The organism is Yoonia rosea (genome assembly GCF_900156505.1).
Classification (GTDB): domain Bacteria; phylum Pseudomonadota; class Alphaproteobacteria; order Rhodobacterales; family Rhodobacteraceae; genus Yoonia; species Yoonia rosea.
The window spans coordinates 1,868,755-1,923,721 of sequence record NZ_FTPR01000001.1; the positions used below are offsets into that span (position 1 = coordinate 1,868,755).

Sequence of the window (54,967 nt, forward strand, 5' to 3'; positions counted from 1 at the left end):
GGCAAAAACCTCGGTAGCGGACAAAAGCGCCGCGATGCTGATGATAGATCCGATGGCCCATGTTTGAAGCACATGTGCAGGTTTCGCATGAACCTTTGTTTGGGCGCCTGAACGGATTGTCTTCTGCATCAGTTTCTCCGGTTTTTAAGCTTCTTGTCTTTATAGATGAAGTAAATGGAGAGTTTGGCAAAGTTTCAAGTTGCGTTTGTGTGAACGCGCGATGACAAAATTGAAATATTCTAAGAAAAAAGGCCGCCCCAGCGGACGGCCTTGATGTATGCGCGGTTTGGAAATCAGCCGCCGATCGTTGCGAGATAGGCAATCAGGTTTGCGCGGTCTTCGACATCGCGCATACCATTATAGCTCATCGCTGTGCCCGGTGCGTAACCGCGTGGGTTTTCGAGGAAGGCATTCAACGCTTCAGGGCTCCAAACATCGGTCGCTTCGGCCAGTGCGCCAGAGTAGTTGAAATCATCATAAAACTGGACCGGACGGTTCACGACACCGTAAAGCGCGGGGCCTGTACCATGCTGGCCGGGTTCAAGCGCGTGGCAAGACCGGCACCCGCGCCACAATGCTTCACCATCTGTGGCACTCGCTGATGCATAGACCACCGAGAATGGAACCTCTTCGACAACTTCAACTTCGTCGCCATCAGCGTCTTCGACCTCGATCACATAGGCTTGCTCTCCGTAGTGGCCGCCGCTGTGATAAATTTCTTCGGCCAACCACGCCCCCAGCAAGAAAACGAGGAAAGTGCTGCATAGACCGCCGATAATTTTGGTCGTTGTCATTGTGTCGAACATGTCGCGTTCCATTCAGTAGAAAGTTTCGTCGGTATCTATCCGCTTCCCACACTAGGTTGCAAGGTATAGAGACGCGACCGAATGCCTCTTTTTGAGGGAAACAGCACAGAGATTACACCGATGTCGCAGAAAATCGCATTTCAGGGTGAATTGGGTGCCTATGGGCACGAGGCCTGCGTGACCGCGCGGCCGGACTATGACCCCCTGCCATGCGCCACTTTTGAGGCTGCGATCGACGCCGTGCGTCATGGTGCGGCCGATCTCGGCATGATCGCCGTCGAGAATTCGACCTACGGCCGTGTGGCAGACGTCCACTCGCTCTTGCCGGAAAGCGGTCTGCATATCGTGGATGAAACCTTCGTGCGGGTGCATATCAATCTGCTTGGCAAACAGGATGCGTCGCTTGGCGATATCAAAGAGGCCCACGGACACCCTGTGATCCTGCCACAGTGCGGGGAGTTCTTGCGCGCAAACGGGATTACACCACGCACCAGCACAGACAACGCCCGCGCAGCGCGCGAGGTTGCGACAGGTGATAACCGTAATATCGCTGCGCTGGCCTCAGAGCTTGCGGCGGAAATTTACGGGCTCAAGGTTCTTGCCCGCCACATCGAGGATCATGCACGCAACACCACGCGGTTTTTGATCATGGCACGCGACCCCGACTATACCCGCCGCGGCACCTCGGGGATGATGACCAGCTTTGTGTTCCGCGTACGCAACATTCCTGCAGCACTTTACAAGGCGATGGGTGGTTTTGCCACGAATGGCGTCAACATGACCAAGCTGGAAAGCTATATGGTGGGCGGCGAATTCACGGCAACGCAATTCTATGCTGAAATCGAAGGGCATCTCGACGACGCCAATGTCCAGCTTGCCATGGAAGAGCTTGGCTATTTTACCGACCATCTGCTGGTGATGGGGGTCTACCCCGCTGCGGCAAGACGGCACGAAAAGGTTGCCAGCGGGGCGTAGCGCAACAGGCAGATCACTGCCCGCGTCGGTAATCATCCTCGACAGTTTCGGCATAATCAAGCACGCGGGCCTTGAACCGCTTGGTCAGCTTGGTTTTTGCCAACTTAAGCGATTGCAGTAGAAGACGCGCCGTCAATGTCTTGGCCTTCAAGTCAAACGACGCAATCAGACGGGTCCGCGTGGCAGACAGCGCAATCAGTTCAATCTCTGTATAGGCGATCAGCCCGTCCGACTGGCTTTCGACCACGATCGCCTGATCCACCTCAAGCGTGGTCAGTTCCGCCTGTACCTTGCGGGCCCGTCCGCGAAAATCGAATGCGATGTCCCAGATCGTGCCGACCTCGGGCGCCGTGTCCGACCGTCGCTTTACTTGGATCCCCTGACGCAAGGCGCGGCGCTCAAACCCGGCAAAGTCGCTGACGCGCCCGTAAACATAAGCGATTGGCGCCTCGATATCTTCGCGCGTGCTTAACTTCATCGGGGTCTCCTTCGCCTCGTTTTAATCCAGCCGGTCCGAAAGCCATGCCTGTAGCAGGAAATGCGCAATCGCCCCTTTGCGCGCAGGCAAAAGCTTGGGGTGGTTACCCGCAAAGGCCTCGGCCATCTCCTCGCGCGTGACCCACATGGCATCTTCGATTTCGTCTGGGTCAATCGTGATATCTTTGTTCAGCGCGACACCCGCACAGCCGAACATCAACGAGGCCGGAAACGGCCAAGGCTGGCTTGCCAAATAGGATACTGCTCCTACACGCACGCCGGCTTCCTCAAAGACCTCGCGGCGCACTGCCGCCTCAATGGTTTCGCCCGGTTCCACAAAGCCCGCCAGCAAGGAATACATCCCCTCGGGCCATCCCGGTGATCGGCCGACCAACACGGCATTGCCGTGGGTGATCAACATGATGACGACCGGATCGGTGCGCGGAAAATGATGTCCGCCACAGGCCGCGCAATTGCGCTGCCAGCCACCCATTGCCATTGCACTCTCGGCCCCGCACCGCGCGCAGAACCTGTGCGACCTGTGCCAATCCATCACCGCCTTGGCTGTCGCGGCAAGTTCGGCATCCCGGGGCGACAGGCGGGTCATGATCGCGCGAAGCTCCGCAAAGGCGGCGTCCGGAACGGCTGGATGCTGCTGCTCGGACGGGTCAAGAAAGGTGTTCAGTGTCTCGGTATCCAGATTGTCCGGCGTCCACGCCGAAAAATCTGCAGCGAACACCAACGCGCCATTGTCGCGACCCAACAGGATCATATCTGCCGCCGCATCCACCATCGCTGCGTGATCAAGGGGGAGACGCACCAAGGTATCACCCATAACCATCGGTTTGCCGCGCCACATCAGAATCGCGCGCGCATCGCGCTGCCCCCGCAACTGATCCGCCTGACCGCGCAATTCTGCGGCCCGATCAAGGCCCGATCCGCCAAATGTAACCGTTTCTGCAATCTTCATTGCGCCGAAATGCCATGGACCTTGCGTAACTACAATTTTTTTCCGACCGTATCTTGTAGCAGTCCAAATATTTCCCGCTAAGGTTGTGCTATGAAGACACCTTTTTCCTCAACCGTGCAGTCTCCGTCAGGGCAATTGCGTTTGCTCGAGACGACAGACCTCCACATGCAATTGCTGGACTATGATTATTTTGCAGATCGACAGGACCCGACCACCGGATTAGTCAAGCTGGCAGACCAGATAGCAGCGTTGCGAGACGATCCTTTGGTCACGACAATCCTTTGTGACAACGGCGATCTTATTCAGGGGAATCCGTTGGCGGATTATCTGGCACAAACTCTGGCGCCCGATCAGACCCACCCGATCATCGCGGCACTGGATATGTTGCAATACGATGCCATAACCCTTGGCAACCATGAGTTCGACTATGGGCCTGTCTTTCTCAAGTCCGTACTGGCAAAGGCAAGTTTTCCTGTGGTCTGCACCAATGTGCCGGCCTTTCACGGGGATGATCTGGTAAAGCCGTTTACGATTTTGGAGCGTGATATTCCTTGCGATGACGGCATCAGGCACCCCATCAAGATTGGAGTCATCGGTTTCGCCCCACCCCAGTTTGCCGACGCAGGCAATCCAGCGCTCAACGCAACCGATATCCGCCGAGCCGCGCAGGACATCGTCCCGCAAGTCAAAGCCGCCGGTGCAGATATCATTGTGGCCCTTTGCCACTCAGGTATCGGTTTGGCGGAGGATATCCCACATTTGGAAAACGCAGCACTACCTCTGGCACAAGTTGCGGGCATCGACGCGCTTTTGCTGGGCCATACCCATGAGGTCTTTCCCGATGCAACCATCGCCACAGACGGGCCCGCCGATTACGCGGGCGGTCGCCTGCACGGCAAACCGGCAGTGATGGCGGGATTTGGTGCGCAATCATTCGGCGTGATCGAACTCACCCTGCGCCGCGCGCAGGGCGGCTGGCAGATTACAGATCATCAAACGCGGGTTGAAAGGGCTTCATTGCGCAAAGGCCCAGAGAGCAAACTACGCCAAGACCTGCGCGCCCTTGTGGCGACACCTCACGTCGCAACCGTTGCGCAGATGCAAGAACCGGTGGTGAACACAACCGTGCCCATCACGAGCTATTTTGCGACGCTTCAGCCGGACTTCAGTCAGCAACTCATGGCGCAGGCCATGCAACGGGCAACCAACGCAGCGCTCGAGGGCGCGCACCCGCCCGTTCTGGCTGCAACATCGTCATACCGGTTTGGCGGGCGGAGCGGGCTCGGGCATTACATCGACATTCCCGTCGGTCCAATCACCTTGCGCGATGTCGCCGCAATTTTCCCCTTCGCGGATCATCTTTGCGCAGTGCGCCGCACAGGGAAACAACTGCGGCTCTGGCTGGAACGTGCAGCCGCGCATTACAACCGGATGCAACCGGGCCTCTGCAATCAGCCGCTGATAAGCCCGCAAAGCGCCGGCTATAACTGCGATGCGATCTTTGGACTGTCCTACCAGATCGACCTCACGCAACCCGCGCGCTTTGACACCCAAGGGCGAGAGATAAATCCAAATGCAAGCCGTATCGTGCAGATGCGCTTTCAAGACCAAACCGTAGAAGATGACGATGTTTTCATTGTGGCCACCAACAGCTTTCGTGCAAAAGGCGGCGGCGGTTTTCCACAGATCGCAGCCGATGACATCGTCTATACGTCCCGGCAAACACTCCGCGATATCTTGATCAAAGACCTTAAAGCCATAGGATCGGTGACGGCAAAGCCTTGCCAAAACTGGGCTTTCGCGCCAATCCCGAACACCGCCGCAGCATTTGTCAGTGCACCGCAAGCGCGGGATCACATCACGGGTCCGATCACCTATATCCGGCAGGATGCAGATGGCCGTGCGCGGTATCGCATCACCTTCTGAAGTCTTGCGGAACGGCGCAAACAGCCCTATATCGACGTTGAGAGGTTGGCGCGGGCGAGCGCCTCGCCAACCTGGTCAGGTCCGGAAGGAAGCAGCCATAACGAGCCCCGCTTGGGTCGTTGTCAGCCTCTCACCTTTGATTTGCGCAGCAAATTCAAGGCAAACCCATCCAGCAAAGGAGGATGTTTATGATTGTCGCAAAAAACACTCTCCCGGCTCGGGTGCGCTGAAGGCATTTCCGCCCCCTCGTCCGGTTGCTGCTGGCAGGTTTCAACCGCCAGCGTCTTTCTTCCCTTTGACGAGGACTGATCATTGACTGTTTTGACACGCGACGCCCTTGGCTGGTCGCCTTTCTATATGTCCCAGCTCGAAATAGATGAGCTGGACGCACTCACCCCTGCACGTATTGCCACAGTCCACCGCGACCGCGTCGTGGGCTTTTCCGATATCGGCACACTTGAACTGACACTTGATCCTGGCATCACCACAGCAGAAGTCGGCGTGGGCGATTGGGTGCTTTGCGCGCCGGAACAGCACAGGCTCGTGCGGATCCTGGATCGCAAAACCGAACTGACACGCGGCACCGAATATCACACCGGCGAGAAGCAACTGATCGCAGCCAATCTTGATACGCTGTTCATCACCTCATCATGCAACAACGATTTCAATCCCGCACGGCTTGAGCGGTATCTGGCGCTTGCCCATGATGCGATGATCACGCCAGTGATCCTGTTGACCAAGGCCGACCAGACCGATGATCCTGATAGCTACGTCGATCAGGCGCGCAGCTTGGGACGCAATCTGGAAGTCGTCGCGCTGGATGCGAAGAACGATGACGTTCCGGCTGTTCTGGCCCCTTGGTGTGGAAAAGGGCAGACCGTTGCACTCGCGGGGTCATCCGGCGTGGGCAAAACCACCCTTGCGAACGCATTGACCGGCGGCAATGCCGCAACACAGGCCATCCGCGAGGATGACGCGCGCGGTCGGCACACGACCACCGGGCGGTCACTGCACCGGATGGCGACGGGTGGCTGGCTGATCGACACTCCGGGGATGCGCGGCCTTGGCGTGGCAGAGGTGGCCTATGGCATCGACGCGACATTTCCCGAGATATCGGAACTGGCCGCCACCTGTAAGTTCCGCGATTGCGCACATGAGAGCGAGCCGGGCTGTGCCGTACAGGCGGGTATTGCCGCAGGCCAGGTTGACCCTGAACGCCTCAAGCGCTTCAAGAAGCTGAAACGCGAAAACGAACAGGCGACCGAGACAATTGCGCAAGCGCGGGATCGGTCGCGGAAGTTTGGCAAGATGGTGAAGTCGGCGATCAAGAAGAAACCGCGCAACACGTAAGGTGGATCAAGATCCACCTTACCCCTGATACGCCCAATCCAACTGCGGATCCGTTTCCACAGCACATGGGCGCACGGCCCGCAACCGTGCCAAGGCCGTATCCGCATCTTCGCCCGCCGCAATCATCAACCGCAGCACCATCATCCCCGACCGGCCGCAGCCGCCAAAACAATGCACCAACACGCGACCGCCGCTGCGCAGCGTGCCCAGAACCGCATCGCGCACCGCTGGCCAATCCATCCCTGTTGGCACACCGAAATCCGCCACCGGCAAATGCAGCCAGCCGATCCCTGCATTGGCAAGGTCGGCGCCCAACGTCCCCGCCCCTTTGCGATCCAACTCGGCCTGCGTTGTCATCGTCAGGACCAGATCAGGGCGCCAATCCATCAGGCGCAGCCAATCCGTGTAATAATGCCGCGTCCTGCCGGGCATGGGCGTGATCGCCAAGGTGCCGCCCGCCACAGGCAGGCTATGAATGACAAATTCGAGCATCTTGGCCTTATAAGAAAAAATACCTGCAGAAAGTCCGCCAATCTGGCGCCGTTGCCACAAGGGAAGACCATAAGCGTTAAAACCGAACAAGTGAAAATCGCATATCCTGTGTTGAATGCTGCTATCGTGCGGCGGCCATCCACTGGCCCTAAACAATGACGCAAACCTGCCAACACTTTGACCGTTGCCTGCCTTGGAGCACGGAACAGTCTTTCGCCGCTTTGATGTGGTAGACCTTAGGGGGCCCTGCCCCTAGTCTGTCCGAACGTCCGAATCCTTTTCAAAGGCCGCCATGTCCGATCAGCCCCAATACCAAGTGCTCGCCCGCAAATATCGGCCTGAAACCTTTGCCGATATGGTGGGGCAGGATGCGATGGTACGCACTCTGAAGAACGCCTTTGCCGCAGACCGGATCGCGCAGGCCTTTATCATGACCGGCATCCGCGGCACCGGTAAAACAACCACTGCACGGATTATCGCCAAGGGCATGAACTGTATCGGCCCTGACGGCACGGGCGGGCCGACAACCGAACCCTGCGGACAATGCGAACATTGCGTGGCGATCATGGAAGGCCGTCATGTCGACGTGATGGAAATGGACGCTGCCTCACGTACAGGCGTGGGCGACATTCGCGAAATCATCGATTCGGTCCATTACCGCGCGGCCTCGGCCCGCTTTAAGATCTACATCATCGACGAAGTGCACATGCTGTCGAAGAACGCGTTCAATGCGCTGTTGAAGACACTGGAAGAACCGCCCGAGCATGTCAAATTCATCTTTGCCACGACCGAGATCAGGCAGGTGCCTGTCACCGTCCTGTCCCGCTGCCAGCGCTTTGACCTGCGGCGGATCGAGCCGGAAACGCAAATTGCCCTGCTGCGCAAAATTGCGACCGCCGAGGGGGCCGAGATCACCGATGAGGCACTCGCGCTGATCACCCGTGCTGCCGAAGGGTCAGCCCGCGATGCGCAATCGCTGCTGGATCAGGCCATCAGCCATGGCGCGGGAGAAACCACCGCCGATCAGGTCCGTGCGATGCTGGGGCTGGCGGATCGTGGGCGCGTCCTTGATCTTTTTGACATGATCCTGCGCGGCGAGGCGGCAGCCGCCCTGACCGAATTGTCCGGCCAATATGCCGACGGCGCCGACCCGATGGCGGTGCTGCGCGATCTGGCTGAAGTGTGCCACTGGATCAGCGTCATCAAGATTACGCCCGAGGCCGCCGAAGACCCCACGATTGGGCCAGATGAGCGCACACGCGGTCAGGCCATGGCCGCCAGTCTGCCCATGCGGGTGCTGTCGCGGATGTGGCAGATGCTGCTCAAGGCACTGGAAGAAGTGGCCATCGCCCCCAACGCCATGATGGCGGCCGAAATGGCGGTGATCCGGCTGACCCATGTGGCTGATCTGCCCAGCCCCGAAGAACTGGTGCGCAAGCTTCAGGACGCCACACCACCCGCGGGCGGTGGCGGCGGCCCGTCGGGTGGGCGCCCTGCCCCGCAAGGTGGCAGCACCCAAGCGATCAGCAGCACGCCGGCCCCCACCCATGCCAGCCCCGGCGGGCCGTCAGCATCGGGAGCGCAAACAGCGCGCGCTTTGGACGCGGACGCGCTTCAGCACTACGCGCGCTTCGAGGATGTCGTCGAACTGATCCGCACCCACCGTGATGTCAAACTGCTGGTTGAAGTCGAAACCGGCCTGCGTCTTGTCAGCTATCAGCCGGGCCGGATCGAGGTGAACCCGACGCCTGACGCCGCACGGGATCTGGTGGGGCGTCTGGGCGCGCGGTTGCAAGCATGGACCGGCAATCGCTGGGCGATCAGCGTCGCCGACGGTGGCGGACCGACAATCGCCGAAACACGGGATGCGGCCGAAAACGCGATCCTGCAAGAGGCGCAAGACCACCCTTTGGTCAAAGCGGTCATCGCGGCATTTCCCAAAGCCAAGATCACCGAAATCCGGACCGAGGCCGAAAAAGCGCAGCACGCATTGGAAGACGCGCTGCCCGAAGTGGAAGAAGAATGGGACCCGTTCGACGAGGACTGATCTGTGCGGCTGCTCTTGCGGCACCCCTGCCCGCATGGGCCGAGGTCTGCACCCAGCAACGCCCCGGCTGGGACGGTGTCCCAGTCACGGCTTTGGGCGAACTGCTGTTCCTTTTGCAAACGCCCATTGTGCTGATCCTGATCATCGCCACCGCCCTTGCCGTGCGGTTTCGCAGTGAATGGGGCGGGCTTGTCGTTGTTGTCGGCTGGAGCCTCTCGACCTTTCTTGCCACGGGATGGGGCAGCACAGGTGACACGCGCGCGCTTGCAATGAGCGAAGGCTGCATCGGAAATTCCACGCTTTTCATCCTCTTTGCCGCACTGGTGTGTATCGGTGTCGTGCTCTACACTGCGCCATTGAAACGCGACAAAAGAGAATAGGAGATCGCTAGATGCTCAAAGGACTTGGTGGCCTTGGCGACATGGCCAAGATGATGAAACAGGCGCAGGAAATGCAGGGCAAAATGGCCCAGATGCAGGAAGACCTTGAAAACATCATGGTCGAGGGCGTCAGCGGTGCGGGTCTTGTGAAAGCCACCGCAACCGCCAAAGGTGAGCTCAAGGGGCTCGATATTGATCCGTCGATCTTCAACGGCGACGACAAGGAAGTCGTCGAAGACCTGATTTTGGCGGCGATCAAAGATGCACAGGGCAAAGCGACCGCGCGCGCGCAGGAAGAAATGAGCAAACTGACAGAAGGCCTGGGTCTTCCACCGGGCATGAACCTGCCTTTCTGAAGCCCGAGAATTTTTGGCAAAAATTCTCAGGCCGCCAGAACAAATTTCGCGAAATTTGTTCGCGGCTGATGTGAGCACCATGACAAACGGTACCGAAGACCTCGATAATCTGATCGCACTGATGGCCAAGCTGCCGGGGCTTGGCCCCCGGTCTGCGCGGCGCGCTGTGCTGCATCTGATCAAGAAGCGGTCTCTGGTGCTGTTGCCCTTGGCCGATGCAATGCAAAGGGTCGGGGCAACGGTGCGCGAATGCCTGAACTGCGGTAATGTCTGCACAACGGATATTTGCGAGATTTGCAATTCCGAGAAACGTGCCACAGGACAGATCGCCGTTGTCGAGGATGTGGCCGATCTATGGGCGATGGAACGGTCCCAAGTCTTCAAGGGGCGCTACCATGTGCTGGGCGGCACACTCTCTGCCCTCGATGCTATCGGGCCGGAGGAATTGCGCATCCCTAAGCTGATCGACCGGATCAAGACCGAGAATGTGACCGAGGTAATCCTTGCCTTGGGTGCCACGATCGACGGGCAAACGACCGCACATTACATCGCCGATCAATTGCCCGGCATCACAGTCACCTCTCTGGCCCAAGGTGTGCCTGTAGGTGGTGAGCTTGACTATCTGGACGACGGCACGATTACGGCAGCGCTGAACGCGCGCAAGGCGCTTTAATCACCACCAAGGGCCTGCACCAAGGCATCAAAAACAATCCTGATCCGGCGGCTTGTCCGCAGTTCACGGTGGGTTACGATCCACACCGGAAAGGTGATCGGCGGCGCATCAGACAGCAGTGTTTCGACACCGTCCACATGCGGCCAGAACCTGTCAGGCCCCACCATAATCCCGAGACCCGCACGCATCATCTCCCACATCACCACCCCGCTGTCCGAATTTGCCTTGAACTGATCCGGGGAAATTGTGACGCCGCGGTCCTGCATGAATGCCAGCATCTGGGTGGTATCGCGTGGGCCAATAAAAACATGTTTCGCAAGGTCGGCCTCAGTCTGCGGCCTGCCATATTCGGCGAGGTAATCGGCAGAGGCATAATAGACGGCCCTTGCATCCCGAAGCTGTCTGGCGATCAGGTCGGGCTGGTCGGGACGCACATGGCGAATGGCTATATCGGCGTCACGCCGTGTCAGGTTTTCGAGCCGGTTCGAGGCGACAACATCAACGATAATCCCGGGTGCGTCCTGCCGCAGCTTTTTCAGAACCGGCACTAAAAAACCCGCGGCAAGCAAATCGCTCGCCGTGATCGAAACGTGACCTGCGACATCGCGCGACTGCCCTGATGCAACCATCGAAATCCGGCTGGCGGCATCGCCCATCGCCTGCACATGTTCCAAAAGATCATGGCCCGCCGAAGTCATGACCAATGACCGGCCTGAACGTTCAAACAAGGTCACACCCAGATCACGCTCCAACGCGCTGACCTGCCGGCCGATCGTTGGCTGGGTTGTGCGCAACGCCCGCGCAGCAGCACTCAGCGAGCCTTCCTCGGCGGTCGCCAGAAATGCGCGAATTTGGTTCCAGTCAAATGAGACAGCCTGCCAGTTCATGCATTTATGTATATCTGAACCACGTATTTAGGCAATTTATAACAGATTTGCGTATATGTAAGCTGCGGCAACGGGTATTGCATAACAGACAAAGGAACCACGCCAATGGCCACCGCCGCGTTTTGGAACAAAGCTGCAAAGAAATACGCGGCGTCGCCCATAAAGGACATTGCCGCCTATGAAGAAACGCTCGCGCGCGCACGCAGCTATCTGACGGCACAGGATCACCTGCTTGAAGTGGGCTGCGGCACGGGCAGCACGGCAATCAAACTGGCACCTTTTGTCAGGCGGATCACGGCCACGGACATATCAGGCAACATGATTGCGATCGCACAAAGCAAGATCACGGGCGACGGGCCGCAAAATATCGACTTTGTGGAATCAGAGATCAACGCAGCTATGGCCGACGCGCCATTCGATGCGGCCTGCGCCTTTAGCCTGTTGCACCTTGTCGATGACATTGACCAAACACTGCTGCATTTGCGCAATCAGATCAAACCGGGTGGCTACTTTATCTCCAAGACCGCCTGCCTGGCAGATATGAATATGCTGGTCAGACCTATGATCAAAGTGATGCAGATGATCGGCAAAGCGCCGCATGTTCTGGTTTTTGACGCGGCCCGGCTGGAAAAAGCTGTGCGCGAAGCAGGTTTCGACGTGGTCGAAACGGGATACTTCGGCGCAAACAGGTCAGCACGGTTCATTGTGGCCCGCAAACCATCATAAATAGCGAAAAAGGGCGCCTTCCGTTTCGGGGCGCCCTTTTTTGCTTGTTGGCCTAGTCGTCCTTATCGTCGGCATCGTCGGGCAGGTTGAAGAAGCTGTCCGCGTCGGAAACATCGCGGTTGTCTTCTTCCTCTTCCTCGCCACGGGGATCAGACAGGCTGAATGTCTCAAGTCCCGCCATCGCGCTTGGCATCTTCGGCTCGGCGGGCATACCCAACGACTGCTCGGTGCTGACCAGCTTGCGGCGCTCGTCATCGGTCATCGCTGCGCCTTCTTTGGCCTTCTTGGCGTTGGCCTTTTGCACGGCAGCATCCAGTTCGGACTGTTTGCACAGCCCCAAAGCGACCGGATCAATCGGGTCAAGGTTGTTGATGTTCCAATGCGTGCGCTCGCGGATCGCCTGAATGGTTGGCTTGGTTGTGCCAACCAGTTTGGAAATCTGACCATCTGTCAATTCCGGGTGGAACTTCACCAGCCAATAAATGGACGCGGGGCGATCCTGACGCTTGGACAGCGGTGTGTAACGCGGGCCCCGGCGCTTTTCCTCACCGGCAGCAGCGGCGTAAAACTTCAGTTTCAGCTTATGCTTGGGATCAGCTTCGGCTTTATCCAGCTCTTCTTGGGTCAACTGGTTATTGGCAATCGGGTCAAATCCTTTGACACCTGTCGCCACATCACCGTCTGCAATGCCTTGCACTTCCAGTTCGTGGAAACCGCAGAACTCGGCAATCTGCTTGAAGGTCAGCGTTGTATTGTCGCAAAGCCAAACAGCGGTGGCTTTGGCCATAATCGGTTTATCGGACATCTTTTCATCTCCATCTTATCAGCAGACAAGCCTTTCCCGCGCCCTTGATCTGGGCAGACTGTGGTAACAGCCGGGTTCGCATTGTCGGGGAACTTGCAGGGTATATAGTAAAGCTGACGAAATTTGGAAAGATCAAAATGCAACGTCTACTTGCCCTGCTTTGCTTTATGGCATCCCCACTCTCTGCCCAAGACCGCGCGGGTGACTTTGACTACTACGTCATGTCTTTGTCCTGGTCGGCAAACTGGTGCGCACTGGAAGGTGACGCGCGCGGGTCGCCCCAGTGTGATGCCGAAGCGGACTTCGGCTGGATTCTGCACGGGCTCTGGCCGCAATATGAAAACGGCTATCCGGCAAACTGTCCGACCAGCGAAAGATCCCCCAGTCGCAGCGATACCGCGGCCATGGCGGATATCATGGGGACATCGGGACTTGCCTGGCATCAATGGCGCAAACACGGGGTCTGTTCGGGATTGTCGTCCGAGGATTACTTTGCCCTCTCGCGCGAAGCTTTTGGCCGCATTAATCGCCCCGAAGTGTTTCGCGCCTTGACGCGCCAAGTAACACTGCCCGCATCGTTGATCGAAGAGGCGTTTCTGAAGGAAAATGCAGCGCTAGAAGCCGACCAGATCACGATCACCTGCAAATCAGGCTACATTCAAGAGGCGCGGATTTGTCTGACGCGTGATCTGGAGTTTCGCGATTGCGGGCGGGACGTCATCCGTGATTGCTCGATGACCAGCGCGCAGTTTGATCCGATGCGCTAGCCAAAAGAAAAGGCACTGCAAATGCAGTGCCTAAACAGCTGTCTCGTCTGGATCTGGCGGGGTCAGCTATTGCTTGGTTCCGGCTCAGACGCGACACGGCTGCCGTCTTTCAAGGTAATCTCGCCGCGGGAATCCTGACACTTTGGTGTACCGTCACGGTTCAGGCGGGGGGTCATATACCCTTCAATCCCGTCGTCGATGTACCAGTGCTGGCAGCCGTCCGGATCAATCCACACATTTGCCACGCCGTCCCGCAGAAAACCGCCGTCGACGCCGCCATCTGTCACATTGTTGTCATCACCGGAACGCTCGCATGCGACCAAAGTCATCGCGATCAAGATTGCAACTGCGCCGCGCAAAATATTCATATTCAAAACCACCCAATTTCTCGCGCGAATCGCGCCATACATATCAACTTTATGCGGTTATAAGTTGAGATCAGCTTTAGGTCTACCGACACAGGACTGTCCAATTGGCTACGGCGCCAGCAACGCGGCCGTCAGCGCACTGTCAGGATCACATAGCGGTTCGATCACATCGAAATGATGGCGGTCCGGCGCGACAATCCGCTCGCAGGTCCATGCGCGCGCCAGAATGCGCGATTGCTCCAGAAAAGCTGGCCTTTCATCCGCCCCCACCCAGACCGTCACGGGCATCTGCGGCTTGGGCAGGTAGATCGGGCTTTCAGCCAGAACCTCTGCCGTATCCAGTTTGAGATCGGCATTCATGGATGTCAGCATCAAAGGTGCCAGATCACCCAAGGGCGAAATCGGCACGACTTTCGCAACCCGTGCCTGCCAACGCGCACCGCTGCGTCTTGCTGTCATCCGCGCCACCAGTTGACCCCCCGCAGAATGCCCGGTCAGCCGGATCGGCCCAAGGACGCGGCCGGCAGCAAAGGCGATTGCAGCGGCGATTTGATTGCCGATGTCCGTGATACGGACCGCAGGACAAAGATCGTAGGACGGCATGGCGACGGCCCACCCCTGCGCAAGCGGGCCTGCTGCCAGATGCGACCAATCAGATTTGTCCGACATCAACCAATAGCCACCGTGAACAAAGACCACCAATCCTTTGGCAAGGCGGGGTGGATGAAACAGATCAAGCTTCTGGCGCGCGCTTTCGCCGTAGGGCAGATCAAGTTCACACAATGTCTTTTCGCGAAAGCTGGCCGCGGCCTTTGCCCAGCGCGCGGGATAAGTGTCGCCACCCGGAATATAGGCCGCATTCGCATATGCCTCGTCCAATTCCATCACTTCCCCCCTTTACGGCACCAGCCTGCATGGTTCAGATAGCGCTGAAACCGATAGGAGGCCACCATGCTTGACGAAATGACGAACCTGAAATCCATGTTGTCACGTCCTGATCTGCTTTGCGAAGACACGCTTGTCGCAGGTGAATGGGTGAAAGCAGCGGACGGCAAGACCTTTGACGTGATCAACCCTGCGCGCGGCGATGTGATTGCAAGAGTCCCTGACCTGTCGGTCGCAGAGGTGGAAAAAGCGGTCGCAGCAGCCGATGCCGCACGCAAGCCTTGGGCCGCACGCGCGGCCAAAGAACGCGCAAACATATTGCGCAAATGGTTTGATCTGATGATCAAGCACCAAGAAGACCTCGCCATCATCATGACCGCCGAACAAGGCAAACCGCTGACCGAGGCGCGCGGCGAGATCGCCTATGGCGCGTCTTTCGTGGAGTGGTTCGCAGAAGAGGCCAAGCGCGTTTACGGCGAAACCATCCCCGGGCACATGGCGGACAAACGGATTACCGTCATCAAACAGCCAATTGGCGTGGCAGCGGGGATCACCCCGTGGAACTTCCCCAACGCGATGATCGCCCGCAAAGTGGCCCCTGCACTGGCTGCAGGATGTGCCTTTGTCATCAAGCCCTCCGAATTGACCCCACTGTCAGCGCTCGCCATGGCGAAGCTGGCGCAAGAGGCAGGCGTGCCGGACGGGCTGTTCTCGGTCATCACCTCTACCGATGCCCCTGCCATCGGCAAGGCGTTCTGCGACATCCCCGCGGTGCGCAAACTGACCTTCACCGGATCAACGCAAGTGGGCCGTATCCTGTTGGCGCAGGCCGCCGATCAAGTGATGAAATGTTCGATGGAATTAGGCGGCAACGCGCCTTTCATCGTCTTTGATGACGCCGATCTTGATGCCGCTGTCGAAGGGGCCATCGCCTGCAAGTTCCGCAACAACGGCCAGACCTGCGTCTGTGCCAACCGCATCTATGTGCAGGCCGGCGTCTATGATGCCTTCGCTGCCAAGTTCAAGGTTGCGGTGGAAGCGCTGCGCGTGGGCGACGGCATGAGCGAAGGGATAACACTGGGCCCGCTGATTGAACCCAAGGCTCTCACCAAGGTTCAGGAACACCTCGCGGATGCGCTCTCGAAAGGTGGTCAAATTCTGACCGGCGGCAAGCCACATGATCTGGGCGGGCAGTTCTTTGAACCCACGATTGTCACCAACGCGACCAAAGAGATGCTGGTCAGCACAGACGAGACCTTCGGCCCCTTCGCCCCGCTTTTCAAGTTTGAAGACGAGGATGATGTGATCGCGCTGGCCAATGACACGATCTTTGGCCTTGCTTCGTATTTCTATGCCAAGGACCTCAGCCGCGTGACCAAAGTGGCCGAAGCGCTGGAATACGGGATTGTGGGCGTGAACACCGGCATCATCTCAAACGAGGTCGCACCTTTTGGTGGCGTGAAACAGTCAGGGCTGGGCCGCGAAGGATCACACCACGGGATCGAAGACTATCTTGAACTGAAGTATATTTGCACCGGTGTGTGAGCCGGAAAGTAAGGTGGATCTTGATCCACCTTACCGCAAACCACGCATTTGCAAAAATATCCAACCACTCACCAAGGATTGACCATGCGCGCGCGTCAAACCACCGTGATGCGTATGATGACAAGCGATGAAGACCTGGCAGATGCAGCCGCCGCCGGCGACGGGGCGGCCTTCGCGAGCCTGCTTGATCGCCATTATGATCGCCTCTTTGCATTCTGCTTCCGGCTGACCGGATCACGCACCGAGGCCGAGGACCTGACGCAGGACATCTGCGCCGCACTGCCCGCAAAGCTCGCCAGCTACGGGCGCCGCGCCAAAGTCACCACCTGGCTCTACCGCGTCGCCGTGAACGCCGCCCACGACCGGCGACGCAAGCGCGCGACCTATGCCAAGGCGACAACAGGCTGGGGCGACTGGGAAGTGAACCGCACCGCTGCCATTGCAGATACCACCGACAAACTGGACTGGCTGACCGCTGCGATGAACACACTCTCCGACGATCTGCGCGACACGCTGGCACTTGTGCTTGACGATATGACCCACGCGCAGGCGGCAGAGGTGCTGCAAATCCCGGAAGGGACAGTCAGCTGGCGCATCTCTGAAGCAAAAAAAGCCCTGCGCGCCATCAAGGAACAGGAGGACATGGTATGACCGATGACCTGAATGACCTCAAAGCGATGATGGATCAGGCAACCCCGCGCCCTGATGCGGCGCGACGCGCCGAAAATATCGCGCTGGCAAAAGAAAACTTTGCCGCCCTCCAAGGATCACGCGATGAAGTGCGTCCCACTGCTGTAGCCGGGCCGAAGGGCCTTTGGACAGGAGTGAAGACGATGCTGAATACCATAACCTCGCCCGCAGGATTGACCACAACGACCGCCCTAGTTGCCTGCGGATTTTTATTTCTGACACCGCAAGGTCAGGACCTGCTGCGCCCGCCATCTGCGCCCCAGATCACTGTGACCGAGCTTGATGGTATTGCGGCCCCGCCAATGACAATGTCGGACCCCGCAACCGGAGCAACCACTCAAACGGAGGCAGTTGCGCCACAGCAACCAGAGGCTTTGACTGCTCCGGCTTTCGATCTGGCACAGGACTTCAGCCTTGCAGATCAGTCACGCCCTGTCACCAAGGCCTTGCCACAAATTACAGCAGACGCGGATGAACTGCTTGCGCAAGAGGCCGAAGTAACCGCAGGCGCAATTGAACGTCAGGCCATCGCGGCGACAACCATGCAAACATCACGCGTGGCCCCGATGCAAAGCGAAGAACCGGCAATGCGCGGCTTGGCCCCGGAACGCATTGTTGTAACGCCTTCGCCGCAACCGGACGATGCCATGGTTTCTCCTGCCCCGTCGACCGAGAGCTTTGCCAACACTGCAGCAAGCCCGCTCAAAATCACCGCCGAGGAACCGGTTTCGACATTCTCGATAGATGTTGATACCGCGAGCTATGCGCTTGTGCGGTCCTCTCTGTCACGTGGTCAATTGCCGCCACGCGAAGCTGTGCGCATTGAAGAGATGATCAATTATTTCCCTTATGATTATCCGACACCCGACGCAGGCGAAGCGCCCTTCCGTCCGACCGTGACGACATTCCAGACGCCGTGGAATGCAAACACGCAGCTCGTGCATATCGCTTTGCAAGGGCGGTTGCCCGAGATGACCGCGCGGCCTCCCTTGAACCTGGTGTTTCTTATCGACACATCCGGCTCGATGGATGATCCGGCAAAACTGCCGCTGCTGAAGCAGTCTTTCCGCCTGATGCTTGACCAATTGCGCCCGCAAGATCAGGTCGCCATCGTGGAATATGCAGGCAGCGCAGGTCAGGTACTGGCGCCCACCAACGCATCCGAACGCACGACGATCTTGCAAGCGCTCCAATCGCTCGGTGCGGGGGGGGCAACCAACGGGCAAGGCGGCTTGGAACAGGCCTATGCGGTCGCGGACACCATGGCAGAGGCTGGTGAAGTCAGCCGCATCATTCTTGCAACTGACGGCGATTTCAATGTCGGCATCGATAATCCGGATGCGCTGAAAGGCTTTATCGCGGATCGCCGCGAAACAGGGACGTATCTCAGCGTTCTGGGTTTCGGACGCGGCAATCTGGATGACGCCACTATGCAGGCGCTGGCCCAGAACGGGAACGGCACGGCGGCCTATATCGACACGCTGTCAGAGGCACAAAAGGTGCTGGTCGACCAACTCTCAGGTGCGCTGTTTCCGATTGCCGGTGATGTCAAAGTGCAGGTCGAATTCAACCCTGCCCAAGTCGCCGAGTACCGTTTGATCGGCTATGAGACGCGGGCGCTGCGGCGTGAAGATTTCAATAATGATGCGGTGGATGCGGGCGAGCTGGGCGCAGGCCATGCTGTCACAGCAATCTACGAGGTCACACCCGTCGGCAGCCCGGCACAATTAAGTGATCCGCTGCGCTACGCCCCGAGCACGGTGGCTGAGACGTCAGACGAGCTCGGATTTCTGAAACTGCGCTACAAAGCACCCGGCGAGGATTTGAGCCAATTGCTTGAAACGCCAATCACCGAAAATGGTACACCAGGGACAGAGGCGAATTTTGCGGCTGCGATTGCAGGTTTCGGACAGCTCTTGCGCGGTGACAACCATTTGGGCGATTGGGGCTACGCGGATGCGATCACACTTGCTGCGGCTAATCGCGGCGCGGATGCCTTTGGCTATCGCACGGAAGCTGTGCAATTGATGCGCTTGGCCGAAAGCCTGTCGCGCGCTGAATGAAAAGTAAGGTGGATCTTGATCCACCTTACATCATCACCCCATCTGCGCCAGCGCAAGCGGCAGGACTTGCTGCTCGATCAGGCGCTGCAAATCACCGAAATATCCACCACTGCGCGCTGGCCGCAGTGGATCAGAGGTAATCGCCAAGGTCAGCGCGACCTGCGGGGCGACACAGATAATCTGCCCACCATAGCCCCGCGCCAGCGCATAGCCGACGCCTGCACCGGTTCCCAAGAACCAGCCATAACCGTAATCCAGCCCGGAGAAGAGTGATTGTGTACGTCGCTGCAACGACCGCGCCACCCAATCGGAACTGAGCACCTGCGCGCCGCCGAACTGGCCGTTTAGCCGGTACATCTCGCCGAAGCGGACCATCGCATCCAGCGTGAGGGCCATTTCATTGCCCCCCAGATAGCGACCCTGCGGGTCCCGCGTCCAAGCGGGGATATCAATGCCCAAAGGTGCGCCCAACCGCTCCCGCGCCAGCGACAAGAGCGACTGACCCGAGACCTCTGACAACACGGCCCCTAGAATGTGAAACGAACCGGTCGAATAAAGCATGCGTGCTCCGGGTTCGGCCACGAAAGGACGGCCGAGCGCGTTTGCGACCCAGTTGCTGCTGTTCACCCAGCCACCATAGTTCTGCCCTGAGGTACGCTCCAGTCCGGCCTGCATCGTCACCAGATTTTCAACGGTGATCCCTGCCACACGCGGATCAGCACCGCGCGGGATCAAACCGGGAGCGACATCGCCCAGCCGCGCATTGATGCCGGGCAATTCACCGCGATCCAGCGCAGCACCGGTCAAGGCCGCAACAACTGTCTTCGAGACCGACTTGATCGGCACCGCGCGCTCCAGCCCCGGACCGCGAAACCGCTCACGCAGCATAGTCTGGCCAGATTGCCGGATCATTACAGCGTGGAATTGGTCAAGCGCGCGCCCCGCGTCCAGAACGGGTGCCCAGACATTTGGTTGCGCCAGCATGGGCGTTGCCAAGCTTGCGAGCCCGCCCGCCAAAAATTTCCGCCGTTTCATCACGATTACAAACCCTTCAAATCAGTATCAGGGTAGCTAATGCATCTGTCAAAAACCGCCACTAACATTCCCGTGCACTCAGCAGCGATAGGCTTCGCTCTCGTAAAACGCGCGAAGGGTCTGGTGCTTTTCAGGCCGAAACCGGTCCAGTTCCTGCAAGGCCGAAATACGGTCCAGACGAAACATGCGAAAGCCTTCGCGCAATTCGCACCAGCACACAGCCGTCCAGACTTTGCCCCAGAACCAAACGCCCAAAGGCCGCACTGTTCTTGCGGTCTTATTGCCCGCCTCATCGCTGTAGTTCATCTGCAATCGGATATGCGCCTCAGAGGCGGCCTCGAACCGGTCCAGATAATCGCGCCATTGGCCACGCTGTTCTGCACCATCCAAGACATGCACGTTGACCTGACCGACCTGTCTGCGCGCAGTCTCGGGCAGGACGGCATCAATCTTGATTAATGCCTCTTGCGCGGCTTCTGCCATTTTGGTGCCGCCCCAGCTTTGCAAAATCCGTGCGCCTGAAACCAGTGCGACAATCTCTTCTTGGGTGAACATCAAAGGTGGCAGATCATATCCGTCACGCATTAGATAGCCGACCCCGGCTTCGCCTTCGATCGGGACACCAGAGCCGATCAAATGTGCCACATCCCGATAAATCGTGCGCGGCGTCACTTCGAGCTTTTCGGCCAGTTGCGCCGCTGTGGTCAGCCGACCGCCCCGCAGATACTGCAATATCTGGAAAAGACGGTCGGCGCGGCGCATTTATTGCGCAGCCTCGAACAGACCGATGGAATTGCCGTCAAGGTCTTTGGCATAGGCAAAGCGCCCATCGGGGATCGTGATCGGCGGGCTGACAATCTCTCCACCGGCGCTTTGGCAACGCGCGATCCCGTCTTCAAGCGTACCTTCAATCGCGATATGGATTGTATTGCCCCCATCTGCGGCAGGTATCCCGGGATAAAGATGCGCGCCTGCGCTGTCCTCGAAACTGCCCAGCACAGCAATGGGGTTCGGACCGGAATGGTCGATTTCCATCTGATACCCAAAGACCTCGTTGTAAAAAGCGACGGCCTTTTCCATGTCAGTGACCGGTATTTCGCCCCAAGCCATAATTGTGCGTTTTGTCATGTCTCATCTCCTTGATTGCGGTTGATGGACATCTTTGAACATACCCCTGCTGACAGCGTTGTGTCAGTAGGTTTTCAGGAGGGGTGGAAAATTACGCCCCCGCAAGCCACCCCAGACCTTCCTCGGTCGTCTGGCGCGGCTTGTATTCGCCCGAAACCCAACCAGCATAGCCCTGGGCATCCAGCAGCGCGAAGAAGGCGGGATAATCAATCTCGCCCTGATCCGGCTCACCGCGATCCGGCATTTGGGCCACCTGCACATGGGCAGTGATATCGCGCATCGCCTCCCATGTGCCCAATACATCACCGGTGATCCTGGCGGCATGGAATGTGTCGAATTGCAGTCTCAGGTTCGGCGCATCAATCGTTGTGACAATCTCGCGGCCAAGATCAAAGTCATTCAAGAAATAGCCCGGCATCGTGTCATTGTTGATGGGCTCAATCGTCAGGCTTTGCGCAGGTGCCTCGGCTGCCGCCCAGCGCAGGTTATTGATGAAGGTCTCTTTTGCCGCCGCCCCTTCGGCTACGCCTGCCATGATATGCAGATGCCTTGCCCCCAGCGTTTGCGCATAACGCAACGCGCGGCCAAAGTCCTTTTTGAACCGCTCTTCCAATCCGGGGATGGCTGCAAATCCTTGCGGACCGCCAGTGTAATTGGGGGGCGGGCAATTGATCAGCGCCAACTGCAAATCATTTCTGCGTAACGCATCAACAATCTCTTGGGCATTCACGTCATATGGAAACAGCACCTCGACCGCGTCAAAGCCGGCGTCCTTGGCCACTGCAAAGCGGTCCAGAAAATCCAGTTCGGTAAAAAGCCACGTTAGATTCGCGCAGAATTTTGGCATCTGACATTCCCTCCTGATGGTCGGCCTATGCGCTCACAAGAGCCAATCAAGTGCCGCTTTGCAAGAGGATGGCGACCTGTCGCCTACTCCAATTCAGCCGCTGGAATGATCGGAAAGAACATCCCCTCCGACGTCACCCCGAACCACTCTTCGCCTTCATGATCCGCATGCTCACCGATTTCCACCAAACGGTAGAAAGACTTGCGGTCAATTAGCGCCTCAAGGTTCGCGCGCACCAAAACATAGGGCGAAGGCTCGCCAGTCTCAGGGTCGCGCACCACGCGGATCGGGTGCTCTGGTCCGGCAATCATCCGGTCGCCCACATTGGTTTCAAATTCCAGACCATCGCCACGCCGGTTGAAATCGACCGCGACAAATGGCGCGTCATCGACAGTGATCCCCACTTTCTCAACGGGGGTCACCAGAACGTAATCATCACCGTCGCGGCGCAGAATCGTTGAAAACAGCCTCACAAGTTCGTGTCGGCCAATGGGCGTTCCCATGTAAAACCACGTTCCATCACGGGCGATCCGCATGTCGATATCGCCGCAATGGGGCGGATTCCAAAGATGAACCGGTGGCAAACCGCCTTTTTGGACAGCACGGGCGCTACTTGCTAGGCTCTCTGCGGAGGGAGTCACAATCTTTTGTGTGGTCATTATTTTTGCCATTGGGTGTGATGGGATTATCTGTTCTCATGAAGACTATAGTTCAACCGGAGGAAAGTCATGGCCGTAGAGTCCGATCTCGTCACCCAGATCGAAAACCTGGGTGAAAAGCTGGCGCAAGCCCGCACCAGCATTTCGGCGCGCTTTATCGGCCAGCCCCGTGTCGTGGACCTGACATTGACCGCACTGATCTGTGGCGGTCACGCCGTGCTGATCGGTCTGCCCGGTCTGGGCAAAACACGTCTCGTGGATACGCTTTCGACGGTGATGGGGCTGGATGGCAACCGGATCCAGTTTACACCCGATCTGATGCCCGCGGATATCTTGGGCTCGGAAGTGCTTGAAACGGCCAATGACGGATCGCGTGGCTTTCGCTTTATTGAAGGCCCGATCTTCTGTCAGTTGCTGATGGCCGATGAGATCAACCGCGCCTCACCACGCACGCAATCTGCCCTGCTGCAGGCGATGCAGGAAAAAGAAGTGACCATCGCGGGCGAGCACCGGCCTTTGGGTGTGCCGTTCCACGTGCTGGCCACGCAAAACCCGATTGAGCAGGAAGGCACCTACCCTCTCCCCGAAGCCCAGCTGGACCGCTTCTTGGTGCAGATTGATGTGCCCTACCCTGACCGCGCGACCGAAAAAGATATCCTGATCGCAACCACAGGTGTGGAAGACGCAAAATCGCAGGCCGTCTTTACCGCGCAGGAACTGCTGGATGCACAGAAACTGCTTCGCCGGATGCCTGTGGGTGACAATATCGTTGAAATGATCCTTGATCTGGTGCGCGCCTGCCGTCCGCAGGATGAAAACGCCCCCGATATCATCCGCCAGAATGTAAGCTGGGGTCCCGGCCCGCGCGCCGCACAGGCCCTGATGCTGACAGTCCGCGCGCAGGCGCTTCTGGAAGGCCGCCTTGCGCCGTCGGCTGAAGACGTGCGCGCCATGGCGGTTCCTGTCCTTGAACACCGGATGGCACTGTCCTTTGCAGCACGTGCGCGGGGCGAGAGCATCCATCACGTGATCAATAGCGTTGCAGACCAGATTACATCGGTGGCCTCTGCCGCATGACCACCCCTTTGACCCTAAGATCACAGGCAGAGGCGCTTGCCGCCCCGCTGCCACCGCTTCTTGCGGAGGCAGAGCACCTTGCTTCGACCGTGCTTTTGGGGGATCACGGCCGCCGTCGTGCGGGCACAGGGGACACATTCTGGCAATACCGGCCCGCACAGGCCCATGATGAGGCGCGCAGTATCGACTGGCGGCGCTCGGCCCGTTCGGACGCAAATTTCGTACAGGACAAAGAATGGCAGATCGCGCAGTCGATTATCCTCTGGGTCGATCAGGCGGCGTCGATGTCCTTCCGTTCGGATGACAACCTGCCGACCAAGGCCGCACGCGCGCGCACCCTGGGTCTGGCCTGCGCGATCTTGCTGATCCGTGGGGGTGAACGTGTTGGCCTCACCGGTCTGCGCCTTCCGCCGCGTCGGGGTGAAGCACAACTGATGCAGATGGCAGAGCTTTTGTCCCGCGAAGAAGAGACCGATTATGGCGCGCCTGAAGCGCAAGGGATGCTGCCCCACTCGCGCGCCCTCTTTGTCAGCGACTTTCTGGGTGACATCAATCCCATCGAGGAGGCCCTTCTGCGGGCCGCTGACCGCGGTGTTGGCGGTGCGCTATTACAGGTGCTCGATCCACAGGAAGAGGCGTTTCCGTTCGATGGGCGCACCATCTTTGAAAGCATGTCGGGCGCATTACGCCATGAAACGCTGAAAGCCGGCGATCTGAGGTCCCGCTATCTGGACCGGCTGGCCGAGCGCAAGGACCGCTTGCAGCAACTGGCGCGTATCACAGGGTGGCGGTTCCAGACGCACCACACCGGCGAAAGTGCGACAAACGCGCTCTTGTGGCTTTATGGCGCCTTGGAGCGTAACACCTGATGTGGTCGATCGGGTCCATAGGGTTTGCGGCACCTTGGTTGCTGCTGGGGCTGATTGCCCTGCCGATCTTGTGGATCCTGCTGCGTGCCGTGCCGCCAGCCCCGATCAAGCGTCGCTTTCCCGGCGTAGCGCTGCTGTTGGGCCTGACTGATGACGAAAACCAGACCGACCGCACCCCGTGGTGGCTGTTGTTGTTGCGCGTCTTGGCTGTCGCAGCGGCGATCATCGGTTTTGCCGGTCCGGTGCTCAATCCGCAGAACGCCCGCGAAGGCACCGGTGATCTGGTGATCCTACTGGATGGCTCTTGGGCGGGTGCGAATAACTGGCAAAGCCGGATCGACCGCGTGGACACCCTGCTTGTCGAAGCTGCGCTTGCCGACAGGCGCACAGCGGTCATCAATCTCAATGACCTTCCCGTGGGCGATGTTCCCTTTGCCGCCCCGAACGAGTGGCGCAACCGCATGCCCAATATCCTGCCGCAGCCGTGGCAACCCCGCGACGCCGCCGCATGGTTTGCGCAAAACGACGATCCGTTTGAGACATACTGGATTTCCGACGGGCTGGATTGGGACGGACGGAGCGATCTATTGGCAGAGCTGGAAACCCGCGGATCTGTCACTGTGTTCCAAACGCCCCGCCAGACCATCGGCCTGCGTCCCGCCCGCTTTGAAGACGGAGAGGTCATTGTGTCCGCAACCCGCACGCCAATAGGAAACCCGCTTGAAACCTCAATTACCGCGGTGGGGCTGGACCCTGCAGGTGTCGAACGCCAGTTGGTCACAGTTCCACTTATTTTCAACGCGGGAGAGCCCGTGGCGGAGACCGTCATGGTGCTGCCGCCCGAACTGCGCAACCGGATTACACGGTTTGAAGTCACAGGCACACGGTCTGCTGGTGCCGTGAGCCTGACCGATGATGCGCTGAAACGGCGCGAGGTTGCACTGATTGCAGGGCGCGATGATCGGGAAGGGCTCGAACTGTTGTCGCCGCTCTACTACCTGCGCGAGGCGCTTGAACCCACTGCCGATATCATCGACGGCACGCTTGAGGATATCCTGCTGGCCAACCCCGATGTCATCATCCTTGCGGATGTGGCAAGCCTTGCGGGCAGCGAAGGCGAGACGGTCCTTGAATGGGTCGAAAACGGCGGGATGTTGCTGCGCTTTGCCGGACCGCGGCTGGCCGCGTCCGATCAGGGGCGCAACCAGATTGATCCGCTCTTGCCCGTGCGCCTGCGTTCGGGCGGGCGGTCTGTCGGCGGCGCGATGAGCTGGGGTGAGCCCAAGACTTTGGCGCCGTTTTCGACGGAAAGCCCGTTTTTCGGACTGCCCATTCCCGATGATGTGACCGTCACCTCGCAGGTGATGGCTCAGCCTGACCCGACACTGGCCGAGCGCGTGATCGCGCAACTTTCAGACGGCACGCCTTTGGTAACACGCAACCTTGTGGGTGAGGGCCAGATCGTTCTGGTCCATGTCACCGCGAATGCGGAATGGTCGACACTGCCGCTGTCGGGGCTTTTTGTGCAAATGCTAGAACGGCTCGCGGTCTCGACACGCCCCACGAACCCCGATGAAACGGAACTGGCAGGCACCACCTGGCTGCCGAACGAAGTGATGGATGCCTATGGGCGGCTGGAGGATGGTAGCGCCTTGCCGGGTGTGGCCGGTGAGGTGTTGGCAGGGCGCGTACCCGGGCCCGACCTGCTGCCCGGTCTTTATACCGGTGCTGACCGTCAAATTGCGGTTAATGTGATCGACACCGAAACCGTCCTGAATGTGGCGCAATGGCCGGCCCGCATTGCGGTCGAAGGTATGCAGATTGTCCGTGAAACTGCTCTGAAAGGTTGGCTGCTGAGTGCGGCGGTTATGCTTTTGCTGATTGACGTCATTGCCTCGCTTGCTGTTGGCGGGCGCTTGCGCGGCCCGCGCGCCGATGTCGCCGCGGCCCTTGCTCTGCTTTTGATGTGGGCACCGGATGCACAGGCGCAATCGACGGATGACTTTGCCCTGCGCGCCACGTCCGAGGTGGTCTTGGGACATGTGCTGACGGGTGATACGGAAACCGACGAGATCGCAGAAGCAGGGCTTTTGGGCCTGTCACAAACGCTCTTCCGGCGCACCTCGATTGAGCCGGCCGCCCCGATTGGTGTGAATATTGAAACCGATGAACTCGCGTTTTTTCCGTTCCTCTACTGGCCCATCACAGCCGATCAACCGCTACCCAGCCGCGAGGCCTATGCGAAACTGAACCGCTATCTGCGCACCGGTGGTATGATCATGTTCGACACGCGCGACAGTGATAGTGCGCGCTTCGGCTCGGGCTCTCCCGAAGGACAAAAGTTGCAGGCGATTGCCCGCGCGCTGGATATCCCTGCTATCGAACGGATCCCACCTGATCACGTACTGACGCGAACCTTCTATCTGCTGCAGGATTTCCCCGGGCGCTACGCCAGCCGCGATGTCTGGGTTGAGGCCGCTCCCATCAACGCAGAACAAATCGAGGGCATGCCGTTCCGCAATCTCAACGATGGTGTGACGCCCGTCATCATTGGCGGCAATGACTGGGCGCGGGCCTGGGCAGTTGACAATAACGGACGCCGCATGTTCCCCGTCGGGCGCGGCATGTCGGGCGAGCGACAGCGCGAAATTGCGCTGCGGTTCGGCGTGAATGTGATCATGCATGTGCTGACCGGAAACTATAAGTCGGATCAGGTCCATGTGCCCGATCTGCTTGACAGGCTGGGGCAATGAGATGACAGGCACCTTGCTTCTTGATCCGCTGATCCCACTTCTGGCGCTCTATGCTATCGCCGTTTTGGTTGTCGTTGCCGTAGCGCTCGCCATCTGGCGGCGCCTGCCGGGCTGGTGGTTGCGCGGGCTGGCGGGGTTTGCTTTGCTGGCCGCGATTGCGAACCCCAGCATCCAGCAGGAAGACCGCGAACCGCTGAGCGACATTGTTTTGATGGTTGTGGATGAAAGCGCCAGCCAACGGATTGGCACGCGCCCCGAGCAGAACGCCCAAGCCATTGCCAATATCGAGGCTGAAATTGAACGCCAGCCCAACACCGAACTGCGCGAGGTGTCACTTGGCGACGGTGAAGGCGATCTTGGCACCACGCTCATGACGGCCGTGTCGCAGGCCTTGGCCGAAGAACCTCAGGCGCGTATCGCAGGCATTATCCTCGTTTCGGACGGCCGCTTGCACGACCTTGAACGCGCCCCTGCATTGCCTGCACCGCTCCATTTGCTGATGACCGGCGCGCCTGATGATTGGGATCGGCGGCTTGTCGTCCAGAACGCACCGGCCTTTGCGATCCTTGGCGAAGAAGTAAACCTGACCCTGCGCATCGAAGATCAGGGTGCCGCGCCAGAAACCGCATCCGTGCCGTTGTCGATTTCGATTGATGGGGAACCACCGCTGACGGTGCAGGTTCCGGTAGGTCAGGACATTCAATTGCCCATCACGCTGCCCCATGGCGGCATGAATGTGCTGCAATTTGAAATCCCCACCGCCGAGGGTGAACTGACCAACCGCAACAACGCATCCGTGGTCCAGATCAACGGTGTCCGCGACCGTCTGCGCGTTCTCTTGGTCTCGGGTGAACCGCACCCGGGTGAACGCACATGGCGCAACCTGCTCAAGTCTGACTCATCCGTCGATCTGGTGCATTTCACCATTCTGCGCCCCCCTGAAAAGCAGGATGGTGTGCCGGTCAACGAACTCTCGCTGATCGCCTTTCCGACGCGGGAATTGTTCCTTGAAAAGATCAACGACTTCGACCTGATCATCTTTGACCGCTACCGCCGTCGCGGCATTCTGCCCAGCGCCTATCTCGACAATATCCGCTCTTACGTCGAACAGGGTGGCGCGGTCCTGATTTCATCAGGTCCCGAATATGGTTCTGCTGAAAGCATCTATCGCTCGCCTTTGGGGCAGATCTTGCCGGGTGCGCCGACGGCACGTGTCTTTGAAGAAGGGTTTGTACCGCAGATCACCGATCTTGGTGCGCGCCATCCTGTGACCGAAGGTCTTGATGCGCTGTCACCGAACCCCGATGGCGATGGCCCGAGGTGGGGGCGGTGGTTCCGCTTGGTTGATGTGCTGGTCCCGCAAGAGGCCATGACCGTGATGTCTGGCCTAGATGAGCGCCCCCTGCTGACGCTGAACCGCGTCGGCGAGGGACGTGTGGCGCTGATGGCCTCGGATCATTCGTGGCTGTGGGATCGGGGCTATGAAGGTGGTGGACCACAGCTTGAACTGCTGCGGCGTCTGGCCCACTGGATGATGAAAGAACCCGAGCTTGAAGAAGAGGCGCTTTGGGTCGAACCCGCAGGGCAAACGATGCGCATCATCCGGCGCACGCTTGATCTGGATACCGGAGATGTCGTCGTCACCCATCCTGACGGGACCGAAACAACACTGCGGCTGGAAGAGGTGTCACCTGGCCGGTTTGAAACGCTGTGGAACGCGCCGGAAATCGGTCTCTACCGTCTGGACGATCGCGAAGAGACCGCCGTGATCGCCCTTGGCCCATCTGCCCCGCGCGAGTTTGAACAAACCATCGCCGATAGCACATTGCTGGCCCCGCTGATCGAGAGCACACGGGGCGGCATCATGCCGATCTCGGCCGGTGATATTGATATCCGCAGCGTGCGCGAAGGACGGCCTGCCGCCGGACGGGGCTGGATCGGGATCACTCCGCGCGAAGCCTTCCGGACCGCCGAAATCAGCATCACACCGCTCTTGCCGGCTTGGGCGTTCCTGCTTCTCGCTTCACTGTTGATGGTCGGCGCGTGGCTCAGAGAGGGGCGGCGCTAGGGTTATGTTTTCGACGGTGCTGAAACTGGCTGGCGCAATTATCCTCGTCTTGGTCACCCTAGTCGGCTGCCAGACGTTGCGTCATTCGGGTATCACACCGCTGCAAGACCCTGCACCGGACACGCTTCGGGTTGCGACATATAACGTCCATTACATTATCCTGTCGCGTGACACCGGCGCGTGGTCTTTGGCGGACTGGGACAGGCGCAAGACGCCGCTTGATCTGGCCTTCAAAGAAATGAACGCCGATGTAATCGGGTTTCAGGAAATGGAGAGCTTTGGCGGAGGTAATCAGGCCGACATCAACCTGACGCTGGATTGGTTGCTCCAGAATAATCCAGACTTTGCCGCCGCTGCTGTTGGTGATCCGTCAGTCTTTCCCTCTACCCAACCGATCCTGTATCGCAACGATCGTCTGCGGTTGCTTGATCAAGGCTGGTTCTTCTTTTCTGATACGCCAGACGTCATCTATTCACGCACCTTTAACGGCTCCTATCCTGCGTTCACCTCTTGGGCACAGTTTCGCGATCTTGCGACGGATGAGGTGTTTCGCGTCATCAATCTTCATACCGACTTTGGCAGCCGGTCCAACCGGATGCAGTCTGTCGAACTGGTCGCCGAACGGATCGCACCGTGGATTGCAGCCGAAGAAACCCTGTTTGTTGTGGGCGACTTCAATGCGCGCTTTGGCGACCCTGTGTTGGATGTTCTGGAAGAAACAGGCCTGGAATTTGCGCCTGTCGAAGGCGCCACCTATCATCTCAACTGGGGACTGAACCTTTTTGCAGCGATCGACCACATCGCGCATATTGGCGATGCCAGCCTTGCGACGGAACCCGTGGTCTTGCGGCAAAAGTTTGCTGGCGAATGGCCAACAGACCATTATCCGGTGATTGCGGACTACCGGTTGGGCGGGGCGCAGTCGCGGCGCTAGTTACCCAAGACAACCTCGAACAGATCGTCGGACCACCCATCCACATTGCAGCGCGCACGGACATATACCACCGTCGCCCCTTGCGGAATGATGACGCCTGACAAGGCACGCGTGAAGGGCTGTTCAGTCACATGCGGGTGCAGCAATTCGCGGATACCAAGACTGTTGCCATCAGCATCCAGCACCTCCCATGCGTCGGCATAATGATCCCAGCCCGTGTCCGGATGCGCGAGCGTGACACTAAAGCGGTCCCCGCTGACAGTGACGTTTTCTATCACAGGGCTATCGGCAAGCGCAGGTCCCGTGATGAGCGCGAAGAGGAATGAATACTTCATGCATCATCTTGTAGCAGGATCTGGCGCGGCAGGGATGCAAATTCCCGTGACCACACAATCCAGACCACAGCAACCGTGGCGATGATCAATGCAACCGCCCCCAACAGCCAGGCCAATGCACCCAAGGCGAAATACATCGTGCGTAGCCCGCGATTGAAGTTCATCGCCGCCCGAATGTTCAACTCTGCCGCCTGCGCCGCACGCGGATAGGCCAGCGGATGGTCAGGGTCATTCGGGACTGACGCCATAAGAACGGCGCAATAGCCAAAGATGCGATTAGACCAGACGAATTTCAGGAACGCATTGGTCAAGAACAACGCCACCAACGCCAGTTTGATCTGAAAGATCAAAACAGGCACAGCCATATCTGTCACTTCAGCAGCCACGCCACGCAAAGGCTCGGTATTGCCAACCAGAGCAAGCACACCGCCGATGGACAGCAGGCAGCTCGATGCAAAAAACGCAGTGCCTTGGCGCAAGCTGCCCAAAATCTGGCTGTCAAAGATACGCGGGTCGCGGGTGACCATCACCTTCATCCAGTCGCGCCTGCGCTCTGACATCAAAACGGTGACCGAAGGATGCTTTGCGCGCGGATGTTCGATCATCCAGCCAAGCAAGAGCCAAGACAGCACCAGAAGACCTGCTGCAGTCCAATCGAGTGCACTCAAAAGTGTCATGTGGTCCAGTATGCGCATCGAAAGAAACCTATCCTCTTGTCTTCAGCCTTGCTATATCTCAGAATTGGTAATATCTTTTTACCAATCATATGATCAGGGAGTCGCCTCATGCAAATGCCACAACCCAGCGCCAGCGTCATTGGCCGCAAAGATCATATTGTGGCACGGCTATCCGAGGTACTGCCCCGTGATGCTGTTATCTCGGATGAAAGTGAAACACGAGCCTATGAGTGTGACGCGCTGACGGCTTATAAGTGTCCGCCGCTTTGCGCCGTGCTCCCCGCCACTACCAAAGAAGTGTCGGATGTCTTGCGCATCTGTCACGAAATGGGCGTGCCCGTTGTCCCGCGCGGGTCGGGTACTTCGCTGGCCGGTGGCGCTCTGCCGACTGCCGATTGCGTGATCCTTGGCGTGGCCAAGATGAACGGCGTGATCGAAACCAATTACGATGACCGCTACATCCGCGTACAAACAGGGCGCACGAACCTGTCGGTGACCGGCGCAGTTGAGGCCGACGGGTTCTTTTACGCCCCCGACCCGTCCAGCCAGTTGGCCTGTGCCATTGCGGGCAATATCGCGATGAACTCCGGCGGTGCGCATTGTCTGAAATACGGTGTGACCACGAACAACCTGATGGGTGTGACGATGGTACTGATGGATGGCACCGTGGTCGAAATCGGTGGCGCGCATCTTGATGCGGGCGGGCTAGACCTTTTGGGTGTGATCTGCGGGTCCGAAGGCCAGCTTGGTGTTGTAACCGAGGCCACCTTGCGCATCCTGCACAAACCCGAAGGCGCGCGCCCTGTTCTGATGGGCTATGACAATTCCGAAGTGGCCGGACAGGTTGTCACCGATATCATCAAGGCCGGCATCCTGCCTGTCGCAATCGAATTCATGGACCGCCCCTGTATCGAAGCAACCGAAGCTTTCGCCAAAGCAGGCTATCCCATGTGCGAGGCGCTTTTGATTGTCGAGGTCGAAGGATCAGACGCGGAAATCGACGCGCAACTCAAACTGATCATGGAGATCGCCAGCAAACATAACCCCGTTGAATTGCGCGAAGCCAAAGATGCAGATGAGGCAGGCCGCATCTGGCTTGGCCGTAAATCCGCCTTTGGCGCGATGGGGCAAATCAACGATTACATGTGCCTTGATGGTACGATCCCTGTCTCGTCGCTGCCTTTCGTGTTGAAACGCATTGGCGAGATGTCGAAGGAATTCGGCCTTGATGTTGGCAATGTCTTTCACGCAGGCGATGGCAATATGCACCCGCTCATCCTGTTCGATGCCAACAAACCCGGCGATCTTGAGCTTTGTGAGGAATTCGGCGCTGAAATTCTGAAACTCTGCGTCGAAGTGGGCGGTTGCCTGACAGGCGAACACGGTGTGGGCATCGAAAAGCGTGATCTGATGAATGTGCAATTCGCCCCTGCCGATCTAGAGGCGCAGATGTGGGTCAAAGACATCTTTGATCCCGCATGGCTGTTGAACGCCGCCAAAGTGTTTCCGCTGGATACATCACAACCCCGCCGCGCGGCCTAACACGTTCAGATCATAAGTAGAGTATCATGCAGCCCAAAACCGAAGAAGACCTGTCCCAGATGATCATAGGGGCCAATGGCCCCTTGCGGATCACCGGCGGCGGCACACGCCCCATCGGACATTGCGATGGCGTAGAGCTCAGCACCGCCGCCCTGCGTGGCATCAGCCTTTATGAACCGGGCGCTTTGACAATTGTTGCTGGCGCAGGCACGCCGATTGCCGAGATTGAAGAAACCCTTGCAGCCGAAAACCAGCGCCTTGCGTTTGAACCAATGGATCACCGCGCGCTTTTGGGGACCAAAGGCACGCCAACGCTGGGCGGCATGGCCGCTGCCAATGTATCAGGGCCGCGCCGCATTTCGGTGGGTGCCTGCCGCGATTTCATGCTGGGCGTGCGCTTTGTTGACGGCCAAGGCACAATCATCAAAAACGGCGGCCGCGTCATGAAGAACGTCACAGGCTATGATCTGGTCAAGCTGTTGGCGGGTTCTTACGGCACTTTGGGCGTGCTGACCGAAGTGTCGCTCAAGGTGCTGCCAAATGTCGAAACCACCGCGACACTACGTCTGCATGGGCTGACAGACAGACAAGCGGTACAGGCGCTGTCAGCGGCACTGGGGTCTCCTTTTGAGGCGACAGGGGCTGCGCATTTACCCAAAGGACCCGATGGCGAACCGGTAACGATGCTGCGTATTGAAGGGTTTGAGACCTCGGTCAACTATCGTGCCGGCAAGCTGCAGGAGTTGCTTAAACCCTACGGCGCTGTTGATGTGGCAATGGGTGACACGGATGCGTGGACGGCGGTTCGCGATGTGACCGCTTTCGCCGATCAACCGGGCAATGTCTGGCGCATTTCGGCCAAACCCTCTGCCGCGCCGGACTTAGTGGCCAAACTGGACGCAACAGCTGTGCAATACGACTGGGGCGGCGGATTGATCTGGGCGCTGGCCGATGAAGGCCGCGACCTGCGCGCAGCCTTGGGCGATTTCGACGGTCACGCCACGCTGATCCGCGGTCATGCCGATGTACCGGCCTTTCACCCCGAAGTGCCTGCGCTTGCCACGCTCACCAAAGGCCTGCGCGCCAAATTCGACCCACGCGGCATTCTGAACCACGGGATCATGACCTGATGCAAACCACATTCACCCCCGAACAGCTGACCGATCCCGCGATCAAGCGCTCCAACGAAATCCTGCGCTCTTGCGTCCACTGCGGGTTTTGCACCGCGACTTGCCCGACCTATCAGGTGCTGGGTGATGAACTCGACAGCCCGCGCGGACGAATTTATCTGATCAAGGATATGCTCGAGAATGAGCGCAAGCCCGATGCAAAGACCGTCAAGCACATCGATCGCTGTCTGTCTTGCCTTGCTTGTATGACAACCTGTCCGTCGGGTGTGCATTACATGCATCTTGTCGATCATGCGCGTGCCTATATCGAGAAAAACTATGACCGCCCGTGGTCTGACCGGGCCTTGCGCTGGGTGCTGGCGCGTATTCTGCCCTATCCGATGCGCTTTCGTGTGGCCCTGTTGGGGGCAAAAATCGGACGCCCCTTTGCACGGCTGATGCCCGATGCGCGGCTGCGCGCGATGCTTGAAATGGCACCAAAGACGATCCCGCCCGTCAGTCGCAATGATGACCCGCAAACATTCCCCGCCAAGGACAAAAAGATGCGCGTGGCCTTGATGACGGGCTGTGCGCAAAAGGCGTTGAACACAGATATCAACGACGCAACAATCCGTCTGCTGACACGGCTCGGGGCCGAGGTCGTGGTGGCCGAAGGTGCGGGATGCTGTGGCGCGCTGACCCACCACATGGGCAAAGAAGACGAAAGCCACAGTGCGGCGGCCAAAAACATCCGCGCGTGGGTCAAGGAAATGGATAGTGACGGGCTTGATGCCATCGTGATCAATACGTCGGGCTGTGGCACGACGGTCAAGGATTACGGGCATATGTTCCGCAATGATCCGCTGGCCAAAGACGCCGCGCGCGTGTCCGCCATTGCTATGGATGTATCCGAGGTTCTGATGAAACTGGACCTGCCCCAAGGTGACGACAAAGGCACCAAGGTTGCCTATCACGCCGCCTGTTCACTGCAGCACGGCCAGCAGATCAAAACCTATCCCAAGGAATTGCTAAAAAAGGCCGGCTTTACCGTGCTGGAACCTGCCGACAGCCACCTTTGCTGTGGCTCGGCGGGGACTTACAACCTGATGCAGCCTGAAATCTCGAAGCAGCTGAAGGCGCGTAAAGTGCAGACCTTGGAGGCACTGACACCGGATATTATCTCTGCCGGTAATATTGGATGCATGATGCAGATCGGCAGCGGCACGGACGTGCCGATCGTGCATACGGTCGAGCTTCTGGATTGGGCGACAGGCGGACCGCAACCGCCAGCCCTGACCGCTCCTGGAAAAAAAGAACCCCAAGTGCCGATCTTGCGCTGATGTCATATTCCTGCCCTATCTATCAGTGACAAATATCTGATGATACGGACAGGCATGATACGGCATCTTCTCGTCTCAGTGATCCTCGGGGTCGCAACGACGCTTGCAGCGCAGGCGCAAGACGCAGGTCTTGTGACACTCCAGACGCGTCAGGATAGCCAAGGCTGGGAAGCCGTCGGGCGGCTTGATATCCGTGGCAAGGGGTTCTGTACGGCAGCATTGATCCGCGACCGCCTGATCCTGACAGCGGCACACTGCCTTTATGATCTGGATGGCTCTCTGGTGTCGCCGGAGCGTTTTTCTTTTCAGGCGGGGCTTCGTGACGGACGGGCACAGGCGACCCGTGCTGTGACCAGGGCCGTCGCACACCCCGACTATTCCCATAGCGGCGATGCAACAGATACCAGCGGTGTCGCCATTGATATCGCCGTTCTGGAACTGGACCGGCCAATCCGCAACACGCGCATCCTGCCTTATGCGATTGCCCAGCGCCCGATAACGGGGGATCAGGTTGGCGTTGTTTCCTACGGGCGCGGTCGCGAAGATGCACCAAGCCTGCAACAGGTCTGCGATGTGCTCGGACGGCAGACCGGTGTGATCGTGATGACCTGCGATGTGGAATACGGCTCAAGCGGGTCACCGGTATTCATGATGAACGATGGCGAGACACGGATTGCCTCGGTGGTTTCGGCCATGGCGCAAATCAACGGGCAGAAAGTATCGCTTGGCACCTCGCTCGAAGGGCCGCTGAATGTTTTGCTAAACCATTTTGCAACGCTTGGCCCCGCACGTAGCGGGGGTGTGCAACGGCTTATGCCGGGCGGCACACGCAACGATACGGGTGCAAAATTCGTCCAGCCCTGAGCCTCTTGAAAGCGAAAACATCCACCCCCACATAATCCGTATCGGGATGCCAATGATGGGTCCCGCACAACCGGCCTGTCCCCAATGGGAAGGTCAAAACATTGTTATCGCTTAAGAAAAGGATGACCCAAATGCGTGCATTTGATCTGACACCCCTCTACCGTGCCACCGTTGGCTTTGACCAAATCGCCGATCTGATGGATCGCGCCCTTACCAGTGATGTCGGCCAGAACACCTATCCCCCATACAACATCGAGAAAACCGATGATGACGCATGGCGTATCTCGATCGCCGTGGCCGGTTTTTCCGATGATGACCTCGCGATTGAGGTCAAAGACCGTGCACTTCTTGTCACAGGCCGCAAAGCCTCGGATGACAGCGAACGCAACTACCTGCACCGTGGCATTGCTACCCGCGCATTCGAACGTCGCTTCCATCTGGCCGACCACGTGCGCGTGACCGGTGCGAGCCATGAGAACGGCATGCTCAACATTGATCTGGTCCGCGAAGTGCCCGAGGCGCTGAAACCGCGCCGGATCGAGATTACGTCTGAAGCGAAGAAAGACGCCAATCTGGTTGAGGCAAAGTCGGTGAACTAAGCCGACAAGACACAATCACCGCGACGCGCTACCTTTACGGGTGGCGCGTTTTTTGTTTCGCGACCGCAATGTCAGCATCGAGCCCAAAGCGGACCTGATATGAGATGCGCCAACTAGCTGATTGGATGCAGCCCAGTACTAATGTAGAAACAAAGGCAAACTTGAACCTCGGTACCTTCGTGTAAGGAAACAAATTTGAGCATACCTCTAGATTTAAAATCCGCCGACTTCTTGGCGCTAAGACGAGAAAATCAGCACATACTTTCTAATCTCGCGAAAAATGGTTTAGACCTTTCAAGAGAGGTGGAAATCGAGTTTGAGTGCCAATTTTCAACTAAGTCCAAGGCAGTAGCGGCGAGAACTAAGATGCGCAGCTTGGGGTCATTGCCAGCAGAAGGCCTCTATATGATTGCACATCGCACCTCGGGCAAAGATCTTTGCAGCCTTCTTGTTTGTGTCCCAATGATTCCTGATGTTCAGCTTATCTCTGAGTTAGAAGCCCGACTTAGATTTGTTGGTGATCTGTGCGGTGGAAATGTTTCTGGATGGGAATTTCCAGAAGCATAGCTCGCCTAAAGTAAACGACTTTGCGAGCGGCAACAAAGTCCGCATAGCCGCCGCCCACTGTTGACAAAGCTGCGACCGAGAACAAGTGTTTAACATTCTCTGAGCACGAGAACACTGGAATATGGCTGGGCTTTTGCAACGGTAGCCAACGGCAGCTTCGTCTGCATAGCGGACATTCAAGACTCGCCCACCGATCCGTTTAATGCGCCTCGGCCCAGTTCGCACCCTGCCCTGCATCCACGGCCAGTTTCACGTCCAGTTTCGCCGCAGGATCGCTTGCGTTCTCCATCACGTCACGCGCGGCATCGATCAGATCACCAGCGGCCTCTTCATTGACCTCGAAAATCAGTTCATCGTGGACCTGTAGCAGCATCTTGGCGGGAAGCCCCTCGATCGCCGCAGGCATCCGGATCATCGCGCGCCGGATCACATCTGCCGCCGTGCCTTGGATCGGCGCGTTGATCGCGGCGCGTTTGGCAAAGCCCGCTTGCGGCCCTTTGGCGTTGATCTCGGGCGTGTTGATCTTGCGCCCGAAGAGCGTCTGCACATAGCTGTGCTCTTTGGCGAAAGCGACGGTGTCATCCATGTATTTCCGGATGCCCGGGAAGCGTTCGAAATAGCGGTCGATGAACCCCTGCGCCTCGCCCCGCGGGATGCGCAAGTTGCGCGCAAGGCCAAAGCCCGAAATGCCGTAGATCACGCCAAAGTTGATCGCCTTGGCCTGCCTGCGCACATCCGGCGTCATCTCGTCCAGCGGCACATCGAACATCTCGGACGCGGTCATCGCGTGAATGTCGATCCCGTCCAGAAACGCCTGTTTCAGCGCATCAATCCCCGCGATATGCGCCAGAATACGCAGTTCGATCTGGGAATAATCGAGGCTGACAATCACCTTGCCGGGTTCGGCGACAAAGGCCTCGCGAATGCGCCGCCCTTCCTCGGACCGCACCGGAATGTTCTGCAAATTCGGATCGGTCGAGGCCAGTCGCCCCGTGTTCGCGCCCGCAATCGAATAGGACGTATGCACGCGCCCCGTGTCCTTGTTGATATGCTCTTGCAGGGCGTCCGTATAGGTCGATTTCAGCTTCGACAGTTGCCGCCAGTCGAGAATGCGGCGCGGCAAGTCGTGCAATGTGGCAAGGTCTTCAAGAACATCGGCGCCGGTGGAATAGGCACCTGTCTTGCCGGTTGACGGCTTCTTGCCATCGGGCATTTCCAGCCCCATTTCGTCGAACAGGATTTCGCCCAACTGCTTGGGCGAACCGACGTTAAAGGGCCGCCCTGCCATTTCCTGAATTTCCGCCTCAAGCCCCGCCATTTTCTGGGCAAATGCATTCGACATCCGGCTGAGCGTATCGCGATCAACCTTGATGCCGTTCCGCTCCATCTGGGCCAGCACCGGCACCAGCGGGCGTTCCATCGTTTCATAGACGGTTGTGACGCGGTTCACATGCAGTTGCGGCTTGAACTGTTGCCACAGACGCAGGGTGATATCGGCATCTTCTGCGGCGTATCTCACCGCGTCATCAACGGGCACACGATCAAAAGTGATCGCGGATTTACCGCTGCCCAACAAGGGTTTGATCGGGATCGGCGTATGCCCCAGATACCGTTCGGACAAGGTATCCATACCATGGTTATGCAGCCCCGCATTCATCGCATAGGACATGAGCATGGTGTCATCTATCGGAGCGACAGTGATATCAAGACGGGCAAAAATCTTGGTGTCGTACTTCATGTTCTGCCCGATTTTGATGACCGCTGGGTCCTCAAGCACAGGTTTGAGCATCGCCAGACACTCGGCCATATCCATCTGCCCGTCGGCCATATCATCCGATCCAAACAGATCATCCGATGACGCGGATTTATGGGTCAGCGGGATATAACAGGCCTGACCCGCCGCGACAGACAGCGAGATGCCGACAAGATCGGCAGTCATATCATTCAAGCCAGTGGTTTCGGTGTCGACGGCCACATAGCCCCGTTCACGAATACGGTCGATCCAGACCTGCAGGGCCGCCGCATCGCGCACACATTCATAGGCGTCCGCGTCAAAGCCAACCTGTTCAGGTGTCGCCACTTCGGTCGCGGCTGGGGCCGAGGCCTCGATCACGGGGGCTTCAACGCCCAGCTTTTCAGCAATGCGTTTCGTGACCGTGCGGAATTCCATTTCGGCAAGGAACCCCATCAGAACCTCTGGATCAGGATCGCGCACCTCGAGATCATCCAGCCCGAAATCCAGCTTCATATCACAATCAAGCTGCACGAGCTTCTTGGACATCTCAATTTGCGCGCGGTTCTCGATCAGCGTTTCGCGCCGCTTGGGCTGTTTGATCTCTTCTGCGCGGTCTAGCAGGCTTTCCAGATCACCATATTCATTGATCAAAAGCGCCGCTGTCTTGATCCCGATCCCCGGCGCACCCGGCACGTTATCAACACTATCGCCGGCCAGCGCCTGCACATCAACCACGCGGTCAGGGCCCACGCCAAACTTTTCAACGACGCCTTCGCTGTCGATGCGCTTGTTCTTCATCGGATCAAGCATTTCTACGCCGTCACCGACCAACTGCATCAGGTCCTTATCGGACGATACAATCGTCACACGTCCACCGGCATCGCGGGCCTGATGGGCAAGGGTGGCGATAATGTCGTCGGCCTCGAACCCTTCCATCTCCTCGCAGGCGATATTGAAAGCCTTGGTCGCCACACGCGTCAGGGGGATTTGCGGGCGCAGATCCTCGGGCATCGCCTCACGGTTGGCCTTGTACTGGTCGTACATATCGTTGCGGAATGTATGACTGCCCTTGTCGAAAATCACGGCGACATGGGTGGCAGCATCAGCGCCATTATTCCCGTCAACATAGCGTTGCAGCATGTTGACGAAACCGCTGACCGCACCAACGGGCAGGCCATCGGATTTGCGTGTGAGGGGCGGAAGCGCATGATAGGCGCGGAAAATGAAGGCAGAGCCGTCAATCAGATGCAGGTGACAGCCTTTGCCGAATTTCGTTTCCATCGTTTCATCCCCTCATGTCTTGGGCGCAGATGTGCCATGATACGCATCATGGTTCCAGTGACCATCTGCCTTACAGCGACACTTAGCGCAAAAACAGGATGGATCAGACTTTGCCTTCAAAGTCCTTATGCACAAGCTTTGCATCGCAATAGGGGCATTCAATCCAGCCCTGCTCATGCGGGATTTGAAGCCACACGCGGGGATGACCCAGCGCACCTTCACCGCCATCACAGGCCACGCGCCAATCGTTCACAATCTTTGTTTCGGGGGCTGGTGTGGACATGATCTTACCTGTCTGGTTGCCGCGGGGCGCGCCCCGCCTTAAGTCTGCACCAGACATACCGCAGGTGCGGCGCAGGGGAAAGACAACATGACCGACAATGCCATAGAAATTCACGGGCTGAAAAAGACCTATGCCGCCACCGGGCGCAGCCCTGCCAAAGAGGCGCTGAAAGGGATTGATCTGGATATTCCGCGCGGATCAATCTTTGGCCTTTTGGGGCCGAATGGCGCGGGCAAATCGACGCTGATCAATATTCTGGCGGGTTTGGTCGTGAAAACCGAAGGTACCGTAAAGATCTGGGGCTTTGATCAGGACAAGAACCCGCGCCAATCGCGCGCGGCCATCGGGATCATGCCGCAAGAGCCGCATCTGGACCCGTTTTTTACGCCTGCAGGGTCTTTGGACGTGCAAGCGGGGCTTTATGGTGTACCCAAAAACCAACGCAAGACGGCCGAAATTCTGGAACTGATCGGGCTGACGGACAAAGCCGACGCCTATGCGCGCTCGCTTTCCGGCGGCATGCGGCGCAGGCTCTTGCTGGGCAAGGCTCTGGTGCATTCGCCGCAAATCCTTGTGCTGGATGAACCCACCGCAGGCGTCGATATCGAGTTGCGCAACATGCTGTGGCAGAACGTGCGCAAGCTGAACGATGAAGGGATGACGATCATCCTGACGACCCATTACCTCGAAGAGGCAGAAGAGATGTGCGACGACATCGCCATCATCAACCACGGCGAGGTGATCGTGCGCGACAGCACCGCCAACCTGCTGGGACGGTTGGACAGCAAAACGCTGGTGATCACACCCGACAGCCCCGCCGATCTGCCCGCCCTGCCCGATACGATTACCGGACAAAAGCTGGCCAATGGCATGCTGACCTTCACCTACCAGAGCGGCACGACGCCTGCTGATCAGATCCTGAATATTGTGCGGGATGCCGGGATCACGATCAAGGATGTCAAAACCCAAGAGGCGCATCTGGAAGAGGTATTTTTATCCCTCACCTCATCCAAATAGGCATGGTCTTTCCATGTCCCTTCAAACTTCCCCCGGAGGGCATCAAAATTCCTGAATTTTGATCAGCGCGCCAGCATCCGCCCCATGGGACGACCACCAAGAATATGCATGTGGTAGTGCGGCACTTCCTGCACTCCGTGCGCACGGGTGTTGGCAATCGCACGGAACCCTTCTTCGACACCGGTCAGACGACACACTTCGGCTACGGCCTGCATGAAACCGCTGTGTTCCTCGGCCGAGGCATCGCGGGCAAAGTGATCAAGGCTCATATAAGGGCCTTTGGGAATGACCAGCACATGCACGGGCGCCTGCGGTGTGATGTCTTCAAAGGCCAGCGCATGATCGTTTTCATAGACGGTCTTGTTGGGGATTTCTCCACGCAGGATTTTGGCAAAGATATTCTGATCGTCGTAGGCGTATTCCATAGGTATCCTCAATCAACAAAAAGATGGGGGGTCTCGGCAAGCATGCGTGCCACATCCGGCGACACGCTCAGAAACTGTGCGAGTGCTGCTGCATTTTCGTCCGTCGTCGCGGTTTCCTTGATGCGGCTGGCATTCACAAACTGTGCATCGCGAATGGCTTCGCGTTCATAGACCATGTCATGGCGAATGGTTGGCAAAAGGCGCGCAAACGTCGCTTCACTGGTCTGTGGACCAGCAAGCCCCACCCGCATCGCATGACCGACCAGATATTCATCATCAAAAGCACACTCGATCTCCAGCAGGCGCACAGTGGCGCGGTCGGTGTAGAAATCGGTAATCAGATCAAGGCTGGATGTATCAAGACAGATCACCAAACGGTCGCTGTCGAAATGATCGAAAATCAGACGCATCAAAGCGCGCCGGTGCCGTCCGCGTTTCTGCAACGACGTCTCGATGCCGCCAAGGTCCGGTAACAGGGTTTCGTCTTCGTTAAAAAGATACTCCAGGGCCGGCACATTGGTGTGATGCTGGATTGCGGCCACAAGTCGCTTGGCGACGTGCCATTTCTTGCAGGCGATAATCATCAACTCGCGACTGCGCCCCAATGTCGTTTCATTCTCCCAGAACCGTGGCGCAAAGCGTCGCCCCACACGGCCACGACCTGACAGAAACTGAAACAAGCTGCGCCCTTCGTCGGAAATCACAAAATCCATCCGGTCGCTGGCGTAGAGCGTACCAAGCTGGCTGCGCAGGTCTTCTGCCTCGGGGCTGATCTTGCGCGCAAAAAGCGACCCTTGCCCCAAAAGCAGCTCGTAATGATCGTTATAGAAGGTCACCGGCATGCCGTAGTCTGTGAACATCAGAAACGTCAGTGTGCGATTCTCGATCTCGCGGGCAGGCACAAGGTGGCGTACGAGGGTCTGAAAGAACGTCTCATCGGGGATCCAGGTTGTGCGAAAAAAGCGCATCACATCACGGCGGGCATAGGCGAACTCCAGGATCGCCTCGATAGTTTGACGGCGCAGACACCACCATTGGCTGCCAATCATGATCTGCAAATCCTCTGGGATTTTGCGCGTCATCCTGAAACGCTTTTGCAGCTCTAGCGCGGTATAGAACCGGCGCTTCTGCGTCCGCTCGTTAAAGAAATGGCGATAGACCAGTCGTTCCTCGCGAAAGCCGGTCTTGATCCAGTTGCTGTCAAAGAAATCATGGCTTTCGATGTAGTCCACATCATGTGCATCCAGTAGCTCATAGGCAAATTTCGCAGATTTGATGGGCATGCAATCGCCCGAAACCATGTAGAAATGCGTCGCCCGCGGAAAGGCTGTGACAGCGGCCTCTACGGCATGCAGCGTGGCTTGCACCAGGCTCCACTCGCCCCATCCGCATTTCACGCGACGTTTGGCAAAGGCCACATTCTCGTTTCCAGCCAACGCCGCTTTGATTTCGCTGAAATCAGATGCAGCCGCAGAAGCATCAAAATGAATCGCAATATAGTCACCCGCTGCCGTCAACTGCTCTGCCTGCTGGATAATCGCCGCAGGATTCTTGTGACACAGCAAAATAAAGGCGACACGTGCCATATTTTCTTTCGATCCTCTTTCACAAGTCGTGTTCAAATCTGTCATAACGCGAACAGACATTGAAGTTACAGGCTTTCTTTGCTTTGAAAGAGCACAGTAATCGAAAAGGAATTCTGCGTGGCGAATTTTCCCGGAACCTGGATGACCGAGAGCGAAAGCGTGGTTTACCGCGTGGTGCCTAAATGTGCCTGCTCAACCATTGGCCAGATCATGTACTATTCCGACCACGGCGCGTTCTTTGACGGTGACATCCATGATGCCAAGACAGGCATCCATAAATGGGCTCTGGACGACAGCAAGCCGCTGATTGAGCGGAACGTGGCGGCGCACCAAAGCTACGCGTTTACCTGTGTGCGCAATCCCTACACGCGCATTCTGTCGTCTTTCTTTGACAAGATTTGCGGCGTGCAGCGCAACGGCAAATACTATCGCGGCAATCTGGTGCCACTACTGATCCAGAAATACGGGATCGAGGTAGGCGACCCTGAAAGCGGCTTTGAATTCGACCAGATCAAAAGCTTCCGGCGCTTCCTTTTGTTCGCGCGCGATACCATCCGCTGGCGGCGCCCGATGGAGCCGGACATCCACTGGTCGGCCATGTCCGGTCACATCTCGACTTTTATCGTGAACGGCGGGCGCTACGACAGCATCTTCTGGACCGAGAAATTCAATGACGGGATGCAGCAGGTGCTGGACGGTATCGAAACCAAACACCCCGTCGATCTGGCGCAGATTCCGCGCTTTAACGAAAGCGAAGGACACGGCCCCAAACGTGCCCATCCTGTCGAGGATTACTTCGACGATCTGTCCATGCATATCGTCTATGAGGTCTACAAAAAGGACTTTCGTATCTTCAAATATGATTTCGAAAATCCCGCCAACAAGATGCCCATTGGCGAGATTGATATCGATGAGGTTCACGCCAAACTTGGCTAACACTCGACATTTGCGCCGCACGGCCTAACTCGTTGATCGTAAAGCCGAAGGATGTGGTCTTATGTCGGTCGTATTGATCCTGGGCAGTGGCCCGAATGTCGTAAAATGCCGTGAGTGGCCGCGTGATCCTTTTGACCGGATCGTGGCGATCAATAACGCCTGGGCCGTGCGCCCTGATTGGGATGATCTGATCCACCCTGACGACTTTCCTGTCGAGCGCATGCCGGTGGATATGTCCGCGGGTCAGCGGATCATTCGTGCGACAGAGTATGTGCCGCTCCAAAATACATTGGGTGGTTTTGTTTATGCCGGTGGCACGATGGCCTTTACTGCTTCCTACTGGGCTTTGGCTGCGCTCAAGCCACGGGTTATCGCCGTCTTGGGCTGCGACATGGTTTACGACGACGCGAGCAAAACCCATTTCTATGGCAAAGGCACAGCCGACCCCTTGCGCACAGATGTTTCTCTGCGCTCTCTTGAGGCAAAGTCTGCACGCCTGATGGCTCTGGCCGCACGCCAAGGCTGCGCGATGCTGAATTTGTCGACTGATGAAAGCAGGCTGGTATTTCCGCGCGCCACACCTGAGACCGCGGCAGATGCTAAACCACTGTCACCAAATGAAGCGGTCATAGACGCCGCTTTGGCCGAAGAGGAACGTTTGGGGTATTACGTCCCCTCTGGCAAATACTGGAAAGAGGAAAGCCGCTTTAATGTGGCCGCCATAGATGCGCTGGACGCGCTCTGGCTTAAAGCAGTCCCTGCCCCTTGAACAAAGCTTTCAAATGCGCCTCGGGGCGCGCACCGATGTGGCTGATCACCTCGGATGCGGCAACATTGCCCATCATCGCGCAGGTCTGCAGATCGTGACCATTAGTCAGCCCCCACAGGAACGCACCGGCAAAAAGATCACCCGCGCCGGTGGCGTCAACAATCTGTGTCGGCACTGCAGGCACATGCCAGCGCTGGCCCTCAGCCAGGACATGTACGCCATTTTCACTATCGGTACAGGCAACGATCGCCACCTCTGACGCCGCTTGTGCGAGGGCGTCATCAAAATCTTCGGTCTGATACATCGACCGCATTTCAGCACGATTGCAGAAAAGCAGGTCCACATGATCGCGGATCATATCGCGAAACGCATCGCGGTGGCGCTCAATGCAGAACGGGTCGGACAACGTCAGAGAAACGCGCCCCCCCGCGCCCTTACAGGCCGCAACGGCCTTGGCGAAAGCGGCATGACTATCGGGGCCGTCAAAACGGTAGCCTTCCAGATAGATCCATTCGGCTTCGGCCATCTGGTCTTCGTCAATGTCATCCGCGGACAGGAACTCTGTGACGCCCAGATAGGTATTCATCGACCGCTCGCCGTCAGGGGTGACAAGGACAATGCAGCGGCCAGTTTCGGCCTCTTCGGACTTGGGCGCCATCGCTGTTTCGTAACCGGCACCCTGCGCGCGCAGATCGTGGGCAAAAATCGCGCCCAACTGGTCGTCCTTCACCTTGCCTACATAGGCGGTCCGTCCGCCCAGATGCGCAATGCCCGCAATGGTATTGGCCGCGGACCCGCCGCTGACCTCTTTGGCGGGACCGACGCGGGAATACAGATCAACCGCACGGTCCATATCGATCAGCTGCATGATGCCTTTTTCAACACCGGCCTCGGCCAGAAATGCATCTTCGGCGCGCGCGAGAACATCGACCATCGCATTGCCGATGCCCACGACCTGATACTTTTTCATAGGTTTTTATCCTCAAACATACAAAGATCGCGGATCAGACAGCCCGCGCATTTCGGTTTACGTGCCACACAGGTGTAGCGGCCATGCAGAATCATCCAGTGATGCGCATGGAGTTGAAAATCAGCCGGTATATGGTCTTCGATCGCGCGCTCAACCGCATCCACATCCTTGCCCGGAGCTACACCGCTTCGGTTACCAAAACGGAAAATATGGGTGTCGACCGCCTGCGCCGGTTGCTGCCACCACATATTCAGCACGACGTTGGCCGTTTTGCGCCCGACTCCGGGCAGGGATTGCAGGGCCGCGCGGGAATTGGGAACAACGCCACCATAGTCATCGACCAGAATCTGGCTCATCTTGATGACGTTCTTAGCCTTCTGACGGAACAGGCCAATGGTCTTGATATGCTCGGTCACACCCTCAAGCCCGAGGTCGAGCATTTTCTGGGGTGTATCGGCAATCTTGAACAGCTCCCGCGTCGCTTTGTTCACACCTGCATCAGTGGCCTGCGCCGACAATGCGACAGCCACGACAAGGGTGTAGACATTCACATGCTCAAGCTCGCCTTTGGGTTCAGGCTCTGCTGCATGGAACCGCTCAAAGATCGCGCGGATAGTATGATAATCGAGCTGTTTTGCCATGACGTCCGGTATGCCTTGAAGCCCGAAAGGGGGCAAGCGCGGATGCGCAATTTTCGGGTCGCTTCAGCGCTGCCTTGACCATAGTTTGACCGCATGGAACAGAATGACACATATCATTATCAAGTCATGCGCCGCGCGATTGCGGCAATTGACGCAGCAGGCGATGCCCCGCTCCCGCTGGCCGATCTGGCCGGCGAGATGAACATGAGCCCCGCGCATTTTCAGCGCCTCTTTTCCACGTGGGTGGGTGTGTCGCCCAAGCGTTACCAGCAGTATCTGACGCTGGGTCACGCCAAAACGCTGCTGCGTGACCGGTTCACCACGCTGGAAACAGCCCATGCCGTCGGCCTGTCGGGCAGTGGCCGCTTGCACGATCTCTTTGTGCGCTGGGAGGCCATGAGCCCCGGTGACTATGCCCGCGACGCAGCTGATCTCACAATCCGCTGGGGGTGGTTTGACAGCCCCTTTGGCCCTGCCTTGGTGATGGGCACCGCGCGCGGGATTTGCGGGTTGGCCTTCGCCGCAGAATCCGGACCGGATGAGGCCATGGCCGATCTGCAAGCGCGCTGGCCGAAAGCCGTCTATATCGAAGATCCCGATGCCCTTTCTCCTTGGGCGACAGCCGCCCTTGGCATGACTGGCGAGACACGACTGCACATGATCGGCGCACCATTTCAGCTCAAGGTCTGGGAGGCGCTGCTGACCATCCCTTCGGGCCATGTCACCAGCTATTCCGAAATTGCGCAGGCCGTTGGCAGCCCCAAGGCCGTGCGCGCGGTCGGCACTGCTGTCGGGCGCAATCCTGTCAGCTGGCTGATTCCCTGTCACCGAGCATTACGCAAATCGGGCGCACTCGGGGGGTATCATTGGGGTCTGCCAGTCAAACGCGCCATGCTGGCATGGGAATCCGCAAGGGCCGACGCCGCACCTCGAAACCTTTAGAATAGGCAAAACCCTGCTGGTGCCAGCGCCGTTATTGGATATCATTGCAAAAATGGGCATAAGCTGACCCATCACAGATGGTGCGCCTATTGCACCGATATTAAATGGAACCATGACCATGAAACTTTCGAAATTTCCGCTCGTTGTCGCTGCTGCGTCGCTGACACTGATTGCCGCCTGCGATGAAACGGGTCCGAACCAGATGCAGAACACGCAACAAGGTGCCGCAATCGGCGCAGGCGCCGGGGCTCTCTTGGGTGTGATTGCCAATAGTGGCGGCTCTGTCGAGGACCGCCAGCGCGGCGCGCTGATCGGTGCGGCGCTGGGCGGTGGTATTGGTGCCGGTGTCGGCAACAGCCTTGACCGTCAGGCAGAGGACTTGCGCCGTTCACTGCGCAGCGATGTTGGTGTGTCCAACAACGGCCGCAACCTTGTTGTTGTTCTCAGCCAGGACCTGTTGTTCGCAACGAACAGCACGCAGGTGTCCGGCACATCGCAAAACGAGTTGCGTATCGTCGCAAACTCGCTGAACCAATATCCGGACACAACGGTCAACGTGATCGGCCATACCGACAACGTCGGTGATGCGTCCTTTAACCAAGGCCTGTCCGAGCGCCGCGCCCAAGCTGTTGCTGCGATCCTGATGGGTGGTGGCGTGTCACCGGCCCGTATCCGCTCGATCGGTGCTGGTGAGAACAACCCGATTGCTTCGAACCTGAACGCATCGGGCCGCCAGATGAACCGCCGCGTGGAAATCGTGATTACGCCAAACTAAGGCGCAGCTTCATACACTGGATTTCGGAGGAGCCGCAGTGATGCGGCTCCTCTTTCTTATTGTGGATGCGGGACGTTGGTCATATCATTTGACCAATATATTGCGAAAGCTCACATGCCTTTTGAACCGGTCAGCCAAGAAAAACTCTCGCATGGCGTTGTGCGCCAGATCGAAGGATTGATCCTGAGAGGCATTTTGCGTCCGGGCGAACGGCTCCCGTCAGAGCGTGAACTCAGCGAACGGATGAGCGTGTCACGCCCGTCCCTGCGCGAGGCCCTGTCAGAATTGCAGGAGCGTGGCTTGCTGGCGTCCAAGGCAGGTGCCGGCGTTTATGTCGCCGATGTGCTGGGGTCTGCCTTTGCGCCGGCATTGGTCACACTGTTCTCCACCCATGATGAGGCGGTGTTCGACTACATCAGCTTTCGACGTGACATGGAAGGGTTGGCAGCCGAACGCGCAGCGCGATTGGCCAGCGATACAGACTTACAGGTCATCAACGCCATTTTTGAAAAGATGGAAGCCGCGCATCAGAAACGCAATCCTGCCGACGAGGCACATCTGGACGCTGATTTTCACCTGTCCATCATCGAGGCCAGTCACAATATCATCATGCTGCATATGATGCGTTCGATGTACGAGCTCTTGCGTGAAGGCGTGTTCTATAACCGCACAATCATGTTCAAACAGCGCATGACCCGTGACGCGCTTTTGGAACATCACCGGATCATCAACACGGCTTTGCAGAACCGTGACCCAGCGGGTGCGCGCAAAGCGGTTGAGACACATCTGAATTTCGTCGAAGCCTCGTTGTCGGATCATCAGAAATCCGAACGCAACGAAGTCTTTGCCCAAAAGCGGTTGGAACACGAAGGCTGGCGTTAGTCCGCCCGCCCTTTGCGGATCATGTCTGTCCAGAGCCAGATCGAGATGACCGCCTGAATGGCCAAGCCCGTCAGCGCGTAAGGATGCAGGACGACAGCAACCTGTCCAAGGATCACCGCAATATTCCAGAACCAATGCCAAATGATCAAAGGCCAGAGGTTGCCGACGCGGATCGCGATCGGGGCAAGAAAGAACCCCACCAGAAACGCAAAGAGCACTTGCAGCGACGTTTCCGACGCCCCCTGCCCGGCGATGCGGTTCACCCAATGGAAAAGGCCGAACGACAAGGCACTCAGAAACATCGCTGCCGGCACCGCGAGGCGGGTGATCGCACCGCGCAGCAGGACGCCCCGAAAAACAATTTCTTCACCAAAGGCGACCAGAAATGTCGTGACGGCCAGAAGCGTGATCCCGAAGGCACCCAGGCCTGCCATCATCTGCGCTGTAAGCGCTTGCGCAATGCCCGCCCCCATCACGGCCAGAACTACCCAGCTTGGCAAAAACCAAAGCAAACCCGACCACTGTACCCGCCCGAACCCGACAGCGCGCCAGTCTGCAAAACGCACGACGACAGCGGCACACATGAAAACAGCAATCAGTTGAACGGGTAACAGTGAAAGCAGTGCAATTTCGAGGCTGATCGGCTCCTGCCGCAAAACGAAGATATAGGCCGTCCCGACAGCGATAATCGCAGTATAGGCAACTGCCGTCATTATCCCGAGCCGAAGGCTAGGCATCGTCAATACTCCTGCACTTCGCCCTGGCTGCCAGTCTCAGAGGCACCCCTGTCTGTGTCAACGAAAAAGCCCGACCGCGGCGAACGCAATCGGGCTTTTCAGAAGACATATTTTGGGCTTAGTGCAGTTTTTCAGCAACCGTGCCGATGGCGTCATCAATCAACGCACCAGCGGCCTTCGCATCCATCTGCTTGGCCATCACGTCTTTCGCGACAGCAACAGCAACAGATACGGCTTGGTCGCGCACCTCTTTCACGGCAGAGTCCTGCGCGCTTTGTATCTGCTCTTCGGCAGCGGCAAGGCGGCGTGTGATTGACTTGGCGATATCGTCTTTTGCTGCAGCAGCCGCATTTGTGGCCTCTTCTTTCGCAGCCGATACGATCCGCGCAGCCTGTTCCTGCACTTCTTTTTGCTTGCGCTCGTAGCTGGCCAGCAGGGCCTGTGCTTCTTCGCGCAATGCTTTGGCTTCGTCCAACTCGGCTTTGATGTTGTCCGCACGCTTGTCCAGCATATCGCCAACCAGGCCGGGCACTTTGAAGTACATCAGAATTCCGATGAAGATCAGGAATGCGATCGTGACAACAAAGTCAGTGTTCGCCAGTGAGAAGAACGGCTTGTCACCCGCAGCAAGCGCAGGGCTTGCTGCAAGGGCAAAAAGGGATGTGAGCATCAGTCTCATGAGTTATCCCTTCATCCGTGCAGTCACCGCAGCGGTGATCGTTTTGGCGTCCGCAGTGCCACCCATGGCAGCAACCAGTTCCTTGGCTGTGGCCTTGGCAACCTCTGTCACGCTCTTGACGGAACCTTCGCGAATTTCGGCAATCGCCGCTTCGCTCTCGGCTGTCTTGGCGGCAATCTGTGCATCAGCTTTCTCAAGCTCGACGTCCAGTTCCGCCTGAATTTCTGCTTTCGCTTCAGCAACGATCTTGTTGGCTTCCGCGCGCGCATCCAAAAGCGCCTGGTCATATGCCGCTTCGGCTTGCGCTGCTTTGTTCTTCAGCTCTTCAGCCGCGGCAATGTCATTCGTGATTGTGCCGGAGCGTTCCGCCAGAACCGCACTGATACGGGGCAGTGCGACGCGGGACATCACGAAATAGACTGCGATAAGCGTGATAACCAGCCAGAAAATCTGGTTGGGCATCCAATCTGCGCAAAGCTGCGGCATGCCAAGGGCAGAGCCCCCTGCATCAACGCAAACTCCTGCGACGTCTGTTGTTTCTGTTGCCATTATGGCCCCCGAATACCTTGAATGTTTACCTGATGGCCGCGGTCACGCGCCCATCAGGCCGTAAGGATATGGGTGTGTTCTTAGACTGCGAACATAAGCAGAAGCGACACGAGGAACGCGAAGATCCCCAGAGCTTCGGCAAATGCCAGACCGATGAACAGTGTTGCTGTCTGACCAGCAGCAGCAGATGGGTTGCGCAGTGCGCCTGCCAGGTAGTTACCTGCTACGTTGCCAACACCCAGTGCAGCCAAACCTGAACCGATTGCCGCAATGCCTGCGCCGATGTGTGCGAGATCGCCTTCCATGTGAATTCTCCTTACGATTGGAAGTTGAGTAGAGTGGCGGGAAACCCCGCCGTTGTTAGTGTGCGGGATGAAGCGCGTCTTTGAGATATACGCACGTCAAGATGGTGAAAACGTAAGCCTGGATACCACAAACAAGGATCTCCAGACCGTAGATCGCGATAATCCCCAAGATCGCAGCGGGGCTGATCAGCGCCGCAGCAGCGAAGGTCGCGAACACTTTCAGAACGACGTGACCCGCGGCAATGTTACCGGCCAAACGAATGGACAGGCTGACGGGACGGACGAAGTAGGAAATGATCTCGATAATCGCGATGATCGGGCGCAGGAATGCGGGCGCATCCGACATCCAGAAAAGACCAAGAAATGCAGGACCGTTCTTGACGAAGCCAAGGATTGTAATCGCGATGAATACGCCAAAACCCAAAATCACGGTCACCGCGATCATCGAGGTCGGCGAATAGGACATCGGGATCAGGGCAAGATAGTTCGAGAACAGAATGAACAGAAACAGCGACATGATGTAGGGGAAGTACTTGACCCCATCCTTGCCGGTCACGTCCTCGACCATCTTGTAAATGAAACCGTAAAGGAGCTCACCGACGGACTGCAGACGCGTTGGAATGATCGCGCGACCACGGCTGCCCAGTACAAAGACCGCAATAATCGCCAACAGCGCGATTGCCATCCAGAGCGTTACGTTCGTTGGTGTATACCAGCTTACGGGACCATCACCAAACAGCGGCTTGACGATAAATTGGTCCAGCGGGTGGAATTGGAATACGGAACCACCTTCGGAGTACTCTTCAGTCGCCACGTGCTTCACCCTCTTCTGTCGCAGCCGCAAGCTGCTTTCGTTGAACCTCTTTGGCTGATCGCACCATGGTCATCACACCAGCCGCGAGGCCAAAAAATATAAACAGCACCAGGAAAATCGGCATCGTCCCCAAAAGGGTATCCAGCCCGTATCCGATGCCAAATCCGATCCCAAGACCGGAAACAAGCTCGATCACCATTCGCCAGGCAAGTTGCACCTGAGAGTAGTGTTCTTCCGAATGGTCCTTAACCTCCGCCGGCGCTTTCAGTGCAGCGATCTTCGCTTCAAGTGCTTTGAGGCGCGCTGCGTCTTCGCTTTCAGACATTGGCATAACCCTTTGGAAGGTTGCGCATGGTTTAGGGCGCAGGGGAATGAGAGTCAATAGAGCCCATCTCCCGTATTAATTGTTTAATAACAAACAATTAGTGAGGCACTGAGCCCTGGAATTTTCACCCCTCGACACAACGGAACGCAAATCCAATATTCAACCAAATGGTTGACGTTTCTATTGCGTGCCGCTTAATCGAAGCCATGACCACCCAACTTGACCAAACCTTTGCGGCATTGGCCGACCCGACCCGGCGTGCGATCCTCGCGATGCTGCTTGAGGATGACATGGCCGTCACCGACGTTGCGGAACCGTTCCAGATGTCATTGGCAGCGATCTCCAAGCACTTGGGCGTGTTGACCGCAGCAGGGCTGATCTCGCAAGAAAAGCGCGGACGTGTAAAATGGTGCAAACTGGAACCAGATGCTCTGCGCGAAGCTTCGGTCTGGATGCAGGCCTTTGGACAAATGGACGCGATTGATCTGGACGCATTCGAGACGTTCCTGGAACAACAGCTCAGCACGTAAGGCGGATCTTCATCCACTGCGCCATGCATACAGTTGTTCTGAACACGCGCTGGCAACCTGTCATGCCTGGTCGAAACGCGCGCGCGACGCCGCAATCCGGTTTTCCTGCGCCATCGCCCAATCAACCATCAATGACAGTGGCGCCAGAAACGACTGCCCCAGTTCAGAGAGGCGATATTCAACACTCGGTGGTTTGGTGTCGAATACTTGACGAATGACCAAACCGTCACGCTCGAGGTCGCGCAACGACTGCGTCAGCATCCGTTTGGAAATATCAGGCAGCGCGCGCCCAAGTGCATTAAACCGCTGCGGACCAGCAGCAAGTTCAAGCACGATCAAGCTGGTCCACTTGGCCGCGACATGATCGAGGATGCTGCGCACAGGGCAATTCTCAAGCGTGAAGCCCGCCTCTTTGAACTGCAATGGCCGTTTGCCTGTCAACTGGTTCATGGCGGTTCCCTTTCTGTAACCTAGAGACAAATTCATGCCTCCTTTACGGGGTGATAGGCGGTCTCTAACTGAGAGCTATATGCAAATCCGCACCGAAAGGAAACACGATGTCCAAACTTCTCATTACCGGCGCTTCGGGCCAGTTCGGCCAACTCACCATTCGCGCTCTTACGCAAAAAACGGAACCGGCGAATATCATCGCACTGGTACGCACCGACGACCAGGCAGCGAAGTTTGCAGAGCGCGGCATTGCGACCCGCAGGGGCGATTATAATGACCAAGCCAGCCTTGAAGCCGCATTTGAAGGTATCGACAGGATGCTTTTTGTTTCCGGCTCTGACTTGATGAACCGCATGCCCCAACACAAGGCCATCGTTGCCGCAGCCAAGGCAGCTGATGTGAGCTACATCGCCTATACTTCATTGCTGGATGCGGCTGACAGCGAATTGGCCTTGGCAGCGGACCACAAAGCAACCGAGGCACTGATCGCGGATAGCGGCATCGCATACACTTTCCTGCGCAACGGTTGGTATAGCGAAAACATGCTGATGAGCCTTGAGCAGGATCTGAACATGGGCCAGCATTTTGGCGCGGCAGCCGACGGCAAGTTTTCCTTTGCAGCACGCGCTGATCTGGCCGAGGCCGCAGCGATTGCCCTTTTGGGTGGATATGATGGCCAAACACTGGAACTGGCCGGAGATGAAGCGCTGACAATGGCCGCTTACTGCCCGATCCTGTCCGACGT

Annotated in this window: 60 protein-coding genes and 1 other RNA gene (2 of these 61 running past the window's edge); 32 read left to right on the forward strand and 29 right to left on the reverse strand. The window is 57.7% G+C overall.

Annotated elements, in window-relative coordinates:
• Both B0B09_RS09290 and B0B09_RS09295 read right to left on the reverse strand, forming a co-directional pair.
• Positions 1–129: the 5' portion of an extracellular solute-binding protein gene (locus tag B0B09_RS09290; RefSeq protein ID WP_076659321.1), read on the reverse strand. Its footprint begins 1,788 nt before the window's first position; 129 of the gene's 1,917 nt are visible here — the first part of the coding sequence; the start codon lies at positions 127–129; the stop codon falls past the left edge of the window.
• Positions 130–293: 164 nt separating this feature from the next.
• Positions 294–818: a c-type cytochrome gene (locus B0B09_RS09295; RefSeq protein WP_207552143.1), complete on the reverse strand. Its 525-nt coding sequence runs from the start codon at positions 816–818 to the stop codon at positions 294–296.
• A 108-nt stretch (positions 819–926) separates the two neighbouring features.
• Between B0B09_RS09295 and B0B09_RS09300 the strand changes: the two genes are divergently transcribed.
• Entirely contained in the window at positions 927–1,781 is an 855-nt protein-coding gene (locus tag B0B09_RS09300; RefSeq protein ID WP_076659881.1) for a prephenate dehydratase, read from the forward strand.
• A gap of 13 nt (positions 1,782–1,794) precedes the next feature.
• Here B0B09_RS09300 and B0B09_RS09305 read toward each other — a convergent pair whose 3' ends face one another.
• Complete coding sequence (locus tag B0B09_RS09305) at positions 1,795–2,259, reverse strand: SRPBCC family protein (protein WP_076659322.1); 465 nt, start codon at positions 2,257–2,259, stop codon at positions 1,795–1,797.
• Positions 2,260–2,280: 21 nt separating this feature from the next.
• Positions 2,281–3,228 carry an NAD(+) diphosphatase gene (nudC, locus tag B0B09_RS09310; protein ID WP_076659323.1) on the reverse strand — a complete coding sequence of 316 codons (948 nt, stop codon included), beginning with the start codon at positions 3,226–3,228 and terminating at the stop codon, positions 2,281–2,283.
• A 90-nt stretch (positions 3,229–3,318) separates the two neighbouring features.
• On the opposite strand from nudC, the gene B0B09_RS09315 reads away from it, so the two are divergent.
• The 3 genes from B0B09_RS09315 to rsgA all read left to right on the forward strand — a co-directional run bounded on the left by B0B09_RS09315 (position 3,319) and on the right by rsgA (position 6,504).
• Entirely contained in the window at positions 3,319–5,154 is a 1,836-nt protein-coding gene (locus B0B09_RS09315; protein ID WP_076659324.1) for a bifunctional 2',3'-cyclic-nucleotide 2'-phosphodiesterase/3'-nucleotidase, read from the forward strand.
• A 38-nt stretch (positions 5,155–5,192) separates the two neighbouring features.
• An RNA gene (gene ffs, locus B0B09_RS09320) (signal recognition particle sRNA small type) lies at positions 5,193–5,290 on the forward strand.
• Between the two features lie 176 nt (positions 5,291–5,466).
• Complete coding sequence (rsgA, locus tag B0B09_RS09325) at positions 5,467–6,504, forward strand: ribosome small subunit-dependent GTPase A (protein WP_084190770.1); 1,038 nt, start codon at positions 5,467–5,469, stop codon at positions 6,502–6,504.
• Between the two features lie 18 nt (positions 6,505–6,522).
• Here the strand turns inward: rsgA and B0B09_RS09330 are convergent, their stop codons facing one another.
• Positions 6,523–6,996, reverse strand: coding sequence for a protein-tyrosine phosphatase family protein (locus B0B09_RS09330; RefSeq protein WP_076659883.1), 474 nt, complete (start codon positions 6,994–6,996; stop codon positions 6,523–6,525).
• A gap of 292 nt (positions 6,997–7,288) precedes the next feature.
• On the opposite strand from B0B09_RS09330, the gene B0B09_RS09335 reads away from it, so the two are divergent.
• The 4 genes from B0B09_RS09335 (at position 7,289) to recR (ending at position 10,452) form a co-directional block, all read left to right on the forward strand.
• Positions 7,289–9,043 carry a DNA polymerase III subunit gamma/tau gene (locus B0B09_RS09335; RefSeq protein WP_076659325.1) on the forward strand — a complete coding sequence of 585 codons (1,755 nt, stop codon included), beginning with the start codon at positions 7,289–7,291 and terminating at the stop codon, positions 9,041–9,043.
• Positions 9,019–9,423 (forward strand): hypothetical protein, encoded by a 405-nt coding sequence (locus B0B09_RS09340; protein ID WP_076659326.1) that lies wholly within the window; start codon positions 9,019–9,021, stop codon positions 9,421–9,423. Before B0B09_RS09335 ends, B0B09_RS09340 begins: the two co-directional genes overlap by 25 nt.
• 11 nt (positions 9,424–9,434) lie before the next feature.
• Positions 9,435–9,779 (forward strand): YbaB/EbfC family nucleoid-associated protein, encoded by a 345-nt coding sequence (locus tag B0B09_RS09345; protein WP_055294031.1) that lies wholly within the window; start codon positions 9,435–9,437, stop codon positions 9,777–9,779.
• A gap of 79 nt (positions 9,780–9,858) precedes the next feature.
• A complete protein-coding gene (gene recR / locus B0B09_RS09350) occupies positions 9,859–10,452 on the forward strand; it encodes a recombination mediator RecR (protein ID WP_076659884.1) in 594 nt (197 codons plus the stop codon).
• On the opposite strand, the gene B0B09_RS09355 is transcribed toward recR, so the two are convergent.
• Positions 10,449–11,339, reverse strand: coding sequence for a LysR family transcriptional regulator (locus B0B09_RS09355; RefSeq protein WP_076659327.1), 891 nt, complete (start codon positions 11,337–11,339; stop codon positions 10,449–10,451). The two genes, recR and B0B09_RS09355, sit on opposite strands and share 4 nt — an antisense overlap.
• 105 nt (positions 11,340–11,444) lie before the next feature.
• On the opposite strand from B0B09_RS09355, the gene B0B09_RS09360 reads away from it, so the two are divergent.
• A complete protein-coding gene (locus B0B09_RS09360) occupies positions 11,445–12,065 on the forward strand; it encodes a class I SAM-dependent methyltransferase (RefSeq protein ID WP_076659328.1) in 621 nt (206 codons plus the stop codon).
• 52 nt (positions 12,066–12,117) lie between these two features.
• On the opposite strand, the gene B0B09_RS09365 is transcribed toward B0B09_RS09360, so the two are convergent.
• Positions 12,118–12,870 (reverse strand): DUF1013 domain-containing protein, encoded by a 753-nt coding sequence (locus B0B09_RS09365; RefSeq protein WP_076659329.1) that lies wholly within the window; start codon positions 12,868–12,870, stop codon positions 12,118–12,120.
• Between the two features lie 137 nt (positions 12,871–13,007).
• Between B0B09_RS09365 and B0B09_RS09370 the strand changes: the two genes are divergently transcribed.
• Complete coding sequence (locus B0B09_RS09370; protein WP_076659330.1) at positions 13,008–13,637, forward strand: ribonuclease T2 family protein; 630 nt, start codon at positions 13,008–13,010, stop codon at positions 13,635–13,637.
• 62 nt (positions 13,638–13,699) lie between these two features.
• Here B0B09_RS09370 and B0B09_RS09375 read toward each other — a convergent pair whose 3' ends face one another.
• Together B0B09_RS09375 and B0B09_RS09380 are read right to left on the reverse strand one after the other, a co-directional pair.
• Positions 13,700–14,005, reverse strand: a complete 306-nt coding sequence (locus B0B09_RS09375) for a hypothetical protein (protein ID WP_076659885.1) — start codon at positions 14,003–14,005, stop codon at positions 13,700–13,702.
• Between the two features lie 108 nt (positions 14,006–14,113).
• Positions 14,114–14,890, reverse strand: a complete 777-nt coding sequence (locus B0B09_RS09380; protein ID WP_076659331.1) for a hormone-sensitive lipase — start codon at positions 14,888–14,890, stop codon at positions 14,114–14,116.
• 66 nt (positions 14,891–14,956) lie between these two features.
• Between B0B09_RS09380 and B0B09_RS09385 the strand changes: the two genes are divergently transcribed.
• From B0B09_RS09385 to B0B09_RS09395, 3 genes are all read left to right on the forward strand, one after another.
• Positions 14,957–16,435, forward strand: coding sequence for an NAD-dependent succinate-semialdehyde dehydrogenase (locus tag B0B09_RS09385; protein ID WP_076659332.1), 1,479 nt, complete (start codon positions 14,957–14,959; stop codon positions 16,433–16,435).
• 84 nt (positions 16,436–16,519) lie between these two features.
• Entirely contained in the window at positions 16,520–17,086 is a 567-nt protein-coding gene (locus B0B09_RS09390) for an RNA polymerase sigma factor (RefSeq protein WP_242654370.1), read from the forward strand.
• On the forward strand, positions 17,083–19,188 hold the full coding sequence (locus tag B0B09_RS09395; protein ID WP_076659333.1) for a vWA domain-containing protein: 2,106 nt from the start codon (positions 17,083–17,085) through the stop codon (positions 19,186–19,188). The genes B0B09_RS09390 and B0B09_RS09395 overlap by 4 nt, the downstream gene beginning before the upstream one ends.
• A gap of 33 nt (positions 19,189–19,221) precedes the next feature.
• Here B0B09_RS09395 and B0B09_RS09400 read toward each other — a convergent pair whose 3' ends face one another.
• The 5 genes from B0B09_RS09400 to B0B09_RS09420 form a co-directional block, all read right to left on the reverse strand.
• On the reverse strand, positions 19,222–20,223 hold the full coding sequence (locus B0B09_RS09400; RefSeq protein ID WP_207552144.1) for a serine hydrolase domain-containing protein: 1,002 nt from the start codon (positions 20,221–20,223) through the stop codon (positions 19,222–19,224).
• A 78-nt stretch (positions 20,224–20,301) separates the two neighbouring features.
• A complete protein-coding gene (locus B0B09_RS09405) occupies positions 20,302–20,985 on the reverse strand; it encodes a helix-turn-helix transcriptional regulator (protein WP_076659335.1) in 684 nt (227 codons plus the stop codon).
• The gene (locus B0B09_RS09410) at positions 20,986–21,351 is read right to left on the reverse strand and encodes a VOC family protein (protein WP_076659336.1); all 366 of its coding nucleotides are present in this window, start codon (positions 21,349–21,351) and stop codon (positions 20,986–20,988) included.
• A 91-nt stretch (positions 21,352–21,442) separates the two neighbouring features.
• Positions 21,443–22,198, reverse strand: a complete 756-nt coding sequence (locus tag B0B09_RS09415; protein ID WP_076659337.1) for a hydroxypyruvate isomerase family protein — start codon at positions 22,196–22,198, stop codon at positions 21,443–21,445.
• Between the two features lie 83 nt (positions 22,199–22,281).
• Entirely contained in the window at positions 22,282–22,857 is a 576-nt protein-coding gene (locus B0B09_RS09420) for a DUF1285 domain-containing protein (protein WP_076659338.1), read from the reverse strand.
• A 69-nt stretch (positions 22,858–22,926) separates the two neighbouring features.
• On the opposite strand from B0B09_RS09420, the gene B0B09_RS09425 reads away from it, so the two are divergent.
• From B0B09_RS09425 to B0B09_RS09445, 5 genes are read left to right on the forward strand one after another with little or no spacing between them, the layout of a single operon-like run.
• Positions 22,927–23,934: an AAA family ATPase gene (locus B0B09_RS09425; RefSeq protein ID WP_076659339.1), complete on the forward strand. Its 1,008-nt coding sequence runs from the start codon at positions 22,927–22,929 to the stop codon at positions 23,932–23,934.
• Entirely contained in the window at positions 23,931–24,803 is an 873-nt protein-coding gene (locus B0B09_RS09430) for a DUF58 domain-containing protein (protein ID WP_076659340.1), read from the forward strand. The genes B0B09_RS09425 and B0B09_RS09430 overlap by 4 nt, the downstream gene beginning before the upstream one ends.
• Positions 24,803–27,556 (forward strand): DUF4159 domain-containing protein, encoded by a 2,754-nt coding sequence (locus tag B0B09_RS09435; RefSeq protein WP_076659341.1) that lies wholly within the window; start codon positions 24,803–24,805, stop codon positions 27,554–27,556. Before B0B09_RS09430 ends, B0B09_RS09435 begins: the two co-directional genes overlap by 1 nt.
• Before the next feature lies 1 nt (position 27,557).
• Positions 27,558–29,624 (forward strand): hypothetical protein, encoded by a 2,067-nt coding sequence (locus B0B09_RS09440; RefSeq protein ID WP_076659342.1) that lies wholly within the window; start codon positions 27,558–27,560, stop codon positions 29,622–29,624.
• 4 nt (positions 29,625–29,628) lie between these two features.
• Positions 29,629–30,558 (forward strand): endonuclease/exonuclease/phosphatase family protein, encoded by a 930-nt coding sequence (locus B0B09_RS09445; RefSeq protein WP_076659343.1) that lies wholly within the window; start codon positions 29,629–29,631, stop codon positions 30,556–30,558.
• Here B0B09_RS09445 and B0B09_RS09450 read toward each other — a convergent pair.
• Positions 30,555–30,893: a hypothetical protein gene (locus B0B09_RS09450; protein WP_076659344.1), complete on the reverse strand. Its 339-nt coding sequence runs from the start codon at positions 30,891–30,893 to the stop codon at positions 30,555–30,557. The two genes, B0B09_RS09445 and B0B09_RS09450, sit on opposite strands and share 4 nt — an antisense overlap.
• Positions 30,890–31,588: a DUF599 domain-containing protein gene (locus tag B0B09_RS09455; protein WP_076659345.1), complete on the reverse strand. Its 699-nt coding sequence runs from the start codon at positions 31,586–31,588 to the stop codon at positions 30,890–30,892. Before B0B09_RS09455 ends, B0B09_RS09450 begins: the two co-directional genes overlap by 4 nt.
• A gap of 90 nt (positions 31,589–31,678) precedes the next feature.
• Here B0B09_RS09455 and B0B09_RS09460 point away from each other — a divergent pair, with 90 nt between their 5' ends.
• The 6 genes from B0B09_RS09460 to B0B09_RS09485 all read left to right on the forward strand — a co-directional run bounded on the left by B0B09_RS09460 (position 31,679) and on the right by B0B09_RS09485 (position 37,591).
• Positions 31,679–33,112: an FAD-linked oxidase C-terminal domain-containing protein gene (locus B0B09_RS09460; RefSeq protein ID WP_076659346.1), complete on the forward strand. Its 1,434-nt coding sequence runs from the start codon at positions 31,679–31,681 to the stop codon at positions 33,110–33,112.
• 26 nt (positions 33,113–33,138) lie between these two features.
• A complete protein-coding gene (locus B0B09_RS09465; RefSeq protein ID WP_076659347.1) occupies positions 33,139–34,242 on the forward strand; it encodes an FAD-binding protein in 1,104 nt (367 codons plus the stop codon).
• On the forward strand, positions 34,242–35,561 hold the full coding sequence (gene glcF, locus B0B09_RS09470) for a glycolate oxidase subunit GlcF (RefSeq protein ID WP_076659348.1): 1,320 nt from the start codon (positions 34,242–34,244) through the stop codon (positions 35,559–35,561). The genes B0B09_RS09465 and glcF overlap by 1 nt, the downstream gene beginning before the upstream one ends.
• A gap of 54 nt (positions 35,562–35,615) precedes the next feature.
• On the forward strand, positions 35,616–36,425 hold the full coding sequence (locus B0B09_RS09475) for a trypsin-like serine peptidase (protein WP_076659349.1): 810 nt from the start codon (positions 35,616–35,618) through the stop codon (positions 36,423–36,425).
• 131 nt (positions 36,426–36,556) lie between these two features.
• The gene (locus tag B0B09_RS09480; RefSeq protein ID WP_076659350.1) at positions 36,557–37,024 is read left to right on the forward strand and encodes an Hsp20 family protein; all 468 of its coding nucleotides are present in this window, start codon (positions 36,557–36,559) and stop codon (positions 37,022–37,024) included.
• A gap of 195 nt (positions 37,025–37,219) precedes the next feature.
• Positions 37,220–37,591, forward strand: a complete 372-nt coding sequence (locus B0B09_RS09485) for a ribonuclease E inhibitor RraB (RefSeq protein WP_076659351.1) — start codon at positions 37,220–37,222, stop codon at positions 37,589–37,591.
• Positions 37,592–37,790: 199 nt separating this feature from the next.
• Here B0B09_RS09485 and polA read toward each other — a convergent pair whose 3' ends face one another.
• A complete protein-coding gene (polA, locus tag B0B09_RS09490) occupies positions 37,791–40,607 on the reverse strand; it encodes a DNA polymerase I (protein WP_076659352.1) in 2,817 nt (938 codons plus the stop codon).
• 103 nt (positions 40,608–40,710) lie between these two features.
• On the reverse strand, positions 40,711–40,890 hold the full coding sequence (locus B0B09_RS09495) for a zinc-finger domain-containing protein (protein WP_076659887.1): 180 nt from the start codon (positions 40,888–40,890) through the stop codon (positions 40,711–40,713).
• 87 nt (positions 40,891–40,977) lie between these two features.
• Between B0B09_RS09495 and B0B09_RS09500 the strand changes: the two genes are divergently transcribed.
• Positions 40,978–41,907 carry an ABC transporter ATP-binding protein gene (locus tag B0B09_RS09500; protein WP_076659353.1) on the forward strand — a complete coding sequence of 310 codons (930 nt, stop codon included), beginning with the start codon at positions 40,978–40,980 and terminating at the stop codon, positions 41,905–41,907.
• Positions 41,908–41,969: 62 nt separating this feature from the next.
• Here B0B09_RS09500 and B0B09_RS09505 read toward each other — a convergent pair whose 3' ends face one another.
• Positions 41,970–42,332, reverse strand: coding sequence for a histidine triad nucleotide-binding protein (locus tag B0B09_RS09505; RefSeq protein ID WP_055293976.1), 363 nt, complete (start codon positions 42,330–42,332; stop codon positions 41,970–41,972).
• Between the two features lie 8 nt (positions 42,333–42,340).
• On the reverse strand, positions 42,341–43,918 hold the full coding sequence (locus B0B09_RS09510; RefSeq protein WP_076659354.1) for a DUF5928 domain-containing protein: 1,578 nt from the start codon (positions 43,916–43,918) through the stop codon (positions 42,341–42,343).
• A gap of 141 nt (positions 43,919–44,059) precedes the next feature.
• On the opposite strand from B0B09_RS09510, the gene B0B09_RS09515 reads away from it, so the two are divergent.
• Positions 44,060–44,854, forward strand: a complete 795-nt coding sequence (locus B0B09_RS09515) for a sulfotransferase family protein (protein ID WP_076659888.1) — start codon at positions 44,060–44,062, stop codon at positions 44,852–44,854.
• 61 nt (positions 44,855–44,915) lie between these two features.
• Positions 44,916–45,623: a hypothetical protein gene (locus B0B09_RS09520; protein WP_076659355.1), complete on the forward strand. Its 708-nt coding sequence runs from the start codon at positions 44,916–44,918 to the stop codon at positions 45,621–45,623.
• Here B0B09_RS09520 and B0B09_RS09525 read toward each other — a convergent pair.
• Positions 45,601–46,593, reverse strand: a complete 993-nt coding sequence (locus B0B09_RS09525; RefSeq protein ID WP_076659356.1) for an adenosine kinase — start codon at positions 46,591–46,593, stop codon at positions 45,601–45,603. The two genes, B0B09_RS09520 and B0B09_RS09525, sit on opposite strands and share 23 nt — an antisense overlap.
• On the reverse strand, positions 46,590–47,234 hold the full coding sequence (gene nth / locus B0B09_RS09530) for an endonuclease III (protein ID WP_076659357.1): 645 nt from the start codon (positions 47,232–47,234) through the stop codon (positions 46,590–46,592). Before nth ends, B0B09_RS09525 begins: the two co-directional genes overlap by 4 nt.
• A gap of 93 nt (positions 47,235–47,327) precedes the next feature.
• Here nth and B0B09_RS09535 point away from each other — a divergent pair, with 93 nt between their 5' ends.
• The 3 genes from B0B09_RS09535 to B0B09_RS09545 all read left to right on the forward strand — a co-directional run bounded on the left by B0B09_RS09535 (position 47,328) and on the right by B0B09_RS09545 (position 49,833).
• The gene (locus tag B0B09_RS09535; RefSeq protein ID WP_076659358.1) at positions 47,328–48,176 is read left to right on the forward strand and encodes a methylated-DNA--[protein]-cysteine S-methyltransferase; all 849 of its coding nucleotides are present in this window, start codon (positions 47,328–47,330) and stop codon (positions 48,174–48,176) included.
• A gap of 118 nt (positions 48,177–48,294) precedes the next feature.
• Entirely contained in the window at positions 48,295–48,951 is a 657-nt protein-coding gene (locus B0B09_RS09540) for a YiaD family glycine zipper/OmpA-like lipoprotein (RefSeq protein ID WP_076659889.1), read from the forward strand.
• 114 nt (positions 48,952–49,065) lie between these two features.
• Positions 49,066–49,833 (forward strand): FadR/GntR family transcriptional regulator, encoded by a 768-nt coding sequence (locus tag B0B09_RS09545; RefSeq protein WP_076659359.1) that lies wholly within the window; start codon positions 49,066–49,068, stop codon positions 49,831–49,833.
• On the opposite strand, the gene B0B09_RS09550 is transcribed toward B0B09_RS09545, so the two are convergent.
• The 6 genes from B0B09_RS09550 to B0B09_RS09575 form a co-directional block, all read right to left on the reverse strand.
• Entirely contained in the window at positions 49,830–50,546 is a 717-nt protein-coding gene (locus B0B09_RS09550) for a CPBP family intramembrane glutamic endopeptidase (RefSeq protein ID WP_076659360.1), read from the reverse strand. The genes B0B09_RS09545 and B0B09_RS09550 overlap by 4 nt on opposite strands.
• Before the next feature lie 142 nt (positions 50,547–50,688).
• On the reverse strand, positions 50,689–51,249 hold the full coding sequence (locus tag B0B09_RS09555) for a F0F1 ATP synthase subunit B (protein ID WP_076659361.1): 561 nt from the start codon (positions 51,247–51,249) through the stop codon (positions 50,689–50,691).
• 3 nt (positions 51,250–51,252) lie between these two features.
• Positions 51,253–51,798 (reverse strand): F0F1 ATP synthase subunit B', encoded by a 546-nt coding sequence (locus B0B09_RS09560; protein ID WP_076659362.1) that lies wholly within the window; start codon positions 51,796–51,798, stop codon positions 51,253–51,255.
• An 80-nt stretch (positions 51,799–51,878) separates the two neighbouring features.
• Entirely contained in the window at positions 51,879–52,103 is a 225-nt protein-coding gene (locus tag B0B09_RS09565; RefSeq protein ID WP_055293956.1) for a F0F1 ATP synthase subunit C, read from the reverse strand.
• A 55-nt stretch (positions 52,104–52,158) separates the two neighbouring features.
• The gene (locus B0B09_RS09570; protein ID WP_055293954.1) at positions 52,159–52,917 is read right to left on the reverse strand and encodes a F0F1 ATP synthase subunit A; all 759 of its coding nucleotides are present in this window, start codon (positions 52,915–52,917) and stop codon (positions 52,159–52,161) included.
• Entirely contained in the window at positions 52,907–53,242 is a 336-nt protein-coding gene (locus tag B0B09_RS09575; RefSeq protein WP_076659363.1) for an AtpZ/AtpI family protein, read from the reverse strand. Before B0B09_RS09575 ends, B0B09_RS09570 begins: the two co-directional genes overlap by 11 nt.
• Before the next feature lie 206 nt (positions 53,243–53,448).
• Between B0B09_RS09575 and B0B09_RS09580 the strand changes: the two genes are divergently transcribed.
• The gene (locus B0B09_RS09580) at positions 53,449–53,772 is read left to right on the forward strand and encodes an ArsR/SmtB family transcription factor (RefSeq protein WP_076659890.1); all 324 of its coding nucleotides are present in this window, start codon (positions 53,449–53,451) and stop codon (positions 53,770–53,772) included.
• A gap of 60 nt (positions 53,773–53,832) precedes the next feature.
• Here B0B09_RS09580 and B0B09_RS09585 read toward each other — a convergent pair whose 3' ends face one another.
• The gene (locus tag B0B09_RS09585) at positions 53,833–54,222 is read right to left on the reverse strand and encodes a winged helix-turn-helix transcriptional regulator (RefSeq protein ID WP_076659364.1); all 390 of its coding nucleotides are present in this window, start codon (positions 54,220–54,222) and stop codon (positions 53,833–53,835) included.
• Between the two features lie 107 nt (positions 54,223–54,329).
• On the opposite strand from B0B09_RS09585, the gene B0B09_RS09590 reads away from it, so the two are divergent.
• On the forward strand, positions 54,330–54,967 hold the 5' portion of the coding sequence (locus B0B09_RS09590; protein WP_076659365.1) for an NmrA family NAD(P)-binding protein. It continues 220 nt past the right edge of the window; only the first 638 of its 858 coding nucleotides appear in the window; its start codon is at positions 54,330–54,332; its stop codon lies off the right edge, out of view.

What these genes read in the sequence shown, in the direction of transcription:
- B0B09_RS09295 (WP_207552143.1), bottom strand. Translation starts at nt 818, where the DNA reads ATGGAACGCGACATGTTCGACACAATGACAACGACCAAAATTATCGGC.
- B0B09_RS09300 (WP_076659881.1), top strand. Translation starts at nt 927, where the DNA reads ATGTCGCAGAAAATCGCATTTCAGGGTGAATTGGGTGCCTATGGGCAC.
- B0B09_RS09305 (WP_076659322.1), bottom strand. Translation starts at nt 2,259, where the DNA reads ATGAAGTTAAGCACGCGCGAAGATATCGAGGCGCCAATCGCTTATGTT.
- nudC (WP_076659323.1), bottom strand. Translation starts at nt 3,228, where the DNA reads ATGAAGATTGCAGAAACGGTTACATTTGGCGGATCGGGCCTTGATCGG.
- B0B09_RS09315 (WP_076659324.1), top strand. Translation starts at nt 3,319, where the DNA reads ATGAAGACACCTTTTTCCTCAACCGTGCAGTCTCCGTCAGGGCAATTG.
- B0B09_RS09330 (WP_076659883.1), bottom strand. Translation starts at nt 6,996, where the DNA reads ATGCTCGAATTTGTCATTCATAGCCTGCCTGTGGCGGGCGGCACCTTG.
- B0B09_RS09335 (WP_076659325.1), top strand. Translation starts at nt 7,289, where the DNA reads ATGTCCGATCAGCCCCAATACCAAGTGCTCGCCCGCAAATATCGGCCT.
- B0B09_RS09340 (WP_076659326.1), top strand. Translation starts at nt 9,019, where the DNA reads ATGGGACCCGTTCGACGAGGACTGATCTGTGCGGCTGCTCTTGCGGCA.
- B0B09_RS09345 (WP_055294031.1), top strand. Translation starts at nt 9,435, where the DNA reads ATGCTCAAAGGACTTGGTGGCCTTGGCGACATGGCCAAGATGATGAAA.
- recR (WP_076659884.1), top strand. Translation starts at nt 9,859, where the DNA reads ATGACAAACGGTACCGAAGACCTCGATAATCTGATCGCACTGATGGCC.
- B0B09_RS09355 (WP_076659327.1), bottom strand. Translation starts at nt 11,339, where the DNA reads ATGAACTGGCAGGCTGTCTCATTTGACTGGAACCAAATTCGCGCATTT.
- B0B09_RS09360 (WP_076659328.1), top strand. Translation starts at nt 11,445, where the DNA reads ATGGCCACCGCCGCGTTTTGGAACAAAGCTGCAAAGAAATACGCGGCG.
- B0B09_RS09365 (WP_076659329.1), bottom strand. Translation starts at nt 12,870, where the DNA reads ATGTCCGATAAACCGATTATGGCCAAAGCCACCGCTGTTTGGCTTTGC.
- B0B09_RS09370 (WP_076659330.1), top strand. Translation starts at nt 13,008, where the DNA reads ATGCAACGTCTACTTGCCCTGCTTTGCTTTATGGCATCCCCACTCTCT.
- B0B09_RS09375 (WP_076659885.1), bottom strand. Translation starts at nt 14,005, where the DNA reads ATGAATATTTTGCGCGGCGCAGTTGCAATCTTGATCGCGATGACTTTG.
- B0B09_RS09380 (WP_076659331.1), bottom strand. Translation starts at nt 14,890, where the DNA reads ATGGAATTGGACGAGGCATATGCGAATGCGGCCTATATTCCGGGTGGC.
- B0B09_RS09385 (WP_076659332.1), top strand. Translation starts at nt 14,957, where the DNA reads ATGCTTGACGAAATGACGAACCTGAAATCCATGTTGTCACGTCCTGAT.
- B0B09_RS09390 (WP_242654370.1), top strand. Translation starts at nt 16,520, where the DNA reads ATGCGCGCGCGTCAAACCACCGTGATGCGTATGATGACAAGCGATGAA.
- B0B09_RS09395 (WP_076659333.1), top strand. Translation starts at nt 17,083, where the DNA reads ATGACCGATGACCTGAATGACCTCAAAGCGATGATGGATCAGGCAACC.
- B0B09_RS09400 (WP_207552144.1), bottom strand. Translation starts at nt 20,223, where the DNA reads ATGAAACGGCGGAAATTTTTGGCGGGCGGGCTCGCAAGCTTGGCAACG.
- B0B09_RS09405 (WP_076659335.1), bottom strand. Translation starts at nt 20,985, where the DNA reads ATGCGCCGCGCCGACCGTCTTTTCCAGATATTGCAGTATCTGCGGGGC.
- B0B09_RS09410 (WP_076659336.1), bottom strand. Translation starts at nt 21,351, where the DNA reads ATGACAAAACGCACAATTATGGCTTGGGGCGAAATACCGGTCACTGAC.
- B0B09_RS09415 (WP_076659337.1), bottom strand. Translation starts at nt 22,198, where the DNA reads ATGCCAAAATTCTGCGCGAATCTAACGTGGCTTTTTACCGAACTGGAT.
- B0B09_RS09420 (WP_076659338.1), bottom strand. Translation starts at nt 22,857, where the DNA reads ATGACCACACAAAAGATTGTGACTCCCTCCGCAGAGAGCCTAGCAAGT.
- B0B09_RS09425 (WP_076659339.1), top strand. Translation starts at nt 22,927, where the DNA reads ATGGCCGTAGAGTCCGATCTCGTCACCCAGATCGAAAACCTGGGTGAA.
- B0B09_RS09430 (WP_076659340.1), top strand. Translation starts at nt 23,931, where the DNA reads ATGACCACCCCTTTGACCCTAAGATCACAGGCAGAGGCGCTTGCCGCC.
- B0B09_RS09435 (WP_076659341.1), top strand. Translation starts at nt 24,803, where the DNA reads ATGTGGTCGATCGGGTCCATAGGGTTTGCGGCACCTTGGTTGCTGCTG.
- B0B09_RS09440 (WP_076659342.1), top strand. Translation starts at nt 27,558, where the DNA reads ATGACAGGCACCTTGCTTCTTGATCCGCTGATCCCACTTCTGGCGCTC.
- B0B09_RS09445 (WP_076659343.1), top strand. Translation starts at nt 29,629, where the DNA reads ATGTTTTCGACGGTGCTGAAACTGGCTGGCGCAATTATCCTCGTCTTG.
- B0B09_RS09450 (WP_076659344.1), bottom strand. Translation starts at nt 30,893, where the DNA reads ATGAAGTATTCATTCCTCTTCGCGCTCATCACGGGACCTGCGCTTGCC.
- B0B09_RS09455 (WP_076659345.1), bottom strand. Translation starts at nt 31,588, where the DNA reads ATGCGCATACTGGACCACATGACACTTTTGAGTGCACTCGATTGGACT.
- B0B09_RS09460 (WP_076659346.1), top strand. Translation starts at nt 31,679, where the DNA reads ATGCAAATGCCACAACCCAGCGCCAGCGTCATTGGCCGCAAAGATCAT.
- B0B09_RS09465 (WP_076659347.1), top strand. Translation starts at nt 33,139, where the DNA reads ATGCAGCCCAAAACCGAAGAAGACCTGTCCCAGATGATCATAGGGGCC.
- glcF (WP_076659348.1), top strand. Translation starts at nt 34,242, where the DNA reads ATGCAAACCACATTCACCCCCGAACAGCTGACCGATCCCGCGATCAAG.
- B0B09_RS09475 (WP_076659349.1), top strand. Translation starts at nt 35,616, where the DNA reads ATGATACGGCATCTTCTCGTCTCAGTGATCCTCGGGGTCGCAACGACG.
- B0B09_RS09480 (WP_076659350.1), top strand. Translation starts at nt 36,557, where the DNA reads ATGCGTGCATTTGATCTGACACCCCTCTACCGTGCCACCGTTGGCTTT.
- polA (WP_076659352.1), bottom strand. Translation starts at nt 40,607, where the DNA reads ATGGAAACGAAATTCGGCAAAGGCTGTCACCTGCATCTGATTGACGGC.
- B0B09_RS09495 (WP_076659887.1), bottom strand. Translation starts at nt 40,890, where the DNA reads ATGTCCACACCAGCCCCCGAAACAAAGATTGTGAACGATTGGCGCGTG.
- B0B09_RS09500 (WP_076659353.1), top strand. Translation starts at nt 40,978, where the DNA reads ATGACCGACAATGCCATAGAAATTCACGGGCTGAAAAAGACCTATGCC.
- B0B09_RS09505 (WP_055293976.1), bottom strand. Translation starts at nt 42,332, where the DNA reads ATGGAATACGCCTACGACGATCAGAATATCTTTGCCAAAATCCTGCGT.
- B0B09_RS09510 (WP_076659354.1), bottom strand. Translation starts at nt 43,918, where the DNA reads ATGGCACGTGTCGCCTTTATTTTGCTGTGTCACAAGAATCCTGCGGCG.
- B0B09_RS09515 (WP_076659888.1), top strand. Translation starts at nt 44,060, where the DNA reads ATGACCGAGAGCGAAAGCGTGGTTTACCGCGTGGTGCCTAAATGTGCC.
- B0B09_RS09520 (WP_076659355.1), top strand. Translation starts at nt 44,916, where the DNA reads ATGTCGGTCGTATTGATCCTGGGCAGTGGCCCGAATGTCGTAAAATGC.
- B0B09_RS09525 (WP_076659356.1), bottom strand. Translation starts at nt 46,593, where the DNA reads ATGAAAAAGTATCAGGTCGTGGGCATCGGCAATGCGATGGTCGATGTT.
- nth (WP_076659357.1), bottom strand. Translation starts at nt 47,234, where the DNA reads ATGGCAAAACAGCTCGATTATCATACTATCCGCGCGATCTTTGAGCGG.
- B0B09_RS09535 (WP_076659358.1), top strand. Translation starts at nt 47,328, where the DNA reads ATGGAACAGAATGACACATATCATTATCAAGTCATGCGCCGCGCGATT.
- B0B09_RS09540 (WP_076659889.1), top strand. Translation starts at nt 48,295, where the DNA reads ATGAAACTTTCGAAATTTCCGCTCGTTGTCGCTGCTGCGTCGCTGACA.
- B0B09_RS09545 (WP_076659359.1), top strand. Translation starts at nt 49,066, where the DNA reads ATGCCTTTTGAACCGGTCAGCCAAGAAAAACTCTCGCATGGCGTTGTG.
- B0B09_RS09550 (WP_076659360.1), bottom strand. Translation starts at nt 50,546, where the DNA reads ATGACGGCAGTTGCCTATACTGCGATTATCGCTGTCGGGACGGCCTAT.
- B0B09_RS09555 (WP_076659361.1), bottom strand. Translation starts at nt 51,249, where the DNA reads ATGAGACTGATGCTCACATCCCTTTTTGCCCTTGCAGCAAGCCCTGCG.
- B0B09_RS09560 (WP_076659362.1), bottom strand. Translation starts at nt 51,798, where the DNA reads ATGGCAACAGAAACAACAGACGTCGCAGGAGTTTGCGTTGATGCAGGG.
- B0B09_RS09565 (WP_055293956.1), bottom strand. Translation starts at nt 52,103, where the DNA reads ATGGAAGGCGATCTCGCACACATCGGCGCAGGCATTGCGGCAATCGGT.
- B0B09_RS09575 (WP_076659363.1), bottom strand. Translation starts at nt 53,242, where the DNA reads ATGTCTGAAAGCGAAGACGCAGCGCGCCTCAAAGCACTTGAAGCGAAG.
- B0B09_RS09580 (WP_076659890.1), top strand. Translation starts at nt 53,449, where the DNA reads ATGACCACCCAACTTGACCAAACCTTTGCGGCATTGGCCGACCCGACC.
- B0B09_RS09585 (WP_076659364.1), bottom strand. Translation starts at nt 54,222, where the DNA reads ATGAACCAGTTGACAGGCAAACGGCCATTGCAGTTCAAAGAGGCGGGC.